This is a genomic window from Mesorhizobium sp. M2A.F.Ca.ET.043.05.1.1 (assembly GCF_003952445.1).
Taxonomy (GTDB): Bacteria; Pseudomonadota; Alphaproteobacteria; order Rhizobiales; family Rhizobiaceae; genus Mesorhizobium.
The window spans coordinates 678096-734437 of sequence record NZ_CP034446.1 but is presented as its reverse complement, the minus strand read 5'-3'; the positions used below and the strand labels follow the sequence as shown (position 1 = coordinate 734437).

Genomic DNA, 56342 nt, shown 5'->3' with positions numbered 1-56342 from the left:
CTCAACCACTGACTCATGCGATGCAGTCTTCCGCCCGTTCCGGTCATCCTGAAACCGGAAAGTCCTTTCGCCGAATGGCTCTCGAAGCTCGCCATCTGCGGGTAGATCATCAATCCGACCGGGGTCGAGAACGCCGGTCCCTTCGCCGCCTCCGGCAGGCCCGCCACGCCGAGCGGACGGCCGATGCGCACATTGCGCCCGAGAATGCGGCGCGCCGCTTCCGGCAGGCCGGCGAGCTGGCTGGCGCCCCCGGTGAGCACGACGCGTTTTCCCACGGCATTGCCGTAGCCGGACTTGTTGAGCCGGTCGCGCAAAAGCTCGAGCGTCTCGTCGATGCGCGCACGGATGATGCGCGTCATCACCGAGCGCGGTATCTGCGACGGCACATCGCCTTCCTCGCCGATCGGCTGGATCGAGACGAGGTCGCGGTCGTCGGCGCTTCCAGGCAGCGCCGAGCCATGCATCACCTTCAGCCGCTCCGCGGCATCGAGCGAAGTCGACAGGCCCTTGGCCATGTCGAGCGTCACATGGTTACCGCCGATGGCAATGGCGTCGCCATGGATGAACTTGCCTTCCGAGAAGACCGAGATCGTCGTCGTGCCGCCGCCCATATCGATGCAGGCGGCGCCCATTTCGAGTTCGTCGTCGACCAGCGAGGCAAGCCCGCTGGCATAGGGCGTCGCCACCATGCGCTCGACCGACAGATGCGAACGGTTGATGCAAAGCTCGAGATTGCGCATCGGCGCCGCATCGCCCGTCAGCACATGCATGTCGACGCCGAGCGCATCGCCCACCATGCCGCGCGGGTCGCGCATGCCGCGCTCGCCGTCGAGCGAGAAGCCGACCGGCAGTGAATGGATCACTTCGCGCTCGGCCCTCAGCGCCTGCTTGGCGCCGGCGGCGAGCACGCGCTTGATGTCGACTTCCTCGACCTGATGACCGCCGAGATTGATCGTCGCCGAGAAGGCTTCGCTCTTCAGCCGGCCCGCCGTCATGTTGACGATGAGGGAATCGACCGTGAGCCCGGCCATGCGCTCGGCGGCGTCGACGGCAAGCCGGATGGCATGCTCGGCGCGATCGAGGTCCACTACGACGCCGGACTTCACGCCCTGCGATTTCTGGTGGCCGATGCCGATCACCTGGATACGATGCGAACGTCCGCGCAGAAGCTTGCCGTCCTCGTTGGGCTTGAGCTTCGCAACCACACAGCAAACCTTGCTGGAACCGACGTCGAGCACCGTGAGTATGCCCGACCGGCGCGAAGAAGCGTCACCGCCGCCGCCAAGCCAGCTCATATCTTCGTCCCCGTCTTGCGCTTGGCCAGGTTCTTCGGCTTGTCGCTGAGCGCGGCTTCGCGCTGCGTGGCCGCCTCCGGCGAGAGCTCCACGACCAGCCGGTCGGGGAGCCGCATGTCGACGGCGGCGATGTCGCGCGTCAAAAGCCCGTTGTCGTGGTCGATCTTGACGAGTTCGGCGATCGCCTGGTCCTCGTCGTCTTCCGGCAGCTTGATCGTGATGCCGTTCTCAAGCCTAAGGTCCCAGCGGCGCTCGCCGACACGGATGTAACCTTTGACCCGCGCCGCAAGCTCGGGATAGCGCTTGATCTTGTCGAGGAAGGCCGGCGCCATGGCCGGCGCGCCGCTACCGATGATCAGCGGCAGCAGCGCCTGCTTGCCGCCCGAGAACGGCGCGATCACCTCGCCGGACCGCTCGATCACCGAAACCGATGCGCCCTGCTGCCAGAGCGCGAAGGGCTCGCGCTCCTCGATGCGCACTTCCAGCGTATGAGGATAGATCTTGCGCACCGCCGCGCCCTCGACCCAGGGCAGCGTCGCGATGCGCTCGCGCGCAGCCTCGGCATCGAAGCCGATCAGCGACGTCCAGCCGTCGAGGCCGAGCCGGTCGAGCACGTCGATCTCGGATGTCTGACGGTTGCCGACCACCTTTATCTGGTCGACGGCAAAGCCGGTGCGGGCCGTGATGCCCTGCACGACGCTGTCGGAGTAGCCACCAAGAAAAGCGCCATAGGCGCTGCTCGACGCGATGAGCGCGGCGGAAAGGATCGCCGCCGAAAAGCGCGGCGCCTCATACTCGCCGCCGCACAGGCGCGCCAGCACGCGCACCGGCCGGCGAAGCTGACGCGGCAAGACGAAACGGTCGAATGACAGCGGCACGCCGAACAGCGCGGGACCAGCCGCGTTGCCGCCATTACCCTGTCCCCACCTCAACGCAGACACGAAGCGTCCTCCACCATCCAACTCAACAAATCGCCGAACGAGTGTCCCGCTTGCGCGGCGATTTCGGGCACCAGAGACGTCGGCGTCATGCCCGGCTGAGTGTTGACCTCGAGCCAGACAACCTCGCCGTTTTCGGAGTGACGGTCGTCGTAACGGAAATCCGATCGGGAGACGCCCCGGCAACCAATGGCAAGATGAGCCTTGAGGGCCAGTGTCTGTATTTTTTGGTAAATATTCGGTGAAATTTTAGCAGGGATTTCGTGTTTTGATCCGCCGGGCACGTATTTTGAGTCGTAGTCGTAGAAGGAATGCCCGGTCGGAATGATCTCGCAGACGCCGAGCGCCACATCGCCCATCACCGCGCAGGTCAGTTCGCGCCCATGGATGTAGCGCTCGACCATGACGGTCTCGCCGTATTGCCATTCACTCGAGCCGATCACCTGCGGCGGATGCGACTGTCCCTCATGCACGATGACGACACCAAAGCTCGACCCCTCATTGACCGGCTTGACCACATAAGGGGGCTTCATCGGATGCACATCCTTGACGGCGAAACGATTGACCACCTTGGATTCCGCGACCGGAATGCCGGCCGCCCTGGCAACCTTCTTGGCCTGCTCCTTGTTCATGGCCAGCGCCGAAGCGAGCACGCCCGAATGGGTATAGGGAATTGCGAGATATTCGAGAATTCCCTGGATGGTGCCGTCCTCGCCGAATGGGCCATGCAGCGCGTTGAAGGCAACGTCGGGCTTGAGCTCGGCAAGCACGGACCCGACATCGCGCGAAACATCGACGCGGGTGACCTGATAGCCTTCAGTCTCAAGCGCATCAGCACACGCCTTCCCCGAGGACAGAGACACGGGCCGCTCCGAGGAGAATCCACCGAGGAGAACAGCCACATGCTTCTTCTTCATTTCCCGTCATCCCCTCTCACGCCGGGCCTGCAACCGATATTCCCGCACCGCATTCCCGAGCATTGAGTCCGAGTCTTCCGGCAGGTTGCCCCCCAGACGGAAAACGCGGCTGAACGCGTCGAACGACTCAAATCAGGAAACGCTTCAGGGCAGAGAATCAGAGAGTTGATTCGCTGGCAAGTGCCTATGATTCCGAGAGATTCACTTTCCGCGAAAACAGTCGAGAAAAGTGTGTTGTTGAGTCTTTGCAGCAACGGTTGACGCCGCTGCGAGGCGCCGAAGTTCAAGCATCACATGAACTTCAACAGGCGCTAAAGGAGCTGCCCGAGGAACTCCTGCACCTCATGACCGGGCCGGAAATTCCCGAGGCGCTTGATCTCCCAGTGCAGCCGGATGCCGGAATTCTCGAGCACACGCGCGCGCACCGTCTCGCCGAGATATTCGAGGTCATAGCCGGTCGCGGTGCCGGTGTTGATCATGAAGTTGCAATGCATCGGCGACATCTGCGCGCCGCCGATCATCAGCCCGCGGCAGCCGGCCTTGTCGATTTCCTTCCAGGCCGAGGTGCCTTCCGGATTCTTGAAGGTCGAGCCGCCGGTTTTCTCGCGGATCGGCTGCACCGTCTCGCGATGGTTCTGCACTGCATCCATGGCCGCCTTGATCGCCGCCTTGTCTTCCGGAAACCCCTCGAAAATGGCGGAGGTGAAGATCAGTCCGGCGGGCGCGGACGAGTGGCGGTAGGCATAACCCATATCGGCGTTGCTGAGCGTGTGGAGGTTGCCCTTGCGGTCCAGCGCCGTCACCTCGACCACGCGCTCCCTCGTCTCGACGCCGTTGGCGCCCGCATTCATCCTGAGCGCGCCGCCAACGGCGCCGGGGATGCCGTGGTAGAAATGGAAGCCACCGATGCCGGCTTCATATGCCACGGCGGCGACACGCTTGTCAGGGGTTGCAGCACCCGCCTTGATCGTGGTCGGTCCGGTGGCCTCGGCCTCGCCAAAGCCCTTGGCCGAGAGCCTGACGACGAAACCGGGAATGCCGCCGTCCCGCACCAGGAGATTCGAGCCGACGCCGACCACCATGACCGGCACCTCTTCCGGCACGGCGCGTAGGAAGGCGGCGAGGTCTTCCTCGTCGGCCGGCTGGAACAGCGCCTCCGCCAGGCCGCCGGCGCGGAACCAGGTGATCTTGTCCATCTCGGCGTTCGGCGTGATGCGGCCGCGCAGGCCCGAAAGCTTGCCGCCGAGCTTGTCGATCAGATCCTGGCCGCGCATCATGAGGGTGTCCCGCCAAGTTCCTTGGGCAGCGCGTAAGCCCATTGCGTGATGTTGCCGGCGCCGAGGAAGACGACGAAATCGCCGGGCTTGGCAAGCTCGCGAATGGCTGGCGCGATCGCCGCCGGGCCTTCGATATAGCGCGCGTCGCGATGGCCGCCGGAACGGATGCGCGCAACCAGCGCATCGGAGGTCACGCCTTCGATAGGCTCCTCGCCTGCCGCATAGACCGGCGCCACCATCACGGTATCCGCGTCGTTGAAGCAGACGGAGAATTCGTTGAACAGATCGTGCAGCCGTGTGAAGCGATGGGGTTGCGCGATGGCAATCACACGCCCTTTGGTGGCGCTGCGCGCGGCCTTCAGCACCGCCGCGATCTCCACCGGGTGGTGGCCGTAATCGTCGAACACCTCAACACCGTTCCACGAGCCGGTGTGTGTGAAGCGCCGCTTGACGCCGGCGAAGGACGACAGACCTTTCTTGATCGCGTCATCCGACAGGCCGAGCTCGTGCGCGACCGCGATCGCCGCCGTCGCGTTGGAGACGTTATGCTTGCCGGGCATCGGCAGGCGCAGGCCGGTTATCGTCGCAGTGCCGCGCCCCTTGCGGTCGCGGAACACCACGTCGAATTCCGAGGTCGCGCCCAGCATGCGATGGTTGGTGAAGCGAACATCGGCCTGCGCGTTCTCGCCATAGGTGATGACGCGCCGGTCCTCGATGCGGCCGACCAGCGCCTGCACTTCCGGATGGTCGGTGCACATCACGCCGAAGCCGTAGAACGGCACGTTCTCGACGAACTGACGGAAGGCCTCGCGAACCTTGTCGAAGCTGCCATAGTGGTCGAGATGCTCAGGATCGATATTGGTGACGACGGCGATGTCCGCCGGCAGCTTGAGGAAGGTGCCGTCGCTTTCGTCTGCTTCGACCACCATCCACTCCCCGTCGCCCATCCGCGCGTTGGTGCCATAGGCGTTGATGATGCCGCCGTTGATGACGGTCGGGTCGAGCCCGCCGGCCTCGAGCAGCGTCGCCACCATCGAGGTGGTCGTCGTCTTGCCGTGCGTGCCGCCGATGGCGACCGCCTGGCGGAAACGCATCAGCTCGGCCAGCATCTCGGCCCGGCGCACGATCGGCAAAAGCTTCTCGCGCGCGGCCTTGAGCTCGGGGTTGGATTTCTTGATTGCGGTCGAAACGACGACGACTTCGGCATCGCCGAGATTCTCGGCCTTGTGGCCGACGAAGCATTCGATGCCCTTGTCGCGCAGCCGCTGCACATTGGCGCCGTCGGCCTGGTCGGAACCCTGCACCTTATAGCCGAGATTGTGCAGCACCTCGGCGATGCCGCTCATGCCGATGCCGCCGATGCCGATGAAATGCACAAGGCCGATCGTCTGCGGCATCTTCATGCGCGCGTCCTCCTATAGTCCGAAACCGTTTTGCCGGACGCAATAGCCTCTGTCAGATCGGCGAGCAACCGCGCCGCGTTCGGTTTCCCGGCCGAACGGGCAGCGGCGGCCATGGCGACCAGCCGATCCGGGTCCTGGATCAATGCGCCGACCAGTTGCGCAATCCGTTCGGCCGACAGCGTCGACTGCGGATGGAGCTCGGCGCCGCCGGCGGCGGCAAGGGCCGCCGCATTCGCCGCCTGATCGTGGTCGAGCGCGTGCGGATAAGGAACCAGCAGCGCCGGCCGGCCGATGACCGCGATCTCCGAAACCGTCGAGGCGCCGGAGCGCGACATCACCAGATGCGCCGCCGCCATGCGCGCCGCCATGTCGGTAAAGAAGGGCGAGACCTGGACGTCGACGCCGAGCTCGGCATAAGCCGCCTTCACCCGCGCTACATCCTCCGCGCGCGCCTGTTGCGTGATCACCAGGCGCCTGCGCAGGTCTTGCGGCAACAGCGCGACCGCCGCCGGAACCGCATCGGAAAAGAACTGCGCACCCTGGCTGCCGCCGAACACCAGCAGGCGGAACGGCTCGCCTTCGTTCGATGCCGCATAGGGCGTCTTCGCTGCCTCGAGCACCTGCGGCCTGACCGGATTGCCGGTGGTCACCGTCTTTGCGCCGTCGGCGCTCGCGCCTTCCGGCAGGAAGCCGCCGGCGATAGCGTCGACGCGGCCGGCAAGCGCCTTGTTGGCGCGACCCATGACGGCGTTCTGCTCGTGGATCAGCGTCGGCACCTTGCGCCTTGTCGCAGCATAGAGCGGCGGCAGCGTCGGATAGCCGCCGAAGCCGACGACCGCTTCCGGCTTGATCCGGGCGATGATCCGGCTTGCTTCGCGCACGCCCTGCCAGATCTTCCAGAACGCCGAGACCACGGCGACGGGATTTTTCGAGCCCAGCGTCGCCGACGGGACCGCATGGATGTCGGCGGCGGGAAACTGTCCGGAATAGCGTTCGGCGCGCCGGTCGGTGGCAAGATGCACCTTCCAGCCGCGTTCGATCAGCTCATGCGCGAGCGCCTCGGCCGGAAACAGGTGTCCGCCCGTTCCGCCGGCTGCAAGTAGGATGACACCCTTCGCCATCCCGCCTCATTCCGCCGGGATTGCGCGCTGCGCGAGGACGAAGCCCATCTGCTTGCGCTTTTCCGGACGCTTGCGCGTCAATGCCAGCACCATGCCCATCGAGACGGCGATGGCGATCTGCGAGGACCCGCCATAGGAGATGAAGGGCAGCGTCATGCCCTTGGCGGGCATCAGTTGCAGGTTCACGCACATGTTGATGGCCGACTGCAAGCCGAAGATGGTGACAAGACCGCCCACCGCGTAGCGGGTGAAATCGTCGTGCTCCTTGAGCGCGATGCTCAAGCCGCGCAGCACGATGAAGGCGAAGATCGACATGATGAAGAAGCACATGATCAAGCCGAACTCCTCCCCCGCGACCGAGAACACGAAGTCGGTATGAGCGTCCGGAACAATGCGCTTGACGGTTCCCTCACCCGGTCCGACACCGAACCAACTGCCGTTGATCAGTGCCTCGCGGCCCATATCGACCTGAAACGTATCGCCCTCGCCGGTCAGGAACTTGTTGATGCGCAAGGCAACGTGCGGAAACACCGTATAAGCGGCGAACAGACCACTCGCGCCAGTGATGCCGAGGGCCATGATCCACAGCCACGGCAGGCCGGCCATGAAGAACATGACGCCCCACGTGCCGGTGACCAGCATGGTCTGGCCAAGATCGGGCTGAGCGACCAGAAGAGAAACCACGAGGACCAGAAGCAGGAGGGCGAACAGATTGCCGGGGATGTCGAGCTGGCGCTTATGCTCGGCGAACAGCCAGGCGCAGATGATGACGAAGGCCGGCTTGAGGAACTCGGACGGCTGGATGGACAGGCCGGCGAGCGACACCCAGCGCCTCGCGCCCTTCACCTCGACGCCGACGTAGAGCACCGCCACCATCAGCACCAGCATGACACAGATCAGCACCAGCGACATGCGCCTTATCTGCCGCGCCTGCAGGAAGGAGACCGCCAGCATCACGAGAAGGGCCGGGATGGTGAAGATGATCTGCCTGGTAGCGAAGTGAAAGCTGCTGAGGCCGATGCGTTCGGCCACTGCCGGGCTGGCGGCGAAGGACAACACGATGCCCAGCCCCATCAGCGACAGGAACGCCGCCAGGAACCAGCGATCGATGGTCCACCACCAGGTGGCGACAGGACTTTTGTCGAGACGGCTTTGCATCAACGTGGCCCTCCGATGGGTTTCACACCATCAATAGCAGTCGCAGCTTGCCTGAAGGCTTCGCCGCGAACTTCGAAATTTTTGAACTGGTCGAAACTGGCGCAGGCCGGCGAAAGCAGCACCACCGCCTCGCCGCCGGCGTCGCTCGCCGCGTCATGGGCGGCGTGCTCGACCGCCGCCGCCAGCGTTCCCGATATCTCGTAGGGCACCGCTTCGCCGAGCGTCGCCGCGAAGGCAGGCGCCGCCTCGCCGATCAGATAGGCCTTGGCGATGCGCGGGAAGAAGCCACGCAGCGGCTCGATGCCGCCCTCCTTGGGCAGGCCGCCGGCAATCCAATAGATGCGGCTGGGGAAGCTTGACAGCGCGGGAGCAGCCGCGTCGGCATTGGTCGCCTTGGAATCGTTGACGAAGAGCACATGGCCCTTGCGGCCGACCTGTTCCATGCGGTGCGCCAGCCCGGGAAAGCTTTCGAGCCCTGCCTGGATCTCGCCGAGCTCAAGCCCGACCCTGAGGCAGGCGACGACGGCGGCCAGCGCGTTCTGGGCATTGTGCTGGCCACGCAGCGAGCCGATGCCCTCGAGGAAGGCGACGCGGCTGTAGCGGCCATGCACGGCTTCCATCAGATTGGTGCCGTCGGCGAAATAGCCATCGGTCAAAGGCAGGCGCTTGGAAATGCGGGTGACCTGCCGCCCTGCCCGCTCGAGTCGGTCGGCGATCTGGGCGCCCCAGGAATCGTCGACGCCGACGATCGCGGTGTCCGAGCCGGCGACCAGCCTTTCCTTGATCGAGGCGTAATGCGCCATCGTGCCGTGCCGGTCGAGATGGTCGGGCGTCAGGTTGAGCAGGATGCCGGCGGTCGGGTTGATCGAGGGCGCGAGGTCGATCTGGTAGGACGAGCACTCCACCACATAGTGCCGCTTCGGTTCGGGCGGATCGAGCGTCATGATGGCGCGGCCGATATTGCCGCCCATCTGCGTGTCACGTCCCGCCGACTTCAATATATGCGCCGTCAGCGCCGTCGTCGTCGACTTGCCGTTGGTGCCTGTGATCGCGATGAAGGGTGCTGCTGGCGCGTGGGCGATGCGCTCGCGGCAGAACAGCTCGATATCGCCGATCACCTCGACGCCGGCGCCGCGCGCCAGCTCCACCGTCCAATGCGGCTTCGGATGCGTCAGCGGCACCCCTGGCGACAGAACGAAGGCGGCGAAGCGCGGCCAGTCGGCGGCACGCAGATCGCCCGTCGCGATGCCCGCGGCCGCTGCTCGCGCGACGCTTTCAGGATTGTCGTCCCAGGCCAGCACCTCGGCGCCGCCCGCGATCAGCGCATGCGCGGTGGCGATCCCCGAGCCGCCGAGCCCGAAGAGCGAAACGCGTTTGCCTGAGAAGGAAGCGGCGGGGATCAAGCAGGCTGGTCCTATCTGAGCTTGAGGGTGGAGAGGCCGACCAGCGCCAGGATGACGGCGATGATCCAGAAGCGGATCACCACCTGGCTTTCGGTCCAGCCGAGCTTTTCGAAATGGTGGTGGATCGGCGCCATCAGGAAGACGCGCTTGCCGGTCATCTTGAAGTAGCCGACCTGGATGATGACCGAGAAGATCTCGACCACGAACAGGCCGCCGACGATGACCAGCACGATCTCGTGCTTGGTTGCGACGGCGATGGTGCCGATCAGGCCGCCCATCGCCAGCGAGCCGGTGTCGCCCATGAAGATCGCGGCCGGCGGTGCGTTGAACCAGAGGAAGCCGAGGCCGGCGCCGATCACCGCGCCGAGCACGACGGCGAGCTCGCCGGTGCCGGGAACGAAATGGATCTGCAGATATTCGGCGAAGACCGCGTTGCCCGAGAGATAGGCGATGACGCCGAAAGACGCCGCCGCGATCATGATCGGCACGATCGCCAGGCCGTCGAGGCCGTCGGTCAGGTTCACCGCATTGCCGGCGCCGACGATGACGAAGCAGGAGAACGGTACGAAGAACCAGCCGAGGTTGATCAGGAACTCCTTGGCGAAGGGGAAGGTCAGGGACGACGAGAACGGCGCCTGGCCGTTATGCATGATCACCCAAGCGGCTATTGCCGCAACGACGAATTCGATCGCCAGCCTCGCCTTGCCGGAGAAGCCCAGATGCGACTGCTTGGTGACCTTGAGATAATCGTCATAGAAGCCGATCGAGCCGAAGCCGACGGTGACCAGCAGCACAACCCAGACATAGATCGAGGATAGATTCGCCCATAAAAGCGACGAGCCGATGATGCCGGACAGGATCATCAGCCCGCCCATGGTCGGGGTTCCAGCCTTCTTGAAATGCGTCTGCGGGCCATCGGCGCGGATCGGCTGGCCCTTGCCTTGCCGCAGGCGCAGCGAATTGATGATCGTCGGCCCGAAGATGAAGACGATCAGCGCCGAGGTGATCAGCGCGCCGCCGGTGCGGAAAGTGATGTAGCGGAAGACGTTGAAGAACGAGATCTTGTCCGCGAAATCGACGAGCAGTGTGAACATAGTTCTTCCGTCCCCCGGAGCCCGACCTCAAGTCGGCCTAATGTTTGTGGCTTCCGCCGGAAATTTGCCGAGCAATGCCTCGACCAGCTTTGAAAAGCCGATGCCTTTCGACGACTTGACCATGACCACGTCGCCGGGCCTGAGGGCAGCGATCACGATCGGCTTCAGTTCCTCGACGCCTGCCCGGTACTCGGTCTGGACATCGGCCGGCAAAACCCCGGCCAGCGCCTGCATTTCCGGCCCGCCGAGAAAGACGTTGCGCGTGCCGGTGCCGACAATCAGTTCGGCCAGTGCCGCATGGAGCTTCGCCGAATGGCTGCCAAGCTCCAGCATGTCGCCCAGCACCGCGATGCGGCGCCCCTCGCCCGAGACGGGCGTGGCGTTGAGCAGCGCCATCGCCGCCGCCATCGACGCCGGATTGGCGTTGTAGCTCTCGTCGATCAGCGTGATCGGCCCGTTGGGGTGATGCAGGACATGGCGCCGGCCACGCCCCCGTTCGGCCGACAGGTCGGCAAGCGCCGCCGCAACCTTGTCGAGATCGGCGCCAACGAGCTTGGCAGCACCCAGCACGGCCAACACGTTCTGCACCATATGGCGGCCGGGTGCGCCGACACGCGCCGCAACATTCTGCTTGCCGATTTTGGCGGTGATGTCGGAGTGATCGGCGTAGAGCTCGCAGCCGGTGAGCCGGAACGTCGAACGGGCATTCTCGCCGAAGCCGAAGACGTGCTCGACGCCAGCCTCCTTCGCCATTTTCTCGAGCAGCTTCCAGCGCTGGTCGTCGCGATTGAGCACCGCGGCGCCGCCGGGTTCCAAGCCCTCGAATATCTCCGCCTTCGCCTTGGCGATCTCATCCAGATTCTTGAAGAAACCGAGATGGGCGGCGGCAATCATCGTCACGATGGCGACATGCGGCCTGACCATCCTGACCAGCGGACTGATCTCGCCCGGATGGTTCATGCCGATCTCGAAGACCGCGTAGTCGCAGTCCTGCGGCATGCGGGCGAGCGTCAGCGGCACGCCCCAATGATTGTTGAACGACTGCGCCGAGGCGTGCACCTTGCTGACCGCCGACAACACATGGCGCAGCGCTTCCTTGGTGGTCGTCTTGCCGGCCGAGCCGGTGACCGCGATGATCCTGGCCTTCGAGCGCGCGCGGGCCGCAACGCCGAGCTTCTCGAGGGCCGCAAGCACGTCCTGCACGACGATCATCGGCGCCGTCAGCCGGCCAAGCGAGGGCAGCTTGCCCTCGGCGACGACCAGCACGGCCGCTCCGGCCTTGACCGCAGCTGTCGCGAAATCATGGCCGTCCATCGCCTCGCCCTTGATGGCGAAGAATGCGTTTCCCGGTTCCAGGCTGCGGCTGTCGATCGAAATGCCGGTGATGCCTTCCGGCAGCGAGCCGATCGGCCTGCCTTCCATGGCTTCGACCAGAGCTTCCGACGTCCACAGCAGGTTCATGCGGCGCGCTCCTTGAGCGCATCGCGCACTTCCTCGTGGTCGGAGAAGTGGAAGGTCTGAGCGCCGACGGTCTGGCCTTCCTCATGCCCCTTGCCGGCGACGATGAGCGTATCGCCGGCGCGCAGCATCGCCACCGCCTCATGGATCGCCTTGCGGCGGTCGCCGATCTCGATGGCGTCGGGCGCCGCGGCGAGGATGGCCGCGCGGATGGTCTCGGGCACTTCCGTGCGCGGATTGTCGTCGGTGACGATGACGATATCGGCAAGCCGCGTCGCGATCTCGCCCATGATCGGCCTTTTTCCCCGATCGCGATCGCCGCCGCAACCGAACACCACGATGACGCGGCCCGTGGTGAAAGGCCGGACCGAGGTCAGCACGTTTTCCAGCGCATCGGGCTTGTGCGCGTAGTCGACATAGACAGGAGCGCCGGCGGCGGTGGCGCCGACGAGGTCGAGCCGGCCCGGCGCACCCTTCAATTTTTCCAGGGCGGCCAGGGCTTTATCCACCGGCGTTCCAGTCGCGATGGCAAGCCCGGCGGAGACCAGCGCGTTGGCGATCTGGAAATCGCCGGCCAAAGGCAGGTCGACCTCGTAGAGCACGCCGTCGGCCACGACCTCGGCGCGCTGGCGATGGCGCTCATGCTCGACCCGCTTGAGCGTCAGGAAATCGCCATGGCGGCCGACGGTCAGGACCTTGAGACCCGCCGCCATTGCGGCTTTGATCGTCGGCTCCGACCACGGGTCATCGGCAAAGACGATCGCCGGCGCGCCTTTCGGCAGCAGCGTGTCGAACAGGCGCAGCTTGGCGCGGTGATAATCCTCGACGGTCGGATGGTAGTCCATGTGGTCGCGACCGAGATTGGTGAAGGCGCCGGCCGCGAGCTTCACGCCGTCGAGACGACGCTGGTCGAGGCCGTGGCTCGAGGCTTCCATCGAGGCATGGGTCACGCCGGCATCCGCCAGTTCCTTGAGCAACCGGTGCAGCGCCACCGGGTCGGGCGTGGTCAGCGAGCCATATTCGTTGCGGCCGGGCGCCACGACGCCGGTCGTGCCGATCGAGGCGGCGGCAAACCCCGCCTGCTCCCAGATCTGGCGGGTGAAGGCGGCGACGGATGTCTTGCCGGCGGTGCCGGTGACGGCGACCATGGTCTCAGGCTGGCGGCCGAAGAAGCGGGCGGCGGCGAGCGCCAGCGCATGGCGCGGATCATCGACGGCAAGAACCGGTATCGACAGGCCGGAAACCGCCGCGCCCTTGCCCGTGACGATTGCGGAGGCACCCCGGCTGGCGGCATCGGCGGCATAGGCGGAGCCATCGGCCTTGCTGCCGGCAATCGCAAAGAAGACGACGCCGGTCTTGACCGCGCGGGAATCGGAGGAAAGTCCGGTAACCTCCAGATCGCGGGAAGCTGTTCCCTCGACAGGCAGGATACCGGCTAGATCTTTTAGATGCATTGAGTCCCGTTCACTGCAACAAAATAGCGCGCAGTTGCCGGCGCGCCCCAAGAATCACTGATAGGAAACCAGCGTTGCACCATTTTCATGGCTGAAATCTGGCTTCACGCCAAGCATGGCCGCCGAGCGCCTGATGATATTACCGGCGATAACCCCCGCATTGTTGGCGGCGACGTCGGTCATCCCGGGCTTTTCCGGATGCGGGGCGTCGGCGATCGTGAACACCAGAAATTGCGGATCGTCCATCGGGAAGGCGGCGACGAAGGTGTTGAAATTCAACTCCTTGGAGTAACGGCCGTTGATGACCTTCTCGGCCGTTCCGGTCTTGCCGCCAACGCGGTAGCCGGGAGCCCTGGCGTTTCTGGCCGAGCCCTTCTCGGCATTGAGCGTATAGAGATAGCGCATGCCTTCGACCGTCTTGTCGCTGACCACTTTCTTGGCCACCGCCATCGCCTCCTGTTCGCTGCGGACCAGGAATGTCGGCTGGATCAGATAGCCCTGCATCAGCGCCGCGCAGCCGACGGCGGCTTGCAGCGGCGTCGTCGACACGCCATGGCCGAAGGCGATGGTGAACGAATTGACCTGTTTCCAGACCTTGGGTTCGGTCGGGCGCGCGACCTCCGGCAATTCGGTCTGCATCCTGTCGAGAATGCCGAGGCGGTGCAGGAATTCGCGGTGCCCCTCGATGCCGACGAGCTCTGCCTCCCTGGCTGAGCCGATGTTGGACGAATAGAGGAACACCTCCGGCAGCGACAGCACGCGGTTCTTGCCGTGGAAATCGTGGATGGCCTGGTGGCCGACCCGGATCGGATGCGACGCGTCGAAGCGGCTGTTCATCGTCGCCTTGCCGGAATCGAGCGCCATCGCCGAGGTGAAGCTCTTGAAGGTCGAGCCCATCTCGTAGAGGCCCGCCGACATGCGGTTCAGCCGGTCCTTGTCCTGGGCATTGTACGGATTGTTCGGGTCAAAGTCCGGCACCGAGGCCATCGCCATCACTTCGCCCGTTTTGATGTTCAGCACGACGGCGCCGGCGCCCATGGCGCGATAGCGCTCCAGCCCGGCGGCGATCTCGTCGCGCACCACATGCTGGACGCGCAGATCGATCGAAAGCCTGACCGGCTTGAGGTCCTTGGCGATGGCAAGGCCCGACGCCTGCAGGTCGCTCAGCCCCTGCTCGTCGATATACTTCTCCATGCCGGAGATGCCCTGGTTGTCGATATTGGTCAGGCCGACGATATAGGACGAAGTCTCGCCGCTCGGATAGAAGCGGCGCTTTTCAGTGCGGAAGCCGAGGCCGGGAACGCCCAGCGCCATGATGTCGGCCTGCTGCTTCGGCGTCAGTTGGCGCTGCAGCCAGACGAAGCCGGCGCCGCTCTTGAGCTTGCGGTAGGTCTGCTCGTAGTCGATCTCCGGCAGCACGGTCGACAATTTCTCGATCGCTTCGTCGGCATCGACGATGCGCCGCGGCTCGGCAAACAGCGACGCCGTCTTGATGTCGGTCGCCAGCACTTCGCCGTTACGATCGACGATATCGGGACGCGACGCGGTGACCCTGCTCTGCGGGCCGTCGGACAGGTCCGGATTCTGCAGGCCGAGATAGACAAGCCTGCCGGCAATCGTCGAATAGAGGGTGAAGAACACCGCCATCGTCATGACGATGCGGGTCCTGGCCTTGCCGCCCGTCGCCTTGCGCGCCGCGTCGACGACGATCGAGCCGTCCTCGGCGGCCTTCTTCCGGCGCTTCAGCAGCTCACCGATCCTTGGAAGCCCGCCGATCATTGCACCGTGCTCCCCGTGACGACCGGATCCTTGTCGTCCGCTGGTCCATTGGCGGAACTGTCGGCCATGCCGCCAAGCCGCTGCGAGGAGAGGTCCTCAATGGTCACCGGTTTCACCGGAATGTCGTCAAGGCCACCGATCTGGCGGGCGCCGACCGGTTCGAGCCCGAGCTGGCTCTTGTAGATGTCGGCAAGCTTCTGCAGCCGCGACGGCTGGGTGAGCAGGCTCCAATCCGCCTTGAGGAGATCGATCGTGTCTTCCTCGTAGCGGATCTGCGCCTGGATCTTCTGCACGGCCGCCAGTTGCTCCTCGGCCTCGCGCTTGGTCTTGTAGGTCAGGGCCGCGGCCGAGACCATGACGGCGATCAGGACTATGTCGCTGGTACGAAACACGTGCTCACCTCTCTCCCGGCCGTTCGACGGCGGGAAGCTTTGGAAGGCCGAAAATCGAAAAATCGCCCGCACGCGCCGGGGCATCTGTGCGGATCGCAGCGCGCAGCCTGGCCGAGCGCGCTCGCGGGTTGGCCGCTCTCTCGGCCTCCCCCGGCGTCACGCCGCCGCCAGCTTTACGGAAAGTCGCGGCGCGCTGCGGGGCGTCGGGCATGTGTCGCGAGCCGCTGGCGGCTTCGGAACGATCGGCGATGAAGCGCTTGACGATGCGGTCTTCCAGGGAGTGGAAGGTCACCACGGCAAGCCGGCCACCGGGCTTCAGCGCCCGCTCGGCCGCCAGCAGCGCCCTTGCAAGCTCGCCAAGCTCGTCATTGACGAAGATGCGCAACGCCTGGAAGACGCGCGTGGCAGGATGGATCTTGTCCTTGGGTCCGCGTCCGACATGCGTTTCGATGGCGTCGGCGAGATCGAGCGTGCGCTCGAACGGTTTCTTCTCGCGCCGGCTCTCGATCATGCGCGCGATGCGCCCTGCATGGCGCTCCTCGCCGAGAAAGCCGAAGATGCGGGCAAGGTCGCCGGCCTTGAAGGTGTTGACGACGTCGGCGGCGGAAAGCCCCGACTGCGCCATGCGCATGTCGAGCGGCCCATCGGCGCGAAAGGAAAAGCCGCGCTCCGCCTGGTCGAGCTGCATGGAGGAAACACCGATGTCGAGCACCACGCCGTCGGCGCCCTCGACATGTTCGTCCAGCGTCGAGAACGGCGCCTGGACAAGCCTCAGCCGGCCGCCGGCCAGCCGCTCCAGCGCCCTGCCCGCCGCAATCGCGTCCGGGTCGCGGTCGATGGCAATGACGGAGGCGCCGCGATCGAGGATGGCGCTGGTGTAGCCGCCGGCACCGAATGTCCCGTCGACGATCGTCTCGCCGGCCTTCGGCGCAAGCGCGTCGAGCACCTCGGCAAGGAGGACCGGAATGTGGCGGGCCGGTCCGCCAACGGCGTGAGGATCATCGCCGTGGCCAGCCATCATTCCGATCGCTCCTCGGGCTTCGTCCCCTGCCGAAGCTGCAAAAGCCTGGCGCGCGCCTGCGCACCATAGGCGGAAAGCCGTCCCGGCTCCCAAACTTGAAAGAAATTGCCGCGGCCGACAAAGGCCACCTCGTTCGAGATGCCCGTATGCTCGCGGATGAAGTCGCTCATGGTGATGCGGCCATCCTGATCGAGCTTCAGGAACGTCCCGTCGCCGTGGCAGAAGAACGACATGTCGTCCGCCGTCTGCAGAAAGGGATCCTCCAGCGCGATCCGCTGCTCGTAGCGGTCGAGCAGGTCGAGTCCGCCGACATCCATGGCCGGCAGGTCCAGGCAGCGCAGCGCGTAAAGCTCCGAATAACCGCGTTTCTGAACCACCGCACGGAAATGCGCCGGAACGGAGACCCGCCCCTTCGCATCGATCCTGTTCACCGCGTTTGACAGAAATCGGTCCAATGAACGCTACAGCCGCTTCCGCCGCCGCACCCCTTCCCATGTTGTTCTCCGCGCCCTCACCGCACTCGCGGCAAATCGCTTCATTCACCGGGGCGAAAACCGGCAAACGCGCAGCCGCCGCGGCTGCCCGATTGGCGTACGCTTCACCCTGACGCGGAACGAAAGCTTGATGATGTAAACGGGATATCATGGGGTATTATGGGCGTCAACGGGAACAGGCATCACAAACACGCGCATCACAACCACAAAGCGCAGGCTGAAGGCACGTCTCGTCTTTATCGTCCATTAAGCCTAACGAAGCGTTTAGAGCCCTCTGGCCCAAAAGGACGCTGCTTGCCGCAAACAGCCGGCACGCATAGCGTCGCGGGCAATTTCTATTCAGCCGAAGGAATGAAGCCTGATGTCCGAGAAAGCGAAGTCCCGCGCCGCGGCGCTTGCCCATTTGCGCAGCCGCGATTTCGCCAAGGGCGACCCGATCCCTCTGCCGCTCACCATGGCATCGATCTTCCACACGCCGGGCGCAGAGGTCGGCTTCGATCAGTATGGCCGCTACGACAATCCGACTTGGCGCGCCGTCGAGCACGCGCTTGGCCACCTCGAAGGCGCGCAGTGCGTCGCCTTCCCGTCCGGAATGGGCGCAATCTCGTCGGTGTTTTTCGCGCTGCTGAAAGCAGGCGACCGCGTGCTTCTGCCGTCAGACGGCTATCACGCCACGCGCGCCATGGCCGAGCGCTTCCTCATTCCCCTCGGCATTGCCTGCGACACCAGGCCGACGCCAACCTTCCTCGATGGTGGCTTCGACGGTTACCGGCTGGTTTTTGCCGAGACGCCGTCCAATCCCCGGTTGGACATCTGCGACATCACGGCGGTGGCTGAAGCCGTCCACAGGCATGATGGGCTGCTGGTCGTCGACAACACGACGATGACGCCCTTCGGCCAGCGTCCGCTCGACTTCGGCGCCGACATCGTCGTCTCCGCCGACACCAAGGCGGTGAACGGTCACTCCGACGTGCTCTTCGGCCATGTCGCGAGCTGCGATGCCGACCTCATCGCCAAGGTGACCGACTGGCGCGGCCTGGTCGGCGGCATTCCCGGCCCCTTCGAGGCCTGGCTTGTGCATCGCGGGCTGGAAACGCTGGAGGTGCGTTTCGACCGGATGTGTTCCACGGCCGAAACCATCGCGCGGCGGCTGAAGGATCACCGCGCGGTCAGCGGCCTGCGCTATCCCGGCCTCGAGGGCGATGCCTCGCACAATCTGGCGCGCGCCCAGATGGATCGCTTCGGCTTCCTGATCTCGTTCGAACTGACTTCGGAACAGAATGCCGAGGCGTTCATCGACAATTGCGCGCTGATTGAATCGGCGACTTCCTTCGGTGGCGTGCACACGTCGGCCGAACGGCGCTCGAAGCGCGGCGACGCCGTGCCGCCCGGCTTCGTGCGCCTGTCGATCGGCTGCGAGCCGGTCGAGGAGCTTTGGCAGGCGATCGAGGCGTCGCTGGACAAAGTCGCCAGTTGAGTGGCCAATAAATGTCGCCCAAAAGTGCGGGCAGCGGTTCTGGGACAACGACACGCATCAAAACAAAGACTTAAAGCGCGTCGGCTGAATCAGTTTCAGCGCGACGCGCTTTAGGATCCCATATCCTCTGTCTCGATCCTTCGCCGGCCATGCAGCACGCGCAGGATTTCGATTGCATCGTCGCCAATTCGATAGAACGTAAGGTACTCCCCGACAACAAGGTGGCGAATGCCCGGCAGGATGTCGTCGCGCGGTGCGCCTGATCGGGGATGGAAGGTTAGCAAGTCCCATCGCCGCTGAAGAGTTTCCACAAAACGGATTGCGGCATTTGGATTGTAGGCGGCGATATAGTCGCCGTTAGCTTCGAGGTCGACCAGTGCCTGTGGAAGCAGGCGGTACTTCACTCGTCAGCGCCTTTGGCTTCCGCCATCTTCGAATATCTGGCGCGCAATCGCTCCATTAAGGGGGGACCGTCCAGCGCCGGTCCGCTATCGATCCCCTCCTGCACCAATTCCCGCAACTCCTCGACGGTGTAGCCGAGCAGATCGCGACGCTCCTTCCACTGCCTGAGCGCATCGCGGATCACTTCGCTCGCGGAAGCATACTCTCCGGCGGCGACGACATCGTCGACAGCCTGCGCCAGTTCCGGCGAAAGCGTGATGCTGCGTTTATCGACCTGGCCCATGACGTGCTCCTGTCCTTTCTTGGAAGGTACGATTTAATCGCACCACCTTCAAGGAAAGGATTAGCGGGGTTCAAGCAGCCGTCGCGCCATCACTTGAAAAGCACACCCATCGGCGCAACCTTTTGATTTATATCGCCATCGCCGCAGGGAGAAAAATTGCCAGCTGGCCTGTAAGCCGGGTTCTGTATGGCCCTCGCCTCGCGGCGAGAACGTGGCGGCCATTCATCTTGGGCGCATGTTGCCACGCGCCTCACGCAACCTACCCGGACGGTGGGCCGGAAACAGCCCTCGAAGGTTTCCCCTCGCACCGCCCCTATTCGGTTTTGCTCCCGGTGGGGTTTGCCCTGCCGCTCCTGTTGCCAGTCGCGCGGTGGGCTCTTACCCCACCCTTTCACCCTTGCCGCGGCAATGCCGCGGCGGTTTGCTTTCTGTGGCACTTTCCCTGGGGTCACCCCCGCCGGCCGTTAGCCGGCACCGTGTCTCCATGGAGCCCGGACTTTCCTCACCCGCAACCTTTCGGTTCTCGCGGGTGCGGCCGCCCGGCCAGCTGGCAAGCGCGTATAAAGGGATTCCCGCCTGAAAACGCAAACGAAAAAGCGCCCCGTCCCAAATGCGCGGCGGTTTGGGGCAACGACGTGCATAAAGCGCGCGTTGCCAAATCCGCCGCGCTGCATAGCGTCAGGCCGGCGAGCCCAGCGCCACCATCTGCACCTTCACCTTGCTGCAATAGGCGGCGGAGACCGGGTTCATCCGCGTCGCTCCATGGCCGGCATTGTATTTCAGGATCGTGCCGCAGGTGGTGCCGCCGCCAAGGTCCCGCGCCATGGCGAGGTACTTCATGCCGTATTTGATGTTGGTGTCGGGATCGAACAATCCCTTGGCCGAACCGGTATAACCCATCATGCGGGCCGTCGCCGGCTTGATCTGCATCAGGCCGATCTCGCCGGCGCCGCCGACCATGTTCGGCCGATAGTTGCTTTCGATCTTGATGACGGCCTTGGCCAGCGACACCGGCACGCCATAGCTCGCGGCATAGCGGGCGATGATCGCCGAATACTGGCCGTCGCCGGTGGCAGCGGGCGTCGCCACGGCGATCTTGCCGGGTTGAATCGAGGCCGTCGTGGTGAGATCGACAGCCTTTCTGCCGCGCTTGGCGCGTTTGGCCGTCGATTTTGTCACCCGGGTTGCGGCGGCCTTCTGAAACCTTGCCGGAGCAGCCCGCGCGGTTTTTGCCGTCTTGGTGCTCGAGGCTGCCTTTGGCGTTACGGCTGCAAGGCCGTTGTCCGCCCTGGGGCTCAGCGGGGCACTGTTGGCCTGGTTGAAGGCAAAACTTATCACTCCGGCAGCAACGGCTGCCGCTACAACGGTCAATTTTTGCATGTAGTCCTGTTCTGTTAGAGCTGCACGAAGAACTTCGCACAGTTAGGTCAACTCAACATCGGGTGCCTTGGGGGATAGACGCCCGACAACTTGCGGAAGGGGCATTTGCAGGCGGAATTGGCGGCAATGAAGGCGGCGCAATTCACTTTGAGTGACAGACTGTAATTTAAGGGTCCCGGCGCAACTATTTGACGGGAGTTGCCTTTACGGAAGCCAGGAGCCTCTGCAGCGTGCGGATCGTCGAATTGTCCGCCACGCCGTCGACCAGCCGCCGGCGGAAATGTAACTGGAAGGCCGCCACCACGATTTCCGTCTGCCGATCATAGACACCCGATATCTCGACACCATAGCCATAGAGCGCCAGCATCGATTGCAGTGCTTCAACGTCGGCGCCGGCATCGCCGGCCTTCAGCGCAGCGCCCGCCTTTATCGGCGCCGCCGGCACGAGATGTCCGATACCGGCCGCGAACAGTGCCTTCCAGGGGAATTTCTCGCCTGGATCGACCTTGCGGCCCGGCGCCACGTCCGAATGGGCGAGCACCCTTGCCGCGGGAATGGAATGGCGTTCCGCGATACCCGCGCACAACTCGATCACGGCGCCGATCTGCCGCCGCGGGAAGGCCTTGTAGCCCAGCGTGTGGCCGGGATTGACGATCTCGATGCCGACCGAGCAGGAGTTGATATCGGTTCGCCCGAGCCAGGAACTCTGGCCGGCATGCCAGGCGCGATCGCTCTCGCGCACCATTTGCACGATACGACCGTCCTCATGAACGAGGTAGTGCGAGGACACCTCGCTCGCTGGGTCGCACAGCCACGCCTCGGCACCGGCGCCGCTTGCCATGCCGGTATAGTGCAGCACGATCATGTCGGGCCGAAGCGTCTCGCGGCGCGGGCCGAAATTGGGCGAGACCCGAACCTCCGCCTCTGGATGGTCGGGCGGAAAACCGCTCATGCGTGCCTGAGGCCCCGCTCGATCATCTCATAGGCGGCGTTGATCGCGGCGACCCTGGTCGTGGCGATCTTAATGAATTCCTGCGGCAAGCCGCGCGCGATCAGCCGGTCGGGATGATTGTCCGAGATCAGCTTGCGATAGCGTTTCCTAATCTCCTCGAACGGCCTGCCCCGCTCGATCCCCAGGACGACATAGGGATCGGCGGCGCCAAGATCGACGTGCCTGGACAGGATCGCCTCGTAATGCGCCTCGTCGATCTGAAAAATCTCCGCGATCCGATGCAGGAATTGCCCTTCCTGCTCGTGGATGAGGCCATCCGCCTTGGCGATGTGGAACAAACCGTCGAGTATATCCTCCAGCATCACGCAGTTGGCGTGGCCGGAGCCGCAGAGCTGCGCCATGCGCTGGGCATAGGTCTCGAAACCGGCGACGTCCTGCTTAGCGATATCGTAAAGCCGCGCCACGTTGCGTGTCTCGCTCGGCGGAACCTCGAAGATTTCCTGAAAAGCACGCACCTCGTCCTGCGTAACGATGCCGTCGGCCTTGGCCATCTTGGCGGAGAGCGCGATCATGGCCACCGAGAAGGCGACGCGCCGGCGCAGGTCCGGGTCGCCGGAAAACACGGTGCGCACGGCTTCCACGACATCCCCGACCCCCGAGGACGCCGACGACGAAACACGAGCGATGAAGTCGCCAAGGCGGTCCCAAATCGACATGCCGGCTTCATAGAGCGAACCGGGCGGTTCTATCAAGCCTGGACAATGCCGCAGGTGATGTGCGACCTTCGGGATCGGTGGAGCAAAAAAGAAGGCCGGCATTGCCGGCCTTCTTGAATCTATTGGTCGGCTCTTACTGCGCAGGCGCAGCAGGAGCCGGATTTGTTGCCGGAGCCGGTTCAGCGGGCTTCGAAGCGTCGGGCGAAGCAGGCTTCATCGGCTGCTCGTTGGCCGGCGGATTGGTGCTCTGGGTGGTGGTCTTGTCGGTGCCACTGTCGCTGCAAGCCGCGACCCCCAGCAGGGCGAGCGCCGAAACAGACGCCAAGATGAGCTTCTTCATGGTATCTCTCCTTCAACAGACGCTCACGTTTCGGTGAGCGGTCGCAGGGGAAATGCATCAGCAGGCTCGCCGGTTTCGTAACGTTGCATTTCGATATGTAACATCAACTTGCAATTGCTGGCGGGGAAATCCCGAACTAACAGAACATGCGCACGAAGACATGAGTGGACAAGCAGAATGCCGGCAACCGCGGAAACACGGAAATGGGATTTTTGGATCGACCGCGGCGGCACTTTCACCGACATCATCGGCCGTGATCCGCAAGGCCGGCTGCACCCTCGAAAACTCCTGTCCGAGAATCCCGAGGCTTATGCGGACGCAGCCATCCAGGGCATCCGCGACCTGTTGGGTCTGAAGGCCGGCGCCGCCATTTCCGCCGACGCGATCGGCGACGTCAAAATGGGCACGACCGTTGCCACCAATGCGCTGCTCGAGCGCAAGGGCGACCGCGTGCTGCTGCTCATCAGCAAGGGTTTTCGCGATGCATTGCGCATCGCCTACCAGGCGCGGCCGGATATCTTCGCCAAGGAGATCATCCTGCCCGAGCAGCTCTACGAGCGGGTGATCGAGGTCGATGAACGCGTGCGCGCCGATGGCTGCGTCGAGCGCCTGCTCGACATCGCCGCCTGCCGCCCGGCGATCGAGCAGGCCAGGGCCGATGGCATCGACGCGGTCGCCATTGTCTTCATGCATGCCTGGAAATACCCGGACCACGAGAAAGCCGTGGCAAAAGTCTGCCGCAAGATCGGCTTCAGCCAGATTTCGGTCTCCCACGAGGTCTCGCCGCTGATCAAGCTGGTCGGCCGCGGCGACACCACCGTGGTCGATGCCTACCTGTCGCCGATCCTCTCGCGCTATGTGCAGCGTGTGGCGGAAGAGCTGGGCGCCGGCCCGCGGCTGATGTTCATGATGTCGTCGGGCGGCCTCACCGCCGCCGACATGTTCCAGGGCAAGGACGCGCTGCTGTCCGGCCCGGCCGGCGGCGTCGTCGGCATGGTCGAGACGGCGAAACTCGCCGGCTTCGAAAAAGTCATCGGCTTCGATATGGGCGGCACCTCGACCGACGTTGCCCATCATGACGGCGAATATGAGCGCGCCTTCGACACCGAGGTCGCCGGCGTGCGCATCCGCGCGCCGATGATGCGCATCCACACGGTCGCCGCCGGCGGCGGCTCGATCCTGCATTACGAGGCGGGACGCTTCCGCGTCGGCCCTGATTCGGCCGGCGCCAATCCCGGCCCCGCCGCCTACCGGCGCGGCGGCCCGCTCGCCGTCACCGACGCCAATGTCATGCTCGGCAAATTGCAGCCCGATTTCTTCCCGGCGATCTTCGGCGCCGGCCAGGACCAGCCGCTCGACGCCGGCGCGGTTCGCGAGAAATTCACGGCACTTGCCGCCCAGATCGGCGACGGCCGTTCGCCCGAGGCGGTCGCCGAAGGCTTTGTCACCATCGCCGTCGAGAACATGGCCAACGCCATCAAGAAGATCTCGGTGCAGCGCGGCTATGATGTCACGGAATATCTCTTGAACTGTTTCGGCGGCGCCGGCGGCCAGCACGCCTGCCTAGTCGCCGACGCGCTCGGCATGGAAGCGGTGCTGATCCATCCCTTTTCCGGCCTGCTTTCCGCTTACGGGATCGGCCTCTCGTCGGTCTTCGCCTCGCGCCAGCAGGGCCTGCTGCAGCCGCTTTCCGAGGAATCCCGATCCGCGGTCGAGGCGCTCATCGCGGCCTTGCGCAGCGAGGTCGTCGCCGAACTCGGTGAACAGGGTATTGCCGAGGAAGCGCTTTCAACGAGGCCCGTGCTGCATGTCCGCTACGACGGCACCGACACGGCACTGCCAGTGAATTTCGAGCATGGCTCGATCTTCCGCGCCAGAAGCGATTTCGAGGCCGCGCACAGGGCGCAGTTCGGATTCGTCTATGACGACAAGCCGATCGTCGTAGAAACCGTCGCCGTCGAAGGCATGGAGGCCGCTCGACAGGACAAGGCTGAAACCTCCGCCCCTGACGGAGCGGCAGGAGTCGAGCCCAAGCCTTCGGAAAGCCGGCGCATCTATACCGAGGGCCGCTGGCACGAGGCCGACGTCTATCGCCGTGAGAACCTGAAGCCGTCCAACACGGTCGCCGGCCCCGCGCTGATCATCGAGCCGAACCAGACCATCGTCGTCGAGCCAGGCTGGCGCGCCGAAATCACCGGTCTCAACCACGTCGTGATCCGCCGCACGGAGCGGAAAGTGCGTGCCGCGGCGCTCGGCACCGAGGCCGATCCTGTGATGCTGGAGGTGTTCAACAACCTCTTCATGTCGATCGCCGAGCAGATGGGCGTGACGCTGCAGAACACCGCCTATTCGGTGAACATCAAGGAGCGGCTCGATTTCTCCTGCGCCGTGTTCGACCGCCATGGCGCGCTGGTCGCCAATGCGCCGCACATGCCGGTGCATCTGGGCTCCATGGACCGTTCCGTCGAAACCGTCATCCGCCTGAATTCCGGCGACATCCATCCCGGCGACGTCTTCGCGCTCAACGCGCCCTATAATGGCGGCACGCATCTGCCCGACATCACGGTGGTGACGCCTGTCTTCGACGATGCGCGCAAGGAGATCCTGTTCTGGGCGGCCTCGCGCGGGCACCACGCCGATGTCGGCGGCACCGCGCCGGGCTCGATGACGCCGCTGGCGACAACAGTAGATGAGGAAGGCGTGCTGTTCGACAATTTCCGCATCGTCGATCTCGGCCGCTTCCGCGAGAAGGAGCTGGAGACGCTGCTGACCGATCACCCCTACCCCGCGCGCAATCCCGCCCAGAACATCGCCGACCTCAAGGCGCAGATCGCCGCCAACGAAAAGGGTGTGGCGGAACTGCGCAAGATGGTCGCGCATTTCGGCCTCGATGTCGTCGAGGCCTATATGGGCCACGTCCAGGACAATGCCGACGAGAGCGTGCGCCGCGTGATCGAGCGGCTTCCCGACAGCGCGGCCTACGAATATCCGACCGATACCGGCCAGGTGATCAGGGTAAAGATCACCGTCGACCGGCAAAAGCGCGAGGCGACCGTCGATTTCACCGGCACCTCGCCTGTCATGAAGAACAATTTCAACGCGCCGGAGCCGGTCGCCCGCGCCGCCGTGCTTTATGCCTTCCGCGTCATGGTCGAGGACATGATCCCGATGAATGCCGGGTGCCTCAGGCCGATCAACATCGTCATCCCCGACGGCTCGATGCTGAAGCCCGCCTACCCTGCCGCCGTCGTCGCGGGTAATGTCGAGACCTCGCAGCATGTCACCAACGCGCTGTTCGGCGCGATGGGCGCCATGGCAAACGCGCAAGGCACGATGAACAACCTCACCTTCGGCAACAAGAAATACCAGTATTACGAGACGATCTGCTCCGGCTCGCCGGCCGGACGGATGAATTCGGGACGCGGCTTTGCCGGCACCTCCGGCGTTCACACCCACATGACCAACTCGCGCCTCACCGACCCCGAGGTGCTGGAACTGCGCTTCCCCGTTGTATTGGAAGACTTCCACATCCGTGAAAACTCCGGCGGCAAGGGCAAGTGGAATGCCGGCGACGGCACCAGGCGCACCATCCGCTTCCTCGAAAAGATGGAATGCGCGATCCTGTCCTCGCACCGCAACCGACCGCCCCAAGGCCTCGAAGGCGGCGGCGATGGCGAGGCCGGCTCGACCAAGGTCAGGCGCAAGGACGGTTCGGTCGACGTCCTCAAGGCCTGCGACCAGACTACGCTCGATGCCGGCGAAGCCGTCATCGTCACCACGCCGACACCGGGGGCGTTCGGAAGCGCGTAAGAATTCGTGACAACCTGCCGTCAACAGGCTGTCACCTGCCTGTCATGACGCTGCGCTACCCGCTTGCGCCAACGCAAACGGGGAATCACCTTTCCATGTCGGACGTATCCGGAGAACTCGTTTATCGTCGAGGCAAGGAAGTCGGAAAGGCCGTCTACCAGAACCGCGCATTGTCGAAGGACGGCATCTCCGAGCGGCTCTTCGCCTTCCTGTTCTCCGGTCTGGTCTATCCGCAGATCTGGGAAGACCCGGATGTCGACATGGAGGCCATGCAGCTCGGCGCCGGTCATCGCGTCGTCACGATCGCCTCGGGCGGCTGCAACATTCTGGCCTACCTGACCCGCTCCCCGGCCAGGATCGACGCCGTCGATCTCAACGCCGCGCACATCGCGCTCAACCGCATGAAGCTGGAAGCGGTGCGCCATCTGCCGTCGCAAGGCGACCTCTTCCGCTTCTTCGGCGCCGCCGATACCAGCCACAATTCCGATGCCTATGATCGCTTCATCGCGCCGCATCTCGATGCGGTCAGCCGCCACTACTGGGAGCGCCGCAACTGGCGCGGCCGCCGCCGCATCTCGGTCTTCGACGGCAACTTCTACCAGACCGGTCTGCTCGGGCTCTTCATCGCCATGGGCCATCGCGTCGGCAAGCTGTTTGGTGTCGACCCGGCCGGCATCATGAAGGCGCAGAATATCGGCGAGCAGCGCCGCTTCTTCAACGAGGAGCTGGCGCCCGTCTTCGACAAGAAGCTGCTGCGCTGGGCGACCTCGCGCAAGGCTTCGCTCTTCGGCCTCGGCATCCCGCCGGCGCAGTACGACTCGCTGATCACCTCCGGCGACGGCTCGATGGCGAGCGTCTTGAAGGCTCGGCTCGAAAAGCTCGCCTGCGATTTCCCGCTGAAGAACAACTACTTCGCCTGGCAGGCCTTTGCCCGCCGCTATCCGCAGCCTGGCGAGGCGGCGCTGCCTGCCTATCTGGAACAGCGCAATTACAAGACGATCCGCGACAACATCGATCGCGTCGCCATCCATCACGCCAACCTGATCAAGTTCCTGGCCGCCAAGGACGCCGGCAGCGTCGATCGCTTCGTCCTGCTCGACGCGCAGGACTGGATGACCGACGACCTGCTCAACGCGCTGTGGACCGAGATCACCCGTACCGCTTCGGTTGGCGCCCGTGTCATCTTTCGCACCGCGGCAGAACCCAGCCTGCTGCCTGGCCGCGTTTCCGGCTCGCTGCTCGACCAATGGACCTACGAGGCCGACGCCTCGCGCGAATTCTCGGCAAAAGACCGCTCGGCGATCTATGGCGGCTTTCACCTTTACGTGAAGCGCGCCGCATGAGCACGGCGGAGCTGCCGGCCAGCCATGCCGAACTGATGGACGGCGTCTACCGCTGGCAGCGCCACATCTACGACCTGACCCGCAAATACTACCTGCTCGGCCGCGACCGGCTGATCGACGGGTTGGACGTGCCGCAAGGCGGCGCCGTGCTGGAGCTCGGCTGCGGCACTGGTCGCAATATCGTGCTTGCCGCCCGCCGCTATCCCGACGCTCGCTTCTTCGGCCTCGATATTTCGGCCGAGATGTTGGAGACAGCCAATGCCGCCATCGCTCGCGAAGGTTTCTCCGGCAAGGTCAAACTGGCGCGCGGCGACGCCACCGATTTCGACGCCAAGGCGTTGTTCGGCGTCGAGCATTTCGACCGCGTCTTCGTGTCCTATTCGCTGTCGATGATCCCCGGCTGGGAAAAGACCGTAACTGCGGCGCTTGCCGTGCTCGCCCCTGGCGGCTCGCTGCACGTCGTCGATTTTGGCCAGCAGGAGGGCCTGCCGCACTGGTTCCGAACGATGCTGCGCGGCTGGCTGCGGAAATTCCATGTCGAGCCGCGCGCCTCGCTGCGCGACGTGCTTGAATCGGAATCCGAACGCGCCGACGCAACCTTCCGTTTCAGAACGCTTTATCGCGACTATGCTTGGCTCGGCGTGATCAAGATCGCCATCTAATTTCGCAACTCGATGCCACTGGCACGCCGGCAGGCGCGGCCAACAGCAGCGCAATTGCAACATGGCCCAAGGAGTGGTACATTATCCCCTCCTGGAAGCATGCGATGATCGTTGGATTTAGAGATGGATGGCTGCGGACCTTCTTCGTGGATGATATCCACTCCCGCAACATTCCGTCCGATCTCGAAAGCCGCTTGTTTCGCAAGCTCCAGATGATCGACGACGCTGCGACCGATCAGGATTTGCGCGTGCCGCCCAGCAATCATTTCGAAAAGTTGCGCGGCAGTCTCGAAGGCTTCCGTTCCATACGCGTCAACAAGCAATGGCGGTTGGTTTTCCGCTGGGATGGCGGTCGGGGTGAGGCGTCGGACATCTACCTGGACGACCACAGCTATAAGTGAGGTGAGACATGTTGATGACCGCACGCAAGCCGGCAACGGTTGGCGAAATTCTTACGGAAGAGTTCATGCACCCGCTCGGCTTGACGCAAGCCGCTCTGGCCGAGGCAATGGGCGTCCCGCGCAAGCATGTGAACGAATTGTGCAACGATCGCCGCAACGTTACCGCAGCGACCGCGCTCATATTGGCGCGGGTGTTCGGCAATAGCCCGGATTTCTGGCTGAATGTCCAACGCCGCAACGACCTTTGGCAGGTCATGAACTCGCCTGACGAGCGGGCGCGTGTCGATCGTGCTAAGCCCTTGCCGACAGCCGCATAGGCACGCTTGCACAAATACGGATCAGTGCAGCGCCTTCACCAGCGCTCCCACCATGGTCTGCGGCCGGTAGCCCAGCTTGGCCGGCGTCAGCCCAAGCCGCACCACCACCAGTTGCTCCGACGCAATGATGGCCACCGTCTGGCCGTCATGGCCTTCCATCCAAACTGTGTCCTTGGGCAGGCCGGCTGCGGCGCCCGCACCGGGATTTTCCTCATCGCCCGGTCCTTCGATCCAGAGCTGGCCTTTGCCGTAGACCTTCGAGGCCGGCGCCGGCTCGCGCATCCAGTCGACGAAACCGGCAGGCAGGATCTGGTTGCCGTTCCAAACGCCGCCCTGCAACAGGAACTGGCCGAAACGCGCCCAGTCATGGGCCGTGGCATAGAGATAGGACGAGCCGACGAAGGTGCCCTGCTCGTCGGTCTCGAGCACCGCGCTCTTCATGCCGAGCGGCTCGAACAGCGCCGTGCGCGGCCAGGCCAGCGCCTTGGCCTTGTCGCCGATCGCGTCCTGCCACAGTCGCGACAGCATCACCGCCGTGCCGCTCGAATAGGAAAACACCTTTCCGACCTCGCCGGTCAGCGGCTGGGCCTCGGCGAAACCGGCCATGTCCGGCTCGAGATAGAGCATGCGCGTCACGTCGGCGACATCGCCATAATCCTCGTTGAATGCCAGCCCGCTCGACATCGCCATCATGTCGGCAAGGCTGATGGCGGCGCGGCCGTCGGCCTTCCAAGGCGCGAAAAGACCCTTGTTAGCGAGGGCGAGTTTGCCATCCTTGATCAGCGTGCCGACGATGGCGGCGTTCACCGTCTTGGTCATGGACCAGCCGAGCAACGGCGTCTTGGCCGAGAAGCCGTCGCCATAACGCTCGGCGACGACGCGGCCGTTCTTCACCACCACGATGGCGCGCATGCCGGGTCCGGCCATGGCCAAGTCGTCGACGATTTTCGCGACCTCGGGATTTTGTGACGCATCCACGCGCTCGCCATCGGGCCAAAGCGCGTCTGCCTGCGCCGGTGCGGAAGCTGCCGCGCGCAGCGACGTCTGTCGCGCCTTCCCGGTGTCACCGTCGGGAACCGAGGCACAGCCGACGCCGTCGCGTTCCACCGCGACGCTCTTGCCCAGCACCCACAGCAGGCCGGCGGAGACAAGTCCCCTTTCCTTGTCGACGGAGATTTTCATCAGCCTGAGCAGCGGATGGCCCGGCGCCTGCACGTCGACGGCCAGCACTTCGTTGGCGTCACGGCCGGCGATGAAGACATTCGAGCAAACGATCTTGGCCGAATAGCCGGCGCCAACCCGGATCAGTTCCGGCGGCGCGAAATAGAGCCAGGCGAAGAGCGCCGCCACCGCCAGGATCACAAGGCCAAGCAGCCATTTGATCAACTTCGCGACAGCCCGCATCTTTTCCACCCTTTGGATTCGCCGGCTCGATTTATGTCATCGATTTGCCGCCATTGCTTCCGCAAAATCATCGGTGTCGTCGAAGCGTCGTCAATGGATTATCAACCATGTTCGGCGATCAACTTGTCCATGTCGCCCAAAAGTGCGCAGTGGTTTTGGGGGAACGACATGGACAGATAAAAGAGGCGGACGATATCGTGGGGCGATCGTCCGGCAGGGGGACGCGAGGTTAGCGACCACCATCGGTAAAGGACCCATCAGCGGCCGGCTGAACCCGGCTCGGGGAATATCATGCGCCGTCTTGCGGCCATCCTGATGCTGACGCTGCTCTGCGCCTGCTCAACCGTCGACCTTTCGCCGTTGTCACCGTCCTCGCAGACGGTCACCGTGCGCGCGCCCAAATTCGAGGACTCCAAGCCGCATGAGTGGGACAGCGGCGCGCCATGGACCTACGCCATCCACGGCACCGATGTCTCCAAATACCAGACCTCGGTCGACTGGCCCACCGCCAGGGCCAGCGGCATCTCCTTCGCCTTCATCAAGGCGACCGAAGGCGGCGACCGCTTCGACGAGAATTTCAACGAGCACTGGGCACGCACCAGGGCAGCCGGAATCCCGCGCGCGGCCTATCATTTCTTCTATTTCTGCACGCCGGCGGAAGCCCAGGCGCGCTGGTTCATCGCCAATGTCCCAAATGACCCGTCAGCCATGCCGCCGGTGCTCGACATGGAATGGAACCCGAAATCGCCGACCTGCAGGCTGCGCCCCGATCCGGCCACCGTGCGCAGTGAGATGACCGTCTTTCTACAGATGGTCGAGCGTCACTACGGCAAGAAGCCGATCATCTACACCTCGGTCGACTTCTTCGACGACAACCAATTGGCGACGTTCCGCGACTACCCCTACTGGCTGCGCTCGGTCGCAGGGCACCCGCGTGAGAAATATGGCAGCCATCCCTTTACCTTCTGGCAGTACACCGGCACCGGCATCGTGCCCGGCATGACCGGCAAGTCCGACATCAACGTCTTCAACGGCTCGGAAGCCGCCTGGAAGAAGTGGCTGCGGCAGAACACCCGTTGACATCGGCCCTCCCGCCTGCTTTTCGACACGGCGGGCGGCGAAACATGCAACCGCTGGTAATCCGGAGCGGCGCACTCGCGCGAGTGCCTGGCGCGGCTCCTGGGCTTTGAAATCCTCGCATGCGCCTGTGCGGTCCCTACCGGGATCACGATCAGGTCATGCGCCGGTCTCGAAAGGAAAGCGATGCGATTGCGCGTTGAAATCCTAGCGGCGTTTTTCGTCGGCGCGTTTGCACTGCCCGCTGCGGCGCAGGAATGCGGCGGCGATTTCGAGGCCTGGAAGCAAGGTGTTGCGGCCGAAGCCAAGGCGGCCGGCGTCAGCGAAACCGGGCTCGACGCGCTGGAGGACGCCACCATCGACGAGCGAGCGCTGGCGCGCGACCGCGCCCAGGGCGTCTTCACCCAGACCTTCACCGAATTCTCCAACCGCATGATTTCGGCCTACCGCCTGAAGCAGGGCGCGGCCAATCTGAAGAAATATGCCGAAGTCTTCGACCGCGCCGACAAGCAGTTCGGCGTCCAGCCAGCCGTCATCGCCGCCTTCTGGGGGCTGGAGACCGATTTCGGCGCCGTGCAGGGGGACTTCCATACGCTGAATGCGCTGGTCACGCTTTCGCATGACTGCCGCCGCCCTCAGCTCTTCCGCCAGCAACTGGTGCCGCTTTTGACGCTTATCGATCGCGGCGTGTTGCCGGCCGACGTCAAGGGCGCCTGGGCCGGCGAGATCGGCCAGACGCAGATCCTGCCGACCGACTATCTGGCGCATGGCGTCGACGGCGACGGCGACGGCAAGGTCGACCTCAGGAACAGCGTGCCGGACGTCATCATGACGACCGCCAGCAAGATACAGTCGCGCGGCTGGAAGCGCGACCAGCACTGGGTCCAGGAAGTGCGCGTCCCCGATGAGATGCCATGGGACCAGACCGGCCGCACCAACAAGCTGCCGCTATCGCAGTGGGCTCAGTGGGGTGTGACCGAGCCCAACGGCAATCCGCTCATCGACAATGGTCTGAAAGCCGGCCTGGCGCTGCCAATGGGTCGCAAGGGTCCCGCCTTCCTGACCTATGACAATTTCGATGTCTATCTGGAGTGGAACCAGTCCTTCACCTATGCGCTCACCGCCGCCGTCATGGCGACGCGGTTTGCCGGCGCGCCGCCATTCGACCCGCGCACGCCCGAGCAGGGCCTGAGCGGCGACCAGATGAAGGCGCTGCAGACCAAGCTCGAAGCCAAGGGTTACGATGTCGGCACGGTCGACGGCATCCTGGGCACCAACACGCGCGAAGCGATCCGCAAGGAGCAGATGCGGCTTGGCCTGCCGGTGGATGGCTGGCCGACGCCGGAGCTTTTGGCGAAGCTCTAAGAAGAGTGAATAGTCATCAGTCAGTAGTGAAGGCGCGTCGAAGAACAACACTCCCTACTCCCTACTCTTCCTCAGCACGAAATCGATAAAGGCGCGCAATGCCGGCGGAACATGCCGCCGGCTTGGGTGGTATAGATAGAAGCCTGGAAAACGGGGCGACCAGGCTTCGAGAAACCGGACGAGCCTGCCGTTTTCTATCCAGGGCTGGACTTGATAGTCGATCATATAGGCGACACCCGCTCCGCCGAGCGCGGCATGGATCATCAACTCCGTGTCGTTGAGAGTGAGACTGCCTTTGAGGGCGATCTCCAACGAACGTTTGCCGCGTGAGAACTCCCACCGATAGATATCGCCGGCGCCTGGCCATTGGAAATTGATGCATCGGTGCTGGTGCAGGTCCTTTGGGTGGCGCGGAACTGCACGTCCAGCAAGATAGGCCGGGGCCGCCACCGCCGCCAACTGCAACTCACCGCTGAGCTTGACTGCGACCATGTCCTGCTCCAGCCGTTCGCCAAGGCGGATGCCCGCATCGAAGCGGCTTTCGACGATGTCGGTCAGCATGTCGTCGACGACAACCGTCAATGCGATGTCGGGATAGACTCGCTGGAAATCGCCGAGGATGGGCGCGATGAACCGCATCGCGGCGACCCGCGATGCATTGATGCGCAGCGTGCCCGCAGGCCGATCGCGGCCTGACTGGACTTCGGCCAAGGCGCCATCCAGTTCTTCGAACACGACCGAAAGGCGACCGAACAGCTTTTCGCCCGCCGCCGTTGGCGAGACGCTGCGCGTCGTGCGGTTGAGCAATCTTACGCCGACACGCGCCTCCAACTGCCGGATCGTCTGGCTGAGCGCTGGCGGCGACACCTGCAGCCGAGCTGCGGCGCGGACGAAACTGCCCTCTTCCACAATGGCCGAGAAAGCCTTGAGTTCGTTAAAGTCGGAGCCACGCATTATGTATTCCTCGGTTAACAAGCTGATCAGATAATAGCGCATTATCCGATTAATCTCAGGTCGCTATCTCTCAGCCGTCGGCCCCGCGCGCAGACCAGCGGGACCTGAAGGCGAAGGAACCTGATCATGTCCCAGTCCCTGCAAGGCAAAACCGCAATCGTCACCGGAAGCTCGCGCGGCATCGGCCGCGCCATAGCCGAAGGGCTCGCCGCCAACGGCGCCGCAGTCGTCGTCAACTATGTCGGCAACAGAGATGCCGCCGAGGAAGTCGTCGCCGCCATCACCGGCAAGGGCGGCAAGGCACTCGCCATTCAAGCCGATGTTTCCGTTCCGGGTGATGTCCGGCGCCTGTTCGACGAAGCGGAAGCCAAGCTCGGCCCGGTCGATATCGCTGTCGCCAATGTCGGCGTGGCCGTCATCAAGCCCTTCGTCGAGGCGACGGAGACGGATTTCGACTTCGTCTTCGGCACCAACGCCAGGGGAACTTTCTTCACGATGCAGGAAGGGGCCAAACGTGTCCGCGACGGTGGCCGCATCATTGCTGTTTCGACGGGCGGCACAAGGATGTTCTTCGCCCACACGGCGCTCTATCTCGGCAGCAAGGGTGCCGTCGAACAGTTCGTTCGCGTGCTTTCGCGTGAGCTCGGGCCGCGCAACATCACCGTGAACGCGTTGTCGCCGGGCTTCACCGACACCGACCTGCTCCCGGAGCGGGATCGTGCCGTGGCGGCCGGCATGTCGCCCTTCGGCCGGATCGGCGCGCCACGCGACGTTGCCGATGTTGCCGTCTTCCTCGCCAGCTACGAAGCCCGCTGGCTGACCGGAGAGAACATCCAGGCCGGCGGTGGGGTGGCGTAGCGTAGGCAATAGGCAGTAGAAAAATACCGAGGCGACATTCAAGGGATACGGATAATCAACGCCCCCCTCTTTCGACCTACTGCCGAATCTCTACTGCCTTATTTCCTAGTCCGCCATCGTCTCCAGGCTCGCGAACCCCTGCGGCGCGTCGCCTTCATCGAACGGCGTCGTCACCTCCACGAATGTGTCGGGGTAAAAGCCGTTGAAGCGGGTCCTCAGCGACAGCGAGTAGGCGCCGATATGGCCGATCTCGATCCAGTCGCCGGTGTCGACCGTTTCCGGCAGCCAGAACGGCCTGGACAGGATGTCGACGGAATCGCAGGTCGCGCCGCAGACCTTGAACGGCACGATGTTTCTCTCGTCGCCATTACGCGTGCGGATCGCCGGATCGGGGATGAAGCGGGCCGGCAGGGTGATCTTGCCGGTCCATGAATCCGACAGCGAAGCCCAGATGCCGTCATTGATGTAGAGCCGCTTGCCCTTGCGCAGCAGCACCCGCACAATCAGCGACAGGCACCGCGCCACGATCACGCGTCCGGGCTCGGCCACCAGCGGCATCTGGTCGAACTGATACTCCGTCAGGTCGCCGGCAAGCCGCGACATCAGCTGGCCGAGCGAAGGCATCTCGACCTGCTTGCGGTTTGGATCGTGGCCGTATTCGGCGGGGAAACCGCCGCCGACATCGAGCCCGGCAATGTCGAAGGTCAGGCGATTGCGCACCCAGTCGGCCGAGGCCAACGCCCGCTCATAGGTGTCGGGATCCTCGATCTGGCTGCCGACATGGAAGCAGAGGCCAACCTTGTAGCCGGTGCGGTTCAGCCGCTCGGCAAGCTCGACCGCATTGGCCGGCCCGGCGCCGAATTTCTTCGACAATTCGTAAGCCGCGTGGCCCTTGGTCTGGATGCGCACGAAGACGGTGATGGCGCCCGGGTCGATATCGAGCGCCCGCACGACGCGCGTCAGCTTGGTGATCTCGTCCTCATGGTCGAGCGAGATCACCCGGATGCCGTATTTCTCCAGCGCCAGCTTGATGTCCGACTGCGCCTTGACCGGGTGCATGTAGAGCATCTCGGCATCCGCCGAGACGGCGCGCACGGCCGCGAACTCTCCCGGCGAAGCGACGTCGAAGGTGCTGACGCCGGCTTCGACCAATGTCTTCAGCACGATCTGCTCACCATTGGTCTTCACCGCATAGGCGGTCTTGCCGGGAAACATGCCCATGAACTGCAGGGCATCCGCCTTCAGCACCTGCGGGCGGAAACAGTAGACCGGATCGTCGGGACGAAGCGCCAGTGCCGCATCGCGGGCATTTTCGAATCGCTGCATGGACGAATCCTCGGGGCTGGAGCGCGCACAATTAATCCTAGCTAGCCGCCAAAGAAAACAGTTCTGTGTCTGGCGAGCCGGCGCGGCCGGCTGCACGTTTTGCCAACGCTAAACCACCAGTCAGGTTTCGGGTGGCCCTTGCAGGCAAACGCATTATCGGTTGGTGAGGTGTGAAGCCGAGATTGCGATCGGCCTGGGGAGGAACAGGACATGTCGATTACGGTCGCCGCCGCGCCAACGCGCGGACCGATGACGCTCAAGGATTGGGGGCAGCTTCTCCTGCTCGGCGCAATCTGGGGCGGCTCGTTCTTCTTTGCCCGCATTGCAGTGTCCGAGATCCACCCGCTTGCGCTGGTGCTGTTCCGCGTCGCCATCGCGGCGGCAGCACTTCAGCTCTATCTGGCGGTCCGCGGCCCCTCGTTCCGGCTCGCCTTCCCGCATGCCGGCCTGTTCTTCCTGCTGGCGCTCACCAACAATGTCGTGCCCTTCTCGCTGATCTTCGCCGGCCAGACTAAGCTCGGCGCCGGCGTCGCCTCGGTGCTCAACGCCACCACGCCGTTCTGGACGCTGATCCTGGCCAATGCGCTCACCACCGATGAGAAGCTGTCCTGGAACAAGCTGGCCGGCATCGCGCTCGGTGTCGCCGGCACCGCGATCATGATCGGTCCGGGCCTTGTTGCCGGACTCGGCGGGCCGGTCTGGGCCAAATTCGCGCTGATCGGCGCTTCGGTATCCTATGCGATCGCCTTGATGATCGCGCGCCGCTTCAAGGGCGTGCCATCGCCAGTCATCGCCACCGGCCAGCTGACCGCCTCGACCATCATCATGATCCCCATCGTGCTCATTGCCTATGGGCCGACGGGCTTGTTCTCGGCCTCGCAACCGGTCTGGGCCGCGGTGCTGGGGCTGGCGCTTTTGTCCACCGCCTTCGCCTATATCCTCTATTTCAATCTCGTCGCCTCGGCCGGCGCCACCAATGCCTCGCTGGTCACCTTGATCGTCCCGGTCAGCGCGGTGTTGCTCGGTTTCCTCTTCCTCGGCGAGCGGCTGGCGCTGTTCGAGATCGGCGGCATGACGCTGATCGGATTGGGCCTCATCACCATCGACGGGCGACTGTTCGGCAAATGGTAGCGGTGTCATGCCACACCGCCGCCACAATTTATTCACAACGGCGAAGCCGACTTTTGCCGAAGAGTTTCAACGGCTAACGGCAAATCCCGGGTCGCAAATTCCACAATCATGTCGCATTGCAGCACGTTTTCCGCTTGCCTGTGGCCCAAATGCCCCTAGACTCCTGCCATAGCTCTGAAGAGGAGGCTATGGCATGGGACTGACGAGGCCGATCAACGCTTTGATGATTTGTGCCGCATTCGCATTCATCGGTGCCCTGATCATAGGTGTTCTTCCCTGACCCGCCAAAGCCGGGAAGACCAAGCACCGAGAATAGTCCAACAGTTCGAAAAGGCCGGGTTTCCACCCGGCCTTTTCCATTTCCGCCGACCTCAGGCCGCGGCCGACCCGGTCGCCTCCGCCTCATGCGAGCGGATGCCGATCATGTGGCAGACGGCAAAGACGAGGTCGGCACGGTTCATCGTGTAGAAATGGAAGTCGCCGACGCCGCGCTCGACAAGGTCGAGCACCTGCTCGGCCGCCACGGCCGAGGCCACCAGCGCATGCGTCTGCGGGTCGTTCTCCAGCCCTTCGAAACGCTCGGCCAGCCATGCCGGCACCAGCGCGCCGCAGCGCGACGAGAAATTGGCGACCTGGGTGAAATTATGCACCGGCAGGATGCCTGGCACGATCGGGATATAGATGCCGGCGCGGCGCGCCCGCTCGACATAGCGCTCGTAAAGATCGTTGTCGAAGAAGAACTGGGTGATCGCCCGCGTCGCGCCATTGTCGACCTTGCGCTTCAGCATATCGATGTCGGTGGCGAAATCCGGGCTTTCCGGATGCTTTTCCGGATAGGCCGAGACCGAGATGTCGAAATCGCCGACGCTCTTCAGCGCCCCGACCAGTTCGGCGCCATTGGCGTAGCCATCGGGATGCGGCCGGTAGCTCGTGCCCACACCGGCCGCCGGATCACCGCGCAGCGCGACGAAACGGGTGACGCCGAAGTCGACGAACTCGCGGATGACCGTGTCGACCTGGTCGCGCGCGGCGTCGACGCAGGTCATATGCGCCGCCGGCGTCAGCGTCGTCTCGTTGAGGATGCGCTTGACGGTGCGCGCCGTGCGCTCGCGGGTCGAGCCGCCGGCGCCGTAGGTCACCGAGACGAATTCCGGCTTGAGCGGCTCCAGCCTTGTGACTGTATCCCACAGCCTTGCTTCCATCTCGTCGGTCTTCGGTGGAAAGAACTCGAACGAGACGCTGACCTTCTCGCCGATGTCGGGGCGACGGGAAAAGCGGAACTGGTTCATCAGGCTGTTTCCCTCACTGGCAAGGAATCGTTGGACGGGTCTGCGATCTGCAGGCGGCGGTCGCGGCCGAGCCAGAGCTTGACGGTGAGCCTTGCCTCGTTGCCGCCGCGCGGCTCGAATTCCTGGCTGTCCTCGAGGTCGAGTCCGGCCTCCGCGAACCAATCGGACATCTGCCGGTCGGAGAAGCCCAGCCGCATATGCGCATGCTGGTCGCGCAGGAATTCGAGATTGTGCGGCGCGAAGTCGACGACGATCAGCCGGCCCGATGGCCTGAGCAGCCGCGCCGCTTCGGCGATGGCGCGGGCGGGATCGTCGAGATAATGCAGCACCTGGTGGATGGTGACGAGATCGAAGGCGTTGCGCTCGACCGGCGGCGAGAAAATATCGCCCTGGCGCACCTGCGCATTGGCGATGCCGGCCTTGTCGAGATTGGCGCGCGCCACCGTCAGCATCTCGCGCGACATGTCGATGCCGACGCCGCGCCGGTAGAGCGGCGCGAAGATTTCGAGCAGCCGGCCCGTGCCGGTGCCGAGGTCGAGCATCGACTGGAACGGCCGCTTGCCGACAAGCTTGATGAGCGCCGCTTCCACCGCGCGGTCCGGCACATGCAGCGAGCGGATATGGTCCCAGCTCGCGGCGTTCTCGGAGAAATATTCGGCGGCCCGGTCCTGCCGCTTGCGCTTCACCGCCGCCAGCCGCTCCAGATCGCGCACCACCTGCGGATCGGCCTCGCTGATGCCGGAGACCAGACGCTGCACGAAATCGCGCGAATTGTCCGTATCGGTCAGCCGGAAGAAGGCCCAGGACCCTTCCTGGTAGCGGCCGATCAGCCCGGCATCGAGCAGCAGCTTCAGATGGCGCGAGACACGGGGCTGCGACTGTCCGAGTATCTCGGTGAGGTCGGAGACGGTGAGATCGCCGCGCGAAAGCAGCACCAGGATGCGCAGCCGGCTGGATTCGGCCGCCGCCTTCAATGTATCTACCATTGTGTCGAGCGAGACATGCATGAGCGGGCTCTCGTTGAAAGATATAAAGATATGTTTATGTCGATTTCGAAACCCTGGCAAGCGCTATGTCGCTTCCGGACAAGAAAATGGCGCAGCCTTGATCCGCGCCTGGCAGACGGTTCTTGCGCGGAGTGAAGAGCATGTTCGAGACGCGTGAAGGTGAAACGCTGCTTGCGGCCGATCCGGCGGAGTTGCGGCCGGACGGCCATCTCGTCTTTATCGGCCGCATCGTTTCGCCCTGGATGAGGCGCGAGGATTGCCCCAAGAACATGCGCGCCGCGCGTGAATTAGGGCGAACCGCGACAGTCCTGATCGACGAGCCTTATCGCCCGGGGCTGCGAAACCTGGAACGCGCCAGCCACATCGTCATCCTGTCCTGGCTCCATCACGCGCCGCGAAATCTGATCGTGCAGAAACCGCGCCATGCGGCTGAACCCAAAGGCGTTTTCTCGCTGCGCTCCCCTGCACGGCCGAATCCTATCGGCTTGCATGTGGCGAAGCTCGTCACGCTCGACATCGAGGACGGACGGATCGGGATCGACGCCATCGATCTGCTCGACGGCACGCCGGTCATCGACATCAAGCCCTATTACGCTTCAACCGATGCCTTTCCCGAAGCGACCATCGCAGGACGCGACGACAAATGAGCGCCCCCACCGGCCGCCGCCGCGCCATCGCCAAGGCGCTGACAGCGCTTCTTCCGCTCGCGCCCTATGCCGATATGGAAAAGATCCGCACCGATGCCGGTTCGGTGCACATGAAGACCTTGCCGCCGACGATCGCGGTGTGGCTGGCAACCATCGCCCATGTCCGCCATGCCCACACCGATTACGAGAAGCTGCTCGCCGAAGGCTATGACCGGGATTCGGCGCGCTTCTTCGTTATCGATGAGACCAACGCGGTGCTCACCCGCTGGCGCGCGACAAGGCTGCTCGAGGAAGACGACGAGGACGAGTGAGGCCAAGCAGCGCCTTCTGCCTGGCTCTACTTCATCCGCAACCGGAAGCTAGCCTGCCTTGCCGACGATCGAGGGAGGAATGAAATGAGCCAGGCCGCCGCCACGCCAGCCAAGCGGTTACCCTTTCTCTCCGAACGCCACATCGACCCGCATGCCTATCCCGACGGCGTCGCCTTCTTCGACGGGCAATATCTGCCGATGTCGCAGGCCAAAATCTCGGTGCTGGACTGGGGATTTCTGCATTCCGACGCCACCTACGACACCGTCCATGTCTGGGACGGCCGCTTCTTCCGCCTCGATCTCCATCTCGACCGGTTCTTCGGCGGGCTGGAGAAGCTGCGCATGACGATCCCGTTCGATCGCGACGGCGTTGCGGAGATCCTGCACAATTGCGTCGCGCTGTCGGGCCATCGCGCGGCTTATGTCGAGATGCTGTGCACGCGCGGCGCCTCGCCGACCTTCAGCCGCGACCCGCGCCAGGCGATCAACCGCTTCATGGCTTTCGCCGTCCCCTTCGGCTCGGTCGCCAATGCCGAGCAATTGCGCACCGGCCTGCATGTCGCGATCAGCGACAAGGTCCGCATTCCGCCGGCCTCGATCGACCCCTCGATTAAGAACTACCATTGGCTCGATCTGGTCCGTGGCCTTTACGATGCCTATGACCGTGGCGCCGACACCGCGCTCATCCTCGACTTCAATGGCAATGTCGCCGAAGGCCCGGGCTTCAACGTCTTTTGCGTCATGGACGGCAGGCTCACGACGCCCGCCGTCGGCGTGCTGCCCGGCATCACGCGCCGCACCGTCTTCGACCTGTGCGCCCAAATCGGCCTCGCCGTCAAAGCGGAAGCGATCGGCGTCGCCGCTCTCAAAGGCGCCGCCGAGGTCTTCATCACCTCGACCGCCGGCGGCATCATGCCGGTCACCACGATCGACGGCGCGCCTGTCGCCGGCGGCAAGGTCGGTCCGATCACCGAGAGGTTGATGGCGCTCTACTGGAAAAGGCATGAGGATCCCGCCTGGTCGAGTGCGGTGCGTTATCCCTGACCCACGGATTATTTCTCGGAACGCATCTGGAAAAACGCCGGCAGCGCCGTACATGCCGTAAGCGGAGATTCCTCCGCTTATCCTCCGAGAGAATTCACGGCCCTCCAAGGGCAAGGAATGCACATCATGACAAGCAAGGTTTGGTTCATCACCGGATCGTCGAAGGGCTTTGGCCGCGTCTGGGCCGAGGCCGCGCTCGCCCGCGGCGATCGCGTCGCCGCCACAGCCCGCGATGCCGGCACGCTCGCCGATCTCGTCGAGAAATATGGCGACAACATCGCCGCCCTGAAGCTCGACGTCACCGACAAACGGGCGGTCGACGCCGCGATCGCCGAAGCGCACAAGCGCTTCGGCCGGCTCGACGTCGTCATCAACAATGCCGGCTACGGCCATTTCGGCGCCATCGAGGAGGTCACCGAGCAGGAGGCGCGCGACCAGATCGAGACCAACGTCTTCGGCGCGCTCTGGGTCACCCAGGCGGCGCTGCCCATCATGCGCGCGCAGCGCTCCGGCCACATCATCCAGATCTCGTCGATCGGCGGCGTCAACGCCTTCGCCTCGATCGGCCTCTACCACGCCTCGAAATGGGCGCTGGAAGCCTTCAGCCAGTCGCTCAGCCAGGAAGTCGCCCAGTTCGGTATCCACGTGACCCTGGTCGAGCCCGGCGGCTTCTCCACCGACTGGGCAGGGCCGTCGGCCAAGGTCTCCAAGCCGATGGACGCCTATGAGCCGGTCCGCGCGGCGATGGCCGAGCGCCGCAGCCGCTCGGTCGCCGGCGATCCGCAAGCGACGGGCCCGGCAATGCTGGCGATCGTCGATGCCGCCGAGCCGCCGCTCAGGGTCTTCTTCGGCGATGGCGGCCTGCCGATGATCAAGCAGGAATACGCCAACCGCATCGCCATCTGGGAAAAATGGGACCATGTCTCGGTCATGGCGCAAGGCCCCAACAAGAACCGGAAGAGCTAACCCGGACAGTCAGCCATGCCGCCATGTGCGGCATGGCTGCCTTTAACTATAGATCCACTGCTCCGGAACCCGCACCGAGATCTCCTCGCCGGCCCTGATGACGCCCGGCTTCTCGACCCAGGCGACGAGGCCGCGCAGCCGTTTCGCCTCCTTGGGAAACAGCAGCGCGGTGGCATCGGTATCCACGGCGCCGACGTGCTCGGCGATCGACTGTCCGGCAAAGCGGCACGGCTTGTTCTGGCCATCGACCTTGAGCGTCACGCCACCCTTGAAGAACATCAGCGAGCCGGCTGGCAGCATCGACAGATGCGGCACGCCTTCGACCTCGAGATTGGCGCCGATCCACTCCGGCTTGATCTCCTCAAGCCCCATGCGCTGCGCGACAATGGCAAGTTCATCGGCGGCGACCACCGACAATTGCCGCTCGTTGCGCATCTCGGTGCCGCGCGGATACCAGGGCTCGCGCCCGCCCGAACGCCGCGTTGCCCCCGCATGGAAGTCGCCCGCGATACCGTCGAAGCCAAGCCGCAGTTCCTCGACCGCCCTCGTCTCGAAATGATCGTGCGGGGCGGCATAGAGCGCCGCTGCCTTGGCCGCGAGCTTGCGGCCCGGCACGATGTCAACCGCCGGTTCCGCCATGGGAAAAAGTTCCAGCTTCGTTTCCTGCATGCCGCTGGTCTAAAGGTGCCGAAGAATGCGGTCCAGTCGAAAGCGCTGATGATCCGATCACGCCGCTTGATGGCGATCACGACGTTATTACCAAAAACGCCGCCACCGCCGCACCACACGTCGCATTGCCGCCGCGACGCCGGCATAAACGGTAGGCGCATAATCGGGAGGAGGCTCGATCATGCAGGTTGGGCAAGCTGTCGCAGCGCTGTGGCTGTTCTGGGTGGTGTCCTGGGTCCTTGCCGCTGCCTGGGCGGATCCCGCGCAAAAGCGCGCCGATCTCAAGTCGGAGGCGCGCTATCGTGTCCTTTGGCTGGCCGGCGCCGTGCTGCTGTTCGTGCCGGCGCACGGCTATGTCGGCAGGCTGCGGCTCTGGACGCCGACGCTCACCGACGCCTGGATCTGCGTTACGCTGATCGCCATAGGCATCGCCTTCGCCTGGTGGGCGCGCCTTCATCTTGGCCGGCTGTGGTCTGCCAACGTCACCGCCAAGGCCGATCACCGCGTCGTCGACACCGGCCCCTATGGCCTCGTCCGGCACCCGATCTACACCGGACTGCTGCTGTCGATCCTCGCCACGGCGGCCGTCAAAGGCACGATATGGGGTATCGCGGGCGCGGCGCTGCTACTTGTCGGCGTCGTCGTCAAGGCGAGGCTGGAAGAGCGCTTTCTGCGCGGCGAGCTCGGCCCGGCCTATGACGACTATGCCAGGCGCGTGCCGATGCTGGTGCCATTCGCGCCGGCGTGAAGCCGCATCGTCAAAGCATTCTGAGCAGCGCTCCCCCAATCGAATAACCGGCACCGAAGGCGCAGATCAGGCCGAAATCGCCGGCTTTCATATCGGCATGGTTCTCGGACAGCGCCACGATCGCGCCGGCCCCGGCGGTGTTGCCGAGCCGCTCCAGCACCATGGGCGCGCGGTCATGGTCGACGTCATGGCCGAAGGACAATTTCAGGATCATCGCATTCATGCGCGCATTGGCCTGGTGCAGCCAGAAGCGGCGGATGCCCCCCGGCGTCAGCCCGTGCTCGGCCAGGAATTCGACGATGAACTTCTGCCCGGCGACGGTGACTTCCTTGAACACCTTGTTGCCGACCTGCTTGATGAGGTTGCCTTCCAGGTTGATCATGTAGGGATCCTCCTGTGTGGTGCGCGTGTAATAGCCGAGATTGGTGCGGATGTTGTTCGACATCTGCGTCCAGGTGCGCGTGTCGAGCACCTCGAAACGCCCCGGCCGCTTCTCGCCTTGCGCCAGTCCCTCTACGACCATGGCGACCGAGGCGTCGCCGAAGATGAAATGCGTCTGCCGATCGCGGAAGTTGAGATGGCCGGTGATGATCTCCGGCGTCGACACCAGGACGCGCTTGTGCGCCCCCGCCCTCACCAGGTTGACGGCGACATGCAGCGCGGCTGCCGCCGAAGAGCAGCCAAGCCCCATGTCGAAGCCGGCGCCTTTGGTGCCCAGCGCCTCCTGCATCTCGATGGCGATGGCCGGATAGGGCCGCTGATGGTGCGAGGCCGAGCAGATCACCAGGTCGATGTCCGACCCATCGACGCCCGCATGGGCAAGCGCCTTCCTGGCCGAGGCGATGCCGAACTCCGCCTCCAATGACAGCGCATCGTCCGGCCGCGCCGGAATACGCGGCGACATGCGGGTCGGATCAAGGATTCCCTCGCGCTCGATGACATGGCGGCTCTTGACCCCCGAGGCATGCACGATGAAGTCGCTGTCCGATTTCTGCAGGAGCGGCTCGCCGGTGTCGGCGCGACGCGCATTCTCGGTGTCGACCCAACTGTTGAAGCTTGCGACCAGCTCTTCATTGGTGATGACGGGTTCAGGGATTTCGGCGCCGATGCCGCTGATGATGACGCGATGCATGTCCAATCCGTCCGAGGGGAGGCAAGTGGTGCCGGGGCGAGGCGCTACACTTGTCGCATTTGCCCGGTTTATTCCAGCTTAATTCGACAACCAGCGCTGGCATTCAGGTGGTGGATGCTCAAGCGCGCTTGGCGACGATGAAGATACGCGGGAAGCGCAGCAGCACCTTGCCGTTCGCGGTTTTCGGATATGCCTTGGCGATCTTGGCGGTATAGCTGTCGAGGAACACCTTCTTCTGATCCGCGTCGAGCGGATCGAGGAAGGGCTTCAGCCCCGTCGACTTGACCCATTCGACGATCGCTTCGGCGTCGGCCAGCGGATGGTTGTAGATCGTGTGCCAGATGTCGAGCCGGTCGGCGACCGGCGACAACAGGTCATAGTAGAAGGACACCGGCGGCAGCGGCCCGCGCGCGGCGCCCTTGAGCTTGGCAGCGAACGGCACTTCCGCGGCCGTCTCGCGCATCAGCTGGTGCGAGGCTTCGCCGAGATTGTCCGGCATCTGCACGGCCAGGGCGCCGCCCGGCGCCAGAAGCCCCATCAGCCGCTGGAACACCGCCGGATGCTCCGGCAGCCACTGGAAGACGGCGTTGGCGAAGATGACGTCGACGGGATGCTCGGGCTGCCATGCGGCGGCATCGGCCAGCTCGAAATTGACATTGGGCAGCCGCGCCCGCGCCTTTTCGATCATATCGGGCGAGGTGTCGAAGCCGCTCACCTGCGCGTCCGGCCAGCGCTCGACCAGAAGTTCGGTCGAGTTGCCCGGACCGCAGCCGATATCGACGACGCGGCGCGGAAAATCGACCGGCACCTGCGCCACGAGATCGCGCGCGGGCCGCGTGCGCTCGTCCTCGAATTTCAGATATTGGGCGGCGGACCAGTCTTTGCCCTCGTGTGTCATTGTATCCGATCTCTGTGATTGACCCGGGCACATGCTGATATCACTCAAAGCCAAAAGGGCAATCGACTTTTCGCAACGCTATCAGGCTCTTGATCGCCGCGGTTCCGTGACGGTAGATTCACATCTTGATGCCGCAGATGGGCTGATTGCGAATGAAATTTGGTTTCGAGGAAGCGCAAGCCAAATACGTCAGCGGTTCTCAGCGCGCGAGGGTATGGACTGAACAGTGGGTTTCCCAGTGGCTTTATTGCCCTAACTGCGCAGGTTCACGACTGACCCAGTTTTCTGCAAATCAGCCCGTTGCCGATTTCTTCTGCGGCCATTGCAGCGACCAATTCGAGCTGAAAGGCCAGAAGAAAGCCTTCGGCGCGAAGGTTGCTGACGGTGCTTATTTCACTAAGATCGATAGGCTGGCATCGTCAACTAATCCAAATTTGATACTGCTGAATTACGATCTGAACAAAATGACCGTATTAAACGTTTGCATGGTGCCCAAGCACTTCTTCATCCCAGACATTATTGAAAAGAGAAAGCCGCTTGCCGCAACAGCGAGGAGAGCGGGATGGATCGGCTCGAACATACTGCTTGATCGCGTGCCGGACTCAGGGCGAATTTATATCGTTCGAAACAGCATTCCAGTTCCGAAGGACGCAGTCATTGCGCAATGGCAGAAGACCCTTTTTCTTCGCGAGAAGGAAGCGGAAGCTCGTGGCTGGCTAGTCGAAGTTATGAAATGCGTCGATCTGATCGGCACAGTGGAATTTGATATCGAGCAGGTCTACTCGTTTGAAAGGAGATTGAGCGCTCTATATCCGCACAACAGGAATGTCCGGCCAAAGATTCGTCAGCAACTGCAAGTTCTTCGGGATAGCGGATATCTCGATTTCGTTTCACGTGGGCGCTATCGTATCAGAAGCAATCCACTATAGTCTCGCGGCGCAGGGAGGTTCCAGCATGGCCTGGTTCGCAAACCACTACGAATGCTACAGGTGCAGTGAACATTGGATCGACGAATGGTCCTGTATGTGTGACGACGAGTGCCCGAACTGCGGGGCACGTCACGCGACGCCTGTAGAGAGTGAAGACCTAACGTTTCAGGTGGTTGCCGACACTGGTGCTTTTGTCGTTCTGAAATCGCCGGGCGATGCAGAATACCGCCCAGATTACGAAGAGATTGGGCGCTTCGCCAGCGAGGAGCTAGCGAAGCAGTTTGTCGCGCAGTTCGAACGTTTGTAAGCTTCCTATCGCGTCAGCCGCTTGTGCGTCATGCGGTGCGGCGCCGCCGCTTCCGCACCGAGGCGGCGCAGCTTGTCCTTCTCATACTCCTCGAAATTGCCTTCGAACCATTCGACATGCGCGTCGCCCTCGAAGGCGAGCATGTGCGTGGCCATGCGGTCGAGGAACATGCGGTCGTGGCTGATGATGACCGCGCAGCCGGCGTAGGCTTCGAGCGCATCTTCCAGCGCGGCCAGCGTTTCGGTGTCGAGGTCGTTGGTCGGTTCGTCGAGCAGCAGGACATTGCCGCCGCCCTTCAGCATCTTGGCCAAGTGGACGCGGTTGCGCTGGCCGCCCGACAGGTTGCCGACCTTCTGCTGCTGGTCGCCGCCGCGGAAGTTGAAGGACGAGCAGTAGGCGCGGCTGTTGACCTCATGCTTGCCGAGCTTGATGACCTCGGCGCCGCCCGAAATCTCTTCCCACACCGTCTTGTTCGGGTCGAGCGCGTCGCGGCTCTGGTCGACATAGCCGAGCTTGACGGTCTCGCCGATGCGGATCGAGCCGGCATCCGGCTTTTCCTGCCCTGTTACCATCTTGAACAGCGTCGTCTTGCCGGCGCCGTTCGGGCCGATCACGCCGACGATGCCGCCCGGCGGCAGCTTGAACGACAGGTTCTCGATCAGGAGCTCGTCGCCAAAGCCCTTGTTGAGGCCCTCGACCTCGATGACGACATTGCCGAGGCGCTCGCTCGCCGGGATGACGATCTGCGTGTCGGTCGGCTTGCGGTTCTGCGACTGCTCGACCAATTCCTCATAGGCCTTGATGCGCGCCTTCGACTTGGTCTGGCGCGCCTTGGGCGAGGATTGGATCCACTCGCGCTCGCGCCAGATCGACTTCTGACGGGCGTCATCCTCGCGCCCTTCCTGGATCAGGCGCTTGGCCTTGGCATCGAGATATTTGGTGTAGTTGCCCTCGTAGGGAATGCCGCGGCCGCGATCGAGCTCGAGGATCCACCCGGTGACATTGTCGAGGAAGTAGCGGTCGTGGGTGATGATCAGCACCGAGCCTGGATAGTCGCGCAGATGCTTTTCCAGCCACTGCGTGGTCTCGGCGTCGAGATGGTTGGTCGGTTCGTCGAGCAGCAAAAGGTCGGGCTGTTCGAGCAGCAGCCGGCAAAGCGCCACGCGGCGACGCTCACCGCCCGACAGGTTGGTCACTTCGGACTCCGGCGGCGGACACTGCAGCGCGTCCATCGCCATCTCGACCTGCTGCTCGAGATCCCACAAATTGAGGCGGTCCATCTCGTCCTGGAGCTTGGCCGACTCGTCGGCCGTCTCGTCGGAATAGTTCATCATCAGCTCGTTGTAGCGCTCGATGATGGCGGTCTTCCTGGCGACGCCGTCCATGACGTTTTCACGCACGGTCTTGGTGTTGTCGAGCTGCGGCTCCTGCGCCAGGTAACCGACGGTCGCGCCTTCTGCCAGCCACGCCTCGCCCTGGAACTCCTTGTCGAGCCCGGCCATGATGCGCAGGATCGTCGACTTGCCCGAACCGTTGGGGCCGAGGATGCCGATCTTGGCGTCCGGATAGAAGGACAGGTGAACGTTATCGAGCACCTTCTTGGTGCCATAGGCCTTCGACAGGCCTGACATGTGATAGATGAACTGGCGAGCCACGCGCGCTTTCCCTGGAAACTGAAGTGTCAAAGTGAATGGGGGTTGCGCGCTATGTAGGCGATGAAGCGCTGCACGGCAATCGCTTTCGGCGCGCAGGCGGTCAAACGGCGCGCTTTCGCCGGTTTTGCGGTCCCACTCCGTCCATAGCTTTTCACCGCCGCCGGCCATGCCTGAAATCAGCGGTTAACCATTCGCCTTCAAAAAGCTAATAGGTTGGCAAATGGCGGCCATGCCGCGGTTTCGGGGAAAGATCGGATCGACGACGTGCTGAACGGTGCTCTGCTCCTTGCCGAAGCGGTTCTCTATTTCGGCGCCATGGTCACGCTTTTCCGCTTCCGGCGACGCATCGGGCTTGGCGTGTTCATCTGCGCGCTCGGCGTCATGCACTTCCTCGAAACCTACCTCGCCAGCGTCTTTTATGTCGCGCTGCCGTTCGGGCTGGTATCGCCGGGCTCCGCCGTACTGTTCTCCGGCAAGCTGGTGATGATCCTTCTGCTCTACATGAAGGAGGACGCGGCGACCGTCCGGCAGCCGATCTACGGTCTTTTGCTCGGCAACGCGCTGATGATCGGCCTGGTGCTGATCCTGCGGCTGCACGTCGTTTCGCCGCTTCCCGACGGCAGGATGCCCGACATCGCCTTCATCGACGAGATGGGCTGGCTGATGGTCTGGGGCACCTCGCTGCTCTTCATCGACGCCATCCTGATCATCCTGCTCTACGAGAAGCTCGGCGCCTATCTGCGCGCCAGGCCGTTCATGCGCATCCTCGCCTCGGTCGCCTGCGTGCTCACCTTCGATCAGGCCGGCTTCTTCATCGCGCTGCATTTCGTCGCCGGCGCGCCGATCGAGGTCTTCTTTGGCGGCTGGCTCGCCAAGATGGGTGCCGCGCTTGCCTATAGCGGCATGCTCGTCGCCTATATCAAATGGGTCGAGGACAATGATATCGCCGTGCCGCGCGGCCTCTCCGACATCTTCGACACCCTCACCTATCGCGAACGCTATGAGGCCCTGGTCAAATATGTCGGCCGCGACGGTCTTACTGGCCTGCTGCATCGCGGCAGCTTCGATGCCGACGGCGAATCCGCGGTCACGGCCGCCATCAGGATGGGCAAGCCGCTCAGCCTCCTCATCGTCGACGTCGACCATTTCAAGTCGATCAATGACCGCTTCGGCCACGCCGAGGGCGACAAGGTGTTGAAATCGATGGCCGTGCTGCTGGCCGAGACGATCGGCGGCAACGATCAGGTGTTCCGGATCGGCGGCGAGGAATTCGCCATACTGACGCAACAGTCGCACGCGCCCGCCAGGCTGCTCGGCGAGACCATCAGGAACGCCACCAAGACCTCGGGGCATACCGCCCGCTTCAACATCACGGTGAGCGCCGGCGTCTCCACCGTCAGCGAGACGACACGCTCCCTGGCCGACATCTTCGCCCTGGCCGATCAGCGTCTCTACAAGGCCAAATTCAGCGGCCGCGACCGCGTGGTCGGGGAGCCAGGCAGCGAGCCGATCATCATCCAGGCGACGCCCAGATCGGCCTAGTTCCCCGACACAGAGATTTTGAAAAATTGCCGTTTGTCATGGTGCAAGATTTTCCGTTCATGTCCGTGAAAATCAGCGCAAGCGCCGGGGATTGGCTGAAGCCGCCGCAACCTCGTCATTCTATGGCGGAGCAAGGAGCGAAGCGACGCGGCGCAGACCATAGAATCCATTCCGTGACTTCAAAGCGTTGCCGCGGTACAGAATTCTGCTCCGCTGCACGCCTTGGCGAAGGTAACGGAATGGATTCCAGGGTCTCCGCGACGGAGCTTCGCTCCTGCTCCGCCCTGGAATGACGATCGCGATGGGCGTTTCGGCTAATCTCCAAAGCATGCCACCAGCCAATGCAAACAGAGCCGACCGGTCAAACCCCTGTGCAATGCCATTGGAGCATGCCAGGAAAAGCGCACGGCAAATGTCGAACGCTCTTGGCCAGGCGTGCGAACTCTACTGGAATCCAATCGCGTCTACAGTACCTTTCGGGCAGCCGGCCTTGGCCGTCGGCGCGGACGCCATGAGGAGGTCGGCGAGCTTGCTGTCGGGCCCGATCGGGCCTGATAGGCCGAGCGTGATCTCGCCGATCAGACGCCGGCCGCTCGACGGGTCGACCAGGCAGGAGACGCGCACGCGGTCCCCTGCGCCGGCGCCGAAGGCCGCATTGAAGGCGCCGCGGATCTGGTCGGAGGTCAATTGCTTGCCGATGTTCTTGGTGAAGAGATCGCGCACCTGCGAAGCGTTCACCGCCCGCATCAAGTTGAGCGCATCGGAGAAATACTCCTGCTGGCTCTTGCCGTAGCAGGTGCCGTGCTTGATCCATTCATGCCGCTCCAGCTTGGAGGCGGTGCCCGGCATCACTTGGTCGAGCTCGGCGCGCGTGTTCGCGTCGAGCTTTACCGGCGGCAAATCTCCCCAATGCGCCGGATTGTCATTGGCTTTGTCGGCCGCCGGCACCTGGCAATAGAAATTGCCGTTCGGCTGCGGCCACAATCCGTGCAGCGTGAAATGCGAGGCATCGAACTCGGTGGGGTTCTGCGCCTTGCATTCGGGCTTGCTTGCCTTGGTCTCGCAGAAGGCCGGCTGCCAGCTCAGCGCGAAGACATATTCGGGTTTTCCGGAGGCCGAAGGCTTGGTCTGCGCCGGGGTCGCCGCCGCGCTGCCGCCTCTGACATGGCCGCAGCTGATCTTCACCCAACGCCGCTCCGGATCGGCGCCCGGCACCTGGATGAGATAGTGGGTGGGCTCGTCCTTGTTGCCGGCAAGAAGATCGTAGGACTTGCCAGCTTCGGTCGAGATGTTGCCAGGGTTCTTGCCGTTCTTGATGGCCTGCGTCGCCGGGCAGGCGCTGTCGGCCACGAAAGTTCCGCTCATCTTGACATCGGCATGCGCCGCGCCGGCGCCGGCAAGAGCCAGCACGATCGAACCCCACAATGCCCAAACCCGCATTCCCGCTCTCCCGGCGATCATTGATCCGTATTGGATTCGTCACACTAGAACAGCCGACGTGTCAGAATTGCGATCTTTTTTCACCGTGCGAGAAAACAATCCCCAGCTGAGCGCTCCATCAGCATGTTCGCAAGCGCGCCCGTCCACTTGACGTATGTGGCGCCCTCGCCCAACAGTCACGAAGGGAGGGAGACATGCCATTCGACAAGCAAACCAGCCTGGCCTCACCGACGGGGGCCGAGCTCAACCTCTATGTGAAACACGCTGAGGCGAAGCCACGCGCCGTGGTGCAGATCAACCATGGTCTGGCCGAGCATGCTGCGCGCTACGCCCGCTTTGCCGACTACCTCGCGCCGCGCGATTTCCACGTCTATGCCCACGATCACCGCGGTCATGGCGCGACGAAAGCGCCCGACGCGCCGCTTGGCAAGTTCGCGGACAGTGACGGCATCGCCAAAGTGATCGCCGATGTCGACGCCGTTCACGACCTGATCGCGAAAGAGCATCCGGGACTGCCGGTGATCGTTTTCGGGCATTCGCTGGGCGCCTCGATCGCGCTCAACTTCGTGCTGCGCCATTCGCAACGCGTGCATGCCGCCGCGATCTGGAACGGCAATTTCTCGCAGGTCCTGCTCGGGCAGCTGGCACTGCTCATCCTCGGCTGGGAACGGATGCGGCTGGGCTCAGATGTGCCGTCGCGGCTTCTGCCCAAGCTCACCTTCCAGGCCTGGGGCAAGGCGGTGCCCAACCACCGCACCCTGTTCGACTGGCTGTCGCGCGACGCGATCGAGGTCGACAAATATGTCGCCGACCCGCTCTGCGGCTGGGACGCCTCGATCTCGATGTGGCGCGATGTCGTCAAAATGGCGCAGCACGCCGGCAAGGATTCCAGCTTTGCCGGCGTTCGGCGCGACCTGCCCGTCAATCTTGTCGGCGGCGAGAAGGATCCTGCGTCGGACTACGGCAAGGCCGTCGATCATTTGGCAAAGCGCATGCGAGCAATGGGTTTTTCGAATCTGGTTTCAAAGGTTTACCCGGAAACCCGCCATGAAAGCCTGAACGAGATCAACCGCGACACCGTCATGAACGATTTCGCCGCCTGGGCCGACAGCGTGCTGAAATCCTGATCCGGCTTGGCCTACTGCATGGGTCGTGACACGACCGGTGCGGGTTGCTAGAGGCTGCCTTTCGTTAGAACACGGTGATCCATGGCCGAACCCCCGCTGAAAGGCATCCGCGTTATCGAGCTTGCCCGCATCCTGGCCGGCCCCTGGGCCGGGCAATTGCTGGCCGACCTCGGCGCGGACGTCATCAAGGTCGAGAGCCCGGACGGCGGCGACGATACCCGCAAATGGGGCCCGCCCTTCGTCATGAGCCATGACGGCGAGAACCTCTCGGCCGCCTACTACCACTCCTGCAATCGCGGCAAGCGTTCGATCGCCATCGATTTCTCCCAGCCCGAAGGCGCCGAGACGCTGCGCAAGCTGGTCGCCACCGCAGATGTGCTGATCGAGAACTTCAAGCTCGGCGGCCTCAAGAAATACGGCCTCGACTATGAAAGCCTGAAGGCGATCAACCCGCGGCTCGTCTATTGCTCGATCACCGGCTTCGGCCAAGACGGTCCCTATGCGCCCCGCGCCGGCTACGATTTCATCATCCAGGCCATGGCCGGCATGATGTCGATCACCGGCGAGCCCGGCCGCGAGCCGCAGAAGGCCGGCGTCGCCATCTCCGATCTTTTCACCGGCCTCTATTCGGTGATCGCCATCCAGGCCGCACTTCGCCATGCAGAAAGGACCGGCGAGGGCCAGCACATCGACATGGCGCTTTACGACAGCCAGATCTCGGCGCTCGGCAACCAGAACCTCAACTATCTGGTCTCCGCCAAGTCGCCGGTGCAGATGGGCAATGCGCATATGAACATCGCGCCCTATGAAGTGCTGCCGGTGAAGGATGGCCACATCATCCTGGCGGTCGGCAATGACGGGCAGTTCGCAAAATTCTGCGCGGTGGTCGGTCTCGCCGACCTGCCCGCCAATCCGGAGTTCGCCACCAACCCGGCGCGGGTCGCCAACCGCGCGAAACTGCGCGAACGGATCATCGAGACCCTCGCCACTTGGGATCGCGATCCGCTGCTGGCGAAGCTGGAAGCCGCCGGAGTGCCGGCAAGTCCGATCAACACGATCGGCCAGATGTTCGCCGACCCGCAGACGATCGCGCGCGGCATGCGGCTCGACCTCGACGACGGCCATGGCAACCGCCTGCCCTCGGTGCGCGCGCCGATGGTGATGTCGGGCACACCGCTCGTCTATAAGCGCCCCTCGCCGCGCCTTGGCGAGCACACTGCAGAAATCCTTGCCGAATTGGAGAAAGCAAAATGAAGACCGGCGGACAACTGATCGTCGAGGCGCTCGAGGCGAACGGCACCGACCGCATCTTCTGCGTTCCGGGCGAATCCTATCTCGCGGTGCTCGACGCGCTGCATGACTCCTCGATCCGCACCATCGTCTGCCGTCAGGAGGGCGGTGCTGCGATGATGGCCGACTGCCAGGGACGGTTGACCGGCAAGCCCGGCATCTGCTTCGTCACCCGCGGCCCCGGCGCCACCAACGCGTCGGCCGGCGTCCACATCGCCATGCAGGATTCGGTGCCCATGATCCTGTTCATCGGCCAGGTCGCCAGCCACGCCAAGGAACGCGAGGCCTTCCAGGAGGTCGACTACAAGCGCTTCTTCGGCGACATCGCCAAATGGGTGGTGGAGATCGACGATGCCGCGCGCATTCCCGAATTCGTCACCCGGGCTTTCGCCGTCGCGACGTCAGGACGCCCCGGCCCTGTGGTCATCTCGCTGCCCGAGGACATGCTGACCAGCGAGGTCGAGGCTCCGGCAGCCCTTCCGCACACGCCGGTCGAGACGCGCCCCGGCGAACCCGAGCTCGATGCGGCGCAAATGCTGCTCGCCAACGCCAAGCGTCCCTTCGTCATCCTCGGCGGCACGCGCTGGAACGTGGAAGCCGTGGCGCAGATGCGCGTGATCGCCGAGACTTGGTCGCTGCCGGTCGGCTGCTCCTTCCGCCGTCAGATGCTGTTCGACCATCTCCATCCGAATTACGCCGGCGATGTCGGCATCGGCATCAATCCCAAGCTCGCGGAGCGGATCAAGCAGGCCGACGTCGTGCTTTTGATCGGCGGCCGCCTGGGCGAGATGCCGTCTTCCGACTACACGCTGCTGAAGAGCCCCTACCCCGACCAAGCGCTGGTGCATGTCCATGCCGACGCCGGTGAGCTCGGCCGCGTCTACCGGCCGACGATTGCGATCAATGCTTCGCCCGCCGCCTTCGTCGAGGCCTTCGCCAAACGCAAGCCCGCCGCCAGCCCTTCCGGGGCGGCCGAGGCGGAAAAGGCGCATGCCGCCTATCTCGAATGGTCGACGCCGCCGCAGACCGGCCCGGGCGCCGTCCAGATGGGCCCGATCATCGAGCATCTGGGAAAGGTCCTGCCGGAGGACGCCATCCTCACCAACGGCGCCGGCAACTACGCCACCTGGGTACACCGTTTCTACCGCACCCGCCGCTTCGGCACGCAGGCAGCACCCACCTCCGGCTCGATGGGCTACGGCACGCCCGCGGCCGTTGCCGCCAAGTCGCTGTTCCCGGATCGCACCGTGATTGCCTTCGCCGGCGATGGCTGCTTCCTGATGAACGGTCAGGAATTCGCGACGGCTGTTCAGTATGACCTGCCGATCATCGTGATCGTCGTCAACAACGGCATTTACGGCACGATCCGCATGCATCAGGAGCGGGAATATCCGAGCCGCGTCGTCGCCACCGAGCTCAAGAATCCGGATTTCGCGGCGCTCGCCCGTGCCTATGGCGGCCATGGCGAGACGGTGGAAAAAACCGCCGACTTCGCGCCGGCCTTCGAACGTGCGCTGGCCAGCGGCAAGCCCGCGATCGTCGAGATCAAGCTCGATCCCGAAGCGATCACCCCGACCCGCACGCTGACGCAGATCCGCAACAAGAGCTGAAGTGCCTAGAAGGGTTTAGGCGGAGTTCCTACGCGTCCCCTCTGGCCTACCGGACAGAGGGGGGCGCTGTCCCGCCGACCTCCGAATTGATCGCGATCCTGTCGGAACCTACATCGCCTTCTCGATCTGGCCGCGGATCTCGCCGTCCTTGTTCTTGGCGGTGTGGACGTTGACATAGTATTTGCCGGCCTCGAGATCGGCCGCCTGCGCGTCCGTCAGCGTCGCCGATCCCTTGATCGGGCTCTTCAGCTTCTTGAACGGGATGACCGGGTCCGCGTTCGCGCCCATGTCCGCCGGACCGTGGATGTGGGCAGCCACGGCAGGCCCGC

The 56342-nt window shown here is 63.8% G+C and carries 53 protein-coding genes and 1 other RNA gene (2 of these 54 cut by a window edge); 21 read left to right on the top strand and 33 right to left on the bottom strand.

Annotation, left to right across the window (positions count from 1 at the left end; translation table 11 throughout):
* The 15 genes from ftsA to mraZ all read right to left on the bottom strand — a co-directional run.
* Positions 1-1295 carry the 5' portion of a cell division protein FtsA gene (ftsA, locus tag EJ069_RS03455; protein WP_042637743.1) on the bottom strand. 13 nt of this gene lie to the left of the window's left edge, so 1295 of the gene's 1308 nt are visible here — the first part of the coding sequence; it begins with the start codon at positions 1293-1295; its stop codon lies off the left edge, out of view.
* Entirely contained in the window at positions 1292-2236 is a 945-nt protein-coding gene (locus tag EJ069_RS03450) for a cell division protein FtsQ/DivIB (protein WP_126060094.1), read from the bottom strand. Before EJ069_RS03450 ends, ftsA begins: the two co-directional genes overlap by 4 nt.
* Positions 2224-3150, bottom strand: a complete 927-nt coding sequence (locus tag EJ069_RS03445; protein ID WP_126060093.1) for a D-alanine--D-alanine ligase — start codon at positions 3148-3150, stop codon at positions 2224-2226. Before EJ069_RS03445 ends, EJ069_RS03450 begins: the two co-directional genes overlap by 13 nt.
* 311 nt (positions 3151-3461) lie before the next feature.
* Positions 3462-4427, bottom strand: a complete 966-nt coding sequence (gene murB, locus EJ069_RS03440; RefSeq protein WP_126060092.1) for a UDP-N-acetylmuramate dehydrogenase — start codon at positions 4425-4427, stop codon at positions 3462-3464.
* Entirely contained in the window at positions 4424-5830 is a 1407-nt protein-coding gene (murC, locus tag EJ069_RS03435) for a UDP-N-acetylmuramate--L-alanine ligase (RefSeq protein WP_126060091.1), read from the bottom strand. Before murC ends, murB begins: the two co-directional genes overlap by 4 nt.
* Positions 5827-6951 carry an undecaprenyldiphospho-muramoylpentapeptide beta-N-acetylglucosaminyltransferase gene (gene murG, locus EJ069_RS03430; protein ID WP_126060090.1) on the bottom strand — a complete coding sequence of 375 codons (1125 nt, stop codon included), beginning with the start codon at positions 6949-6951 and terminating at the stop codon, positions 5827-5829. The genes murC and murG overlap by 4 nt, the downstream gene beginning before the upstream one ends.
* A gap of 6 nt (positions 6952-6957) precedes the next feature.
* The gene (ftsW, locus tag EJ069_RS03425; protein WP_126060089.1) at positions 6958-8109 is read right to left on the bottom strand and encodes a putative lipid II flippase FtsW; all 1152 of its coding nucleotides are present in this window, start codon (positions 8107-8109) and stop codon (positions 6958-6960) included.
* The gene (gene murD, locus EJ069_RS03420; protein WP_126060088.1) at positions 8109-9512 is read right to left on the bottom strand and encodes a UDP-N-acetylmuramoyl-L-alanine--D-glutamate ligase; all 1404 of its coding nucleotides are present in this window, start codon (positions 9510-9512) and stop codon (positions 8109-8111) included. The genes ftsW and murD overlap by 1 nt, the downstream gene beginning before the upstream one ends.
* Before the next feature lie 11 nt (positions 9513-9523).
* Entirely contained in the window at positions 9524-10606 is a 1083-nt protein-coding gene (gene mraY / locus EJ069_RS03415; RefSeq protein ID WP_095815652.1) for a phospho-N-acetylmuramoyl-pentapeptide-transferase, read from the bottom strand.
* A gap of 27 nt (positions 10607-10633) precedes the next feature.
* Complete coding sequence (locus EJ069_RS03410; RefSeq protein WP_126060087.1) at positions 10634-12067, bottom strand: UDP-N-acetylmuramoylalanyl-D-glutamyl-2,6-diaminopimelate--D-alanyl-D-alanine ligase; 1434 nt, start codon at positions 12065-12067, stop codon at positions 10634-10636.
* Entirely contained in the window at positions 12064-13518 is a 1455-nt protein-coding gene (locus EJ069_RS03405) for a UDP-N-acetylmuramoyl-L-alanyl-D-glutamate--2,6-diaminopimelate ligase (protein WP_126060086.1), read from the bottom strand. Before EJ069_RS03405 ends, EJ069_RS03410 begins: the two co-directional genes overlap by 4 nt.
* Positions 13519-13572: 54 nt before the next feature.
* Positions 13573-15297, bottom strand: a complete 1725-nt coding sequence (locus tag EJ069_RS03400) for a penicillin-binding protein 2 (protein ID WP_126060085.1) — start codon at positions 15295-15297, stop codon at positions 13573-13575.
* A complete protein-coding gene (locus tag EJ069_RS03395; RefSeq protein ID WP_126060084.1) occupies positions 15294-15689 on the bottom strand; it encodes a hypothetical protein in 396 nt (131 codons plus the stop codon). Before EJ069_RS03395 ends, EJ069_RS03400 begins: the two co-directional genes overlap by 4 nt.
* A gap of 4 nt (positions 15690-15693) precedes the next feature.
* Entirely contained in the window at positions 15694-16710 is a 1017-nt protein-coding gene (gene rsmH, locus EJ069_RS03390; protein WP_126060083.1) for a 16S rRNA (cytosine(1402)-N(4))-methyltransferase RsmH, read from the bottom strand.
* A complete protein-coding gene (mraZ, locus tag EJ069_RS03385; protein WP_126060082.1) occupies positions 16707-17165 on the bottom strand; it encodes a division/cell wall cluster transcriptional repressor MraZ in 459 nt (152 codons plus the stop codon). The genes rsmH and mraZ overlap by 4 nt, the downstream gene beginning before the upstream one ends.
* Before the next feature lie 400 nt (positions 17166-17565).
* Here mraZ and EJ069_RS03380 point away from each other — a divergent pair, with 400 nt between their 5' ends.
* Positions 17566-18681 carry a cystathionine gamma-lyase gene (locus tag EJ069_RS03380; protein WP_126060081.1) on the top strand — a complete coding sequence of 372 codons (1116 nt, stop codon included), beginning with the start codon at positions 17566-17568 and terminating at the stop codon, positions 18679-18681.
* Between the two features lie 110 nt (positions 18682-18791).
* Here EJ069_RS03380 and EJ069_RS03370 read toward each other — a convergent pair whose 3' ends face one another.
* The 7 genes from EJ069_RS03370 to EJ069_RS03340 form a co-directional block, all read right to left on the bottom strand.
* Complete coding sequence (locus tag EJ069_RS03370) at positions 18792-19085, bottom strand: type II toxin-antitoxin system RelE/ParE family toxin (RefSeq protein ID WP_126060080.1); 294 nt, start codon at positions 19083-19085, stop codon at positions 18792-18794.
* A complete protein-coding gene (locus EJ069_RS03365) occupies positions 19082-19366 on the bottom strand; it encodes a type II toxin-antitoxin system ParD family antitoxin (RefSeq protein ID WP_126060079.1) in 285 nt (94 codons plus the stop codon). The genes EJ069_RS03370 and EJ069_RS03365 overlap by 4 nt, the downstream gene beginning before the upstream one ends.
* Positions 19367-19521: 155 nt before the next feature.
* Positions 19522-19917: RNase P RNA component class A (gene rnpB, locus EJ069_RS03360), an RNA gene on the bottom strand.
* Positions 19918-20044: 127 nt separating this feature from the next.
* A complete protein-coding gene (locus tag EJ069_RS03355) occupies positions 20045-20746 on the bottom strand; it encodes a transglycosylase SLT domain-containing protein (RefSeq protein WP_126060078.1) in 702 nt (233 codons plus the stop codon).
* Between the two features lie 184 nt (positions 20747-20930).
* Positions 20931-21698, bottom strand: a complete 768-nt coding sequence (locus tag EJ069_RS03350) for an N-acetylmuramoyl-L-alanine amidase (protein WP_126060077.1) — start codon at positions 21696-21698, stop codon at positions 20931-20933.
* Positions 21695-22414, bottom strand: coding sequence for a DnaJ family molecular chaperone (locus EJ069_RS03345; protein WP_126060076.1), 720 nt, complete (start codon positions 22412-22414; stop codon positions 21695-21697). The genes EJ069_RS03350 and EJ069_RS03345 overlap by 4 nt, the downstream gene beginning before the upstream one ends.
* A 133-nt stretch (positions 22415-22547) precedes the next feature.
* Positions 22548-22754: a hypothetical protein gene (locus EJ069_RS03340; RefSeq protein ID WP_126060075.1), complete on the bottom strand. Its 207-nt coding sequence runs from the start codon at positions 22752-22754 to the stop codon at positions 22548-22550.
* 177 nt (positions 22755-22931) lie between these two features.
* Here EJ069_RS03340 and EJ069_RS03335 point away from each other — a divergent pair, with 177 nt between their 5' ends.
* From EJ069_RS03335 to EJ069_RS03315, 5 genes are all read left to right on the top strand, one after another.
* Positions 22932-26564, top strand: a complete 3633-nt coding sequence (locus EJ069_RS03335) for a hydantoinase B/oxoprolinase family protein (RefSeq protein WP_126060074.1) — start codon at positions 22932-22934, stop codon at positions 26562-26564.
* A gap of 44 nt (positions 26565-26608) precedes the next feature.
* Positions 26609-27907 carry a DUF3419 family protein gene (locus EJ069_RS03330; RefSeq protein WP_126060073.1) on the top strand — a complete coding sequence of 433 codons (1299 nt, stop codon included), beginning with the start codon at positions 26609-26611 and terminating at the stop codon, positions 27905-27907.
* Positions 27904-28569, top strand: coding sequence for a class I SAM-dependent methyltransferase (locus EJ069_RS03325; RefSeq protein WP_126060072.1), 666 nt, complete (start codon positions 27904-27906; stop codon positions 28567-28569). Before EJ069_RS03330 ends, EJ069_RS03325 begins: the two co-directional genes overlap by 4 nt.
* A gap of 104 nt (positions 28570-28673) precedes the next feature.
* Complete coding sequence (locus tag EJ069_RS03320; RefSeq protein ID WP_126060071.1) at positions 28674-28970, top strand: type II toxin-antitoxin system RelE/ParE family toxin; 297 nt, start codon at positions 28674-28676, stop codon at positions 28968-28970.
* Positions 28971-28978: 8 nt separating this feature from the next.
* The gene (locus tag EJ069_RS03315) at positions 28979-29287 is read left to right on the top strand and encodes a HigA family addiction module antitoxin (RefSeq protein WP_126060070.1); all 309 of its coding nucleotides are present in this window, start codon (positions 28979-28981) and stop codon (positions 29285-29287) included.
* Between the two features lie 21 nt (positions 29288-29308).
* Here the strand turns inward: EJ069_RS03315 and EJ069_RS03310 are convergent, their stop codons facing one another.
* Positions 29309-30691, bottom strand: coding sequence for a serine hydrolase (locus EJ069_RS03310; RefSeq protein WP_126060069.1), 1383 nt, complete (start codon positions 30689-30691; stop codon positions 29309-29311).
* A 291-nt stretch (positions 30692-30982) separates the two neighbouring features.
* Between EJ069_RS03310 and EJ069_RS03305 the strand changes: the two genes are divergently transcribed.
* Together EJ069_RS03305 and EJ069_RS03300 are read left to right on the top strand one after the other, a co-directional pair.
* A complete protein-coding gene (locus EJ069_RS03305) occupies positions 30983-31771 on the top strand; it encodes a GH25 family lysozyme (protein WP_126060068.1) in 789 nt (262 codons plus the stop codon).
* Between the two features lie 183 nt (positions 31772-31954).
* The gene (locus EJ069_RS03300) at positions 31955-33133 is read left to right on the top strand and encodes a lytic murein transglycosylase (protein ID WP_126060067.1); all 1179 of its coding nucleotides are present in this window, start codon (positions 31955-31957) and stop codon (positions 33131-33133) included.
* Between the two features lie 54 nt (positions 33134-33187).
* Here the strand turns inward: EJ069_RS03300 and EJ069_RS03295 are convergent, their stop codons facing one another.
* Entirely contained in the window at positions 33188-34129 is a 942-nt protein-coding gene (locus EJ069_RS03295) for a LysR family transcriptional regulator (protein ID WP_245456428.1), read from the bottom strand.
* An 84-nt stretch (positions 34130-34213) separates the two neighbouring features.
* Between EJ069_RS03295 and EJ069_RS03290 the strand changes: the two genes are divergently transcribed.
* Positions 34214-34945, top strand: coding sequence for an SDR family oxidoreductase (locus EJ069_RS03290; protein WP_126060066.1), 732 nt, complete (start codon positions 34214-34216; stop codon positions 34943-34945).
* A gap of 105 nt (positions 34946-35050) precedes the next feature.
* Here the strand turns inward: EJ069_RS03290 and EJ069_RS03285 are convergent, their stop codons facing one another.
* Entirely contained in the window at positions 35051-36271 is a 1221-nt protein-coding gene (locus EJ069_RS03285) for an alanine racemase (RefSeq protein ID WP_126060065.1), read from the bottom strand.
* A gap of 210 nt (positions 36272-36481) precedes the next feature.
* Here EJ069_RS03285 and EJ069_RS03280 point away from each other — a divergent pair, with 210 nt between their 5' ends.
* The gene (locus EJ069_RS03280) at positions 36482-37402 is read left to right on the top strand and encodes a DMT family transporter (protein WP_126060064.1); all 921 of its coding nucleotides are present in this window, start codon (positions 36482-36484) and stop codon (positions 37400-37402) included.
* A 371-nt stretch (positions 37403-37773) separates the two neighbouring features.
* On the opposite strand, the gene metF is transcribed toward EJ069_RS03280, so the two are convergent.
* The gene (metF, locus tag EJ069_RS03275) at positions 37774-38691 is read right to left on the bottom strand and encodes a methylenetetrahydrofolate reductase [NAD(P)H] (protein ID WP_126060063.1); all 918 of its coding nucleotides are present in this window, start codon (positions 38689-38691) and stop codon (positions 37774-37776) included.
* Entirely contained in the window at positions 38691-39698 is a 1008-nt protein-coding gene (locus EJ069_RS03270; protein WP_126060062.1) for a metalloregulator ArsR/SmtB family transcription factor, read from the bottom strand. Before EJ069_RS03270 ends, metF begins: the two co-directional genes overlap by 1 nt.
* A 140-nt stretch (positions 39699-39838) precedes the next feature.
* Between EJ069_RS03270 and tsaA the strand changes: the two genes are divergently transcribed.
* The 4 genes from tsaA (at position 39839) to EJ069_RS03250 (ending at position 42666) form a co-directional block, all read left to right on the top strand.
* Complete coding sequence (tsaA, locus tag EJ069_RS03265; protein WP_126060061.1) at positions 39839-40345, top strand: tRNA (N6-threonylcarbamoyladenosine(37)-N6)-methyltransferase TrmO; 507 nt, start codon at positions 39839-39841, stop codon at positions 40343-40345.
* Positions 40342-40656: a DUF2293 domain-containing protein gene (locus EJ069_RS03260; protein ID WP_126060060.1), complete on the top strand. Its 315-nt coding sequence runs from the start codon at positions 40342-40344 to the stop codon at positions 40654-40656. The genes tsaA and EJ069_RS03260 overlap by 4 nt, the downstream gene beginning before the upstream one ends.
* 84 nt (positions 40657-40740) lie before the next feature.
* Positions 40741-41700: a D-amino acid aminotransferase gene (locus tag EJ069_RS03255; RefSeq protein ID WP_126060059.1), complete on the top strand. Its 960-nt coding sequence runs from the start codon at positions 40741-40743 to the stop codon at positions 41698-41700.
* 126 nt (positions 41701-41826) lie between these two features.
* Complete coding sequence (locus EJ069_RS03250; protein ID WP_126060058.1) at positions 41827-42666, top strand: SDR family oxidoreductase; 840 nt, start codon at positions 41827-41829, stop codon at positions 42664-42666.
* Positions 42667-42708: 42 nt separating this feature from the next.
* Here the strand turns inward: EJ069_RS03250 and EJ069_RS03245 are convergent, their stop codons facing one another.
* Positions 42709-43335: an MOSC domain-containing protein gene (locus tag EJ069_RS03245; protein ID WP_126060057.1), complete on the bottom strand. Its 627-nt coding sequence runs from the start codon at positions 43333-43335 to the stop codon at positions 42709-42711.
* Positions 43336-43516: 181 nt separating this feature from the next.
* Here EJ069_RS03245 and EJ069_RS03240 point away from each other — a divergent pair, with 181 nt between their 5' ends.
* Positions 43517-44083, top strand: a complete 567-nt coding sequence (locus EJ069_RS03240; protein WP_126060056.1) for an isoprenylcysteine carboxylmethyltransferase family protein — start codon at positions 43517-43519, stop codon at positions 44081-44083.
* 10 nt (positions 44084-44093) lie between these two features.
* Here EJ069_RS03240 and EJ069_RS03235 read toward each other — a convergent pair whose 3' ends face one another.
* Both EJ069_RS03235 and tam read right to left on the bottom strand, forming a co-directional pair.
* Positions 44094-45215: a beta-ketoacyl-ACP synthase III gene (locus EJ069_RS03235; protein ID WP_126060055.1), complete on the bottom strand. Its 1122-nt coding sequence runs from the start codon at positions 45213-45215 to the stop codon at positions 44094-44096.
* 118 nt (positions 45216-45333) lie between these two features.
* Positions 45334-46113: a trans-aconitate 2-methyltransferase gene (gene tam, locus EJ069_RS03230; protein WP_126060054.1), complete on the bottom strand. Its 780-nt coding sequence runs from the start codon at positions 46111-46113 to the stop codon at positions 45334-45336.
* 152 nt (positions 46114-46265) lie between these two features.
* Here tam and EJ069_RS03225 point away from each other — a divergent pair, with 152 nt between their 5' ends.
* Together EJ069_RS03225 and EJ069_RS03220 are read left to right on the top strand one after the other, a co-directional pair.
* Positions 46266-47042 (top strand): DpnI domain-containing protein, encoded by a 777-nt coding sequence (locus EJ069_RS03225; RefSeq protein ID WP_126060053.1) that lies wholly within the window; start codon positions 46266-46268, stop codon positions 47040-47042.
* A 25-nt stretch (positions 47043-47067) separates the two neighbouring features.
* Positions 47068-47349, top strand: a complete 282-nt coding sequence (locus EJ069_RS03220; protein ID WP_126060052.1) for a hypothetical protein — start codon at positions 47068-47070, stop codon at positions 47347-47349.
* A gap of 5 nt (positions 47350-47354) precedes the next feature.
* On the opposite strand, the gene ettA is transcribed toward EJ069_RS03220, so the two are convergent.
* Positions 47355-49004: an energy-dependent translational throttle protein EttA gene (gene ettA / locus EJ069_RS03215; RefSeq protein ID WP_126060051.1), complete on the bottom strand. Its 1650-nt coding sequence runs from the start codon at positions 49002-49004 to the stop codon at positions 47355-47357.
* Between the two features lie 264 nt (positions 49005-49268).
* Here ettA and EJ069_RS03210 point away from each other — a divergent pair, with 264 nt between their 5' ends.
* Positions 49269-50546 (top strand): GGDEF domain-containing protein, encoded by a 1278-nt coding sequence (locus tag EJ069_RS03210; RefSeq protein ID WP_126060050.1) that lies wholly within the window; start codon positions 49269-49271, stop codon positions 50544-50546.
* 444 nt (positions 50547-50990) lie between these two features.
* On the opposite strand, the gene EJ069_RS03205 is transcribed toward EJ069_RS03210, so the two are convergent.
* Complete coding sequence (locus EJ069_RS03205) at positions 50991-51986, bottom strand: ribonuclease (RefSeq protein ID WP_126060049.1); 996 nt, start codon at positions 51984-51986, stop codon at positions 50991-50993.
* A gap of 194 nt (positions 51987-52180) precedes the next feature.
* On the opposite strand from EJ069_RS03205, the gene EJ069_RS03200 reads away from it, so the two are divergent.
* The 3 genes from EJ069_RS03200 to EJ069_RS03190 all read left to right on the top strand — a co-directional run bounded on the left by EJ069_RS03200 (position 52181) and on the right by EJ069_RS03190 (position 56013).
* Positions 52181-53113, top strand: coding sequence for an alpha/beta hydrolase (locus EJ069_RS03200; RefSeq protein ID WP_126060048.1), 933 nt, complete (start codon positions 52181-52183; stop codon positions 53111-53113).
* An 81-nt stretch (positions 53114-53194) separates the two neighbouring features.
* On the top strand, positions 53195-54367 hold the full coding sequence (locus EJ069_RS03195) for a CaiB/BaiF CoA-transferase family protein (RefSeq protein ID WP_126060047.1): 1173 nt from the start codon (positions 53195-53197) through the stop codon (positions 54365-54367).
* Entirely contained in the window at positions 54364-56013 is a 1650-nt protein-coding gene (locus EJ069_RS03190) for a thiamine pyrophosphate-binding protein (protein ID WP_126060046.1), read from the top strand. Before EJ069_RS03195 ends, EJ069_RS03190 begins: the two co-directional genes overlap by 4 nt.
* A 108-nt stretch (positions 56014-56121) precedes the next feature.
* Here EJ069_RS03190 and EJ069_RS03185 read toward each other — a convergent pair whose 3' ends face one another.
* Positions 56122-56342, bottom strand: the 3' portion of a protein-coding gene (locus tag EJ069_RS03185; protein WP_126060045.1) for a CHRD domain-containing protein. Its footprint extends 217 nt past the window's final position; 221 of the gene's 438 nt are visible here — the last part of the coding sequence; the start codon falls outside the window, past its right edge — the gene reads right to left on this strand; the stop codon is at positions 56122-56124.

Excerpts from the sequence above, each read along its gene's own strand:
- EJ069_RS03320 (WP_126060071.1), top strand. The coding sequence starts at position 28,674 with ATGATCGTTGGATTTAGAGATGGATGGCTGCGGACCTTCTTCGTGGAT.
- murC (WP_126060091.1), bottom strand. The coding sequence starts at position 5,830 with ATGAAGATGCCGCAGACGATCGGCCTTGTGCATTTCATCGGCATCGGC.
- EJ069_RS03300 (WP_126060067.1), top strand. The coding sequence starts at position 31,955 with ATGCGATTGCGCGTTGAAATCCTAGCGGCGTTTTTCGTCGGCGCGTTT.
- EJ069_RS03445 (WP_126060093.1), bottom strand. The coding sequence starts at position 3,150 with ATGAAGAAGAAGCATGTGGCTGTTCTCCTCGGTGGATTCTCCTCGGAG.
- EJ069_RS03235 (WP_126060055.1), bottom strand. The coding sequence starts at position 45,215 with ATGCATCGCGTCATCATCAGCGGCATCGGCGCCGAAATCCCTGAACCC.
- EJ069_RS03400 (WP_126060085.1), bottom strand. The coding sequence starts at position 15,297 with ATGATCGGCGGGCTTCCAAGGATCGGTGAGCTGCTGAAGCGCCGGAAG.
- EJ069_RS03355 (WP_126060078.1), bottom strand. The coding sequence starts at position 20,746 with ATGCAAAAATTGACCGTTGTAGCGGCAGCCGTTGCTGCCGGAGTGATA.
- EJ069_RS03310 (WP_126060069.1), bottom strand. The coding sequence starts at position 30,691 with ATGCGGGCTGTCGCGAAGTTGATCAAATGGCTGCTTGGCCTTGTGATC.
- EJ069_RS03330 (WP_126060073.1), top strand. The coding sequence starts at position 26,609 with ATGACGCTGCGCTACCCGCTTGCGCCAACGCAAACGGGGAATCACCTT.
- EJ069_RS03365 (WP_126060079.1), bottom strand. The coding sequence starts at position 19,366 with ATGGGCCAGGTCGATAAACGCAGCATCACGCTTTCGCCGGAACTGGCG.
- EJ069_RS03290 (WP_126060066.1), top strand. The coding sequence starts at position 34,214 with ATGTCCCAGTCCCTGCAAGGCAAAACCGCAATCGTCACCGGAAGCTCG.
- EJ069_RS03305 (WP_126060068.1), top strand. The coding sequence starts at position 30,983 with ATGCGCCGTCTTGCGGCCATCCTGATGCTGACGCTGCTCTGCGCCTGC.
- EJ069_RS03335 (WP_126060074.1), top strand. The coding sequence starts at position 22,932 with ATGCCGGCAACCGCGGAAACACGGAAATGGGATTTTTGGATCGACCGC.
- tsaA (WP_126060061.1), top strand. The coding sequence starts at position 39,839 with ATGTTCGAGACGCGTGAAGGTGAAACGCTGCTTGCGGCCGATCCGGCG.
- EJ069_RS03285 (WP_126060065.1), bottom strand. The coding sequence starts at position 36,271 with ATGCAGCGATTCGAAAATGCCCGCGATGCGGCACTGGCGCTTCGTCCC.
- rsmH (WP_126060083.1), bottom strand. The coding sequence starts at position 16,710 with ATGATGGCTGGCCACGGCGATGATCCTCACGCCGTTGGCGGACCGGCC.
- EJ069_RS03190 (WP_126060046.1), top strand. The coding sequence starts at position 54,364 with ATGAAGACCGGCGGACAACTGATCGTCGAGGCGCTCGAGGCGAACGGC.
- EJ069_RS03325 (WP_126060072.1), top strand. The coding sequence starts at position 27,904 with ATGAGCACGGCGGAGCTGCCGGCCAGCCATGCCGAACTGATGGACGGC.
- EJ069_RS03260 (WP_126060060.1), top strand. The coding sequence starts at position 40,342 with ATGAGCGCCCCCACCGGCCGCCGCCGCGCCATCGCCAAGGCGCTGACA.
- EJ069_RS03240 (WP_126060056.1), top strand. The coding sequence starts at position 43,517 with ATGCAGGTTGGGCAAGCTGTCGCAGCGCTGTGGCTGTTCTGGGTGGTG.
- mraY (WP_095815652.1), bottom strand. The coding sequence starts at position 10,606 with ATGTTCACACTGCTCGTCGATTTCGCGGACAAGATCTCGTTCTTCAAC.
- EJ069_RS03220 (WP_126060052.1), top strand. The coding sequence starts at position 47,068 with ATGGCCTGGTTCGCAAACCACTACGAATGCTACAGGTGCAGTGAACAT.
- murB (WP_126060092.1), bottom strand. The coding sequence starts at position 4,427 with ATGATGCGCGGCCAGGATCTGATCGACAAGCTCGGCGGCAAGCTTTCG.
- EJ069_RS03270 (WP_126060062.1), bottom strand. The coding sequence starts at position 39,698 with ATGCATGTCTCGCTCGACACAATGGTAGATACATTGAAGGCGGCGGCC.
- EJ069_RS03315 (WP_126060070.1), top strand. The coding sequence starts at position 28,979 with ATGTTGATGACCGCACGCAAGCCGGCAACGGTTGGCGAAATTCTTACG.
- EJ069_RS03350 (WP_126060077.1), bottom strand. The coding sequence starts at position 21,698 with ATGAGCGGTTTTCCGCCCGACCATCCAGAGGCGGAGGTTCGGGTCTCG.
- tam (WP_126060054.1), bottom strand. The coding sequence starts at position 46,113 with ATGACACACGAGGGCAAAGACTGGTCCGCCGCCCAATATCTGAAATTC.
- EJ069_RS03225 (WP_126060053.1), top strand. The coding sequence starts at position 46,266 with ATGAAATTTGGTTTCGAGGAAGCGCAAGCCAAATACGTCAGCGGTTCT.
- murG (WP_126060090.1), bottom strand. The coding sequence starts at position 6,951 with ATGGCGAAGGGTGTCATCCTACTTGCAGCCGGCGGAACGGGCGGACAC.
- EJ069_RS03250 (WP_126060058.1), top strand. The coding sequence starts at position 41,827 with ATGACAAGCAAGGTTTGGTTCATCACCGGATCGTCGAAGGGCTTTGGC.
- EJ069_RS03205 (WP_126060049.1), bottom strand. The coding sequence starts at position 51,986 with ATGCGGGTTTGGGCATTGTGGGGTTCGATCGTGCTGGCTCTTGCCGGC.
- EJ069_RS03340 (WP_126060075.1), bottom strand. The coding sequence starts at position 22,754 with ATGAAGAAGCTCATCTTGGCGTCTGTTTCGGCGCTCGCCCTGCTGGGG.
- EJ069_RS03410 (WP_126060087.1), bottom strand. The coding sequence starts at position 12,067 with ATGAACCTGCTGTGGACGTCGGAAGCTCTGGTCGAAGCCATGGAAGGC.
- EJ069_RS03345 (WP_126060076.1), bottom strand. The coding sequence starts at position 22,414 with ATGTCGATTTGGGACCGCCTTGGCGACTTCATCGCTCGTGTTTCGTCG.
- EJ069_RS03280 (WP_126060064.1), top strand. The coding sequence starts at position 36,482 with ATGTCGATTACGGTCGCCGCCGCGCCAACGCGCGGACCGATGACGCTC.
- EJ069_RS03405 (WP_126060086.1), bottom strand. The coding sequence starts at position 13,518 with ATGCATCTAAAAGATCTAGCCGGTATCCTGCCTGTCGAGGGAACAGCT.
- EJ069_RS03380 (WP_126060081.1), top strand. The coding sequence starts at position 17,566 with ATGTCCGAGAAAGCGAAGTCCCGCGCCGCGGCGCTTGCCCATTTGCGC.
- EJ069_RS03195 (WP_126060047.1), top strand. The coding sequence starts at position 53,195 with ATGGCCGAACCCCCGCTGAAAGGCATCCGCGTTATCGAGCTTGCCCGC.
- EJ069_RS03295 (WP_245456428.1), bottom strand. The coding sequence starts at position 34,129 with ATGCGCTATTATCTGATCAGCTTGTTAACCGAGGAATACATAATGCGT.
- ftsW (WP_126060089.1), bottom strand. The coding sequence starts at position 8,109 with ATGCAAAGCCGTCTCGACAAAAGTCCTGTCGCCACCTGGTGGTGGACC.
- EJ069_RS03245 (WP_126060057.1), bottom strand. The coding sequence starts at position 43,335 with ATGCAGGAAACGAAGCTGGAACTTTTTCCCATGGCGGAACCGGCGGTT.
- EJ069_RS03200 (WP_126060048.1), top strand. The coding sequence starts at position 52,181 with ATGCCATTCGACAAGCAAACCAGCCTGGCCTCACCGACGGGGGCCGAG.
- EJ069_RS03255 (WP_126060059.1), top strand. The coding sequence starts at position 40,741 with ATGAGCCAGGCCGCCGCCACGCCAGCCAAGCGGTTACCCTTTCTCTCC.
- metF (WP_126060063.1), bottom strand. The coding sequence starts at position 38,691 with ATGAACCAGTTCCGCTTTTCCCGTCGCCCCGACATCGGCGAGAAGGTC.